48 protein-coding genes (1 of these 48 running past the window's edge) are annotated in these 57,215 nt (G+C 69.9%); 21 read left to right on the top strand and 27 right to left on the bottom strand.

What is annotated here, in order from left to right; all coding sequences use genetic code 11:
• Positions 1 to 940, top strand: partial view of an ABC transporter permease gene (locus FNH24_RS21765; protein WP_152364350.1) — the 3' portion only. 14 nt of this gene lie to the left of the window's left edge; 940 of the gene's 954 nt are visible here — the last part of the coding sequence; the start codon falls outside the window, past its left edge; it ends in the stop codon at positions 938 to 940.
• On the top strand, positions 937 to 1,917 hold the full coding sequence (locus FNH24_RS21760) for a carbohydrate ABC transporter permease (RefSeq protein WP_152364349.1): 981 nt from the start codon (positions 937 to 939) through the stop codon (positions 1,915 to 1,917). Before FNH24_RS21765 ends, FNH24_RS21760 begins: the two co-directional genes overlap by 4 nt.
• Positions 1,918 to 1,954: 37 nt before the next feature.
• On the opposite strand, the gene FNH24_RS21755 is transcribed toward FNH24_RS21760, so the two are convergent.
• The gene (locus FNH24_RS21755; RefSeq protein WP_152364348.1) at positions 1,955 to 2,956 is read right to left on the bottom strand and encodes a LacI family DNA-binding transcriptional regulator; all 1,002 of its coding nucleotides are present in this window, start codon (positions 2,954 to 2,956) and stop codon (positions 1,955 to 1,957) included.
• A 50-nt stretch (positions 2,957 to 3,006) separates the two neighbouring features.
• Between FNH24_RS21755 and yicI the strand changes: the two genes are divergently transcribed.
• A complete protein-coding gene (yicI, locus tag FNH24_RS21750) occupies positions 3,007 to 5,253 on the top strand; it encodes an alpha-xylosidase (protein ID WP_152364347.1) in 2,247 nt (748 codons plus the stop codon).
• 3 nt (positions 5,254 to 5,256) lie between these two features.
• On the opposite strand, the gene FNH24_RS21745 is transcribed toward yicI, so the two are convergent.
• The 3 genes from FNH24_RS21745 to FNH24_RS21735 all read right to left on the bottom strand — a co-directional run bounded on the left by FNH24_RS21745 (position 5,257) and on the right by FNH24_RS21735 (position 9,255).
• On the bottom strand, positions 5,257 to 5,883 hold the full coding sequence (locus FNH24_RS21745; RefSeq protein ID WP_152364346.1) for a 50S ribosomal protein L11 methyltransferase: 627 nt from the start codon (positions 5,881 to 5,883) through the stop codon (positions 5,257 to 5,259).
• 7 nt (positions 5,884 to 5,890) lie between these two features.
• On the bottom strand, positions 5,891 to 8,050 hold the full coding sequence (gene glgX / locus FNH24_RS21740) for a glycogen debranching protein GlgX (protein WP_152364345.1): 2,160 nt from the start codon (positions 8,048 to 8,050) through the stop codon (positions 5,891 to 5,893).
• Between the two features lie 203 nt (positions 8,051 to 8,253).
• Entirely contained in the window at positions 8,254 to 9,255 is a 1,002-nt protein-coding gene (locus tag FNH24_RS21735; protein ID WP_152364344.1) for a D-2-hydroxyacid dehydrogenase, read from the bottom strand.
• Between the two features lie 205 nt (positions 9,256 to 9,460).
• On the opposite strand from FNH24_RS21735, the gene FNH24_RS21730 reads away from it, so the two are divergent.
• The 3 genes from FNH24_RS21730 to FNH24_RS21720 all read left to right on the top strand — a co-directional run bounded on the left by FNH24_RS21730 (position 9,461) and on the right by FNH24_RS21720 (position 12,265).
• Positions 9,461 to 10,825 (top strand): DNA polymerase IV, encoded by a 1,365-nt coding sequence (locus FNH24_RS21730; protein ID WP_152364343.1) that lies wholly within the window; start codon positions 9,461 to 9,463, stop codon positions 10,823 to 10,825.
• Positions 10,826 to 10,937: 112 nt separating this feature from the next.
• Positions 10,938 to 11,348 carry a DUF503 domain-containing protein gene (locus tag FNH24_RS21725; RefSeq protein WP_246187014.1) on the top strand — a complete coding sequence of 137 codons (411 nt, stop codon included), beginning with the start codon at positions 10,938 to 10,940 and terminating at the stop codon, positions 11,346 to 11,348.
• Positions 11,349 to 11,485: 137 nt separating this feature from the next.
• Positions 11,486 to 12,265: a glycosyltransferase family A protein gene (locus FNH24_RS21720; RefSeq protein WP_161606254.1), complete on the top strand. Its 780-nt coding sequence runs from the start codon at positions 11,486 to 11,488 to the stop codon at positions 12,263 to 12,265.
• 77 nt (positions 12,266 to 12,342) lie between these two features.
• Here FNH24_RS21720 and FNH24_RS21715 read toward each other — a convergent pair whose 3' ends face one another.
• The 3 genes from FNH24_RS21715 to FNH24_RS21705 form a co-directional block, all read right to left on the bottom strand.
• Positions 12,343 to 13,821 carry a CoA-acylating methylmalonate-semialdehyde dehydrogenase gene (locus tag FNH24_RS21715; RefSeq protein WP_152364341.1) on the bottom strand — a complete coding sequence of 493 codons (1,479 nt, stop codon included), beginning with the start codon at positions 13,819 to 13,821 and terminating at the stop codon, positions 12,343 to 12,345.
• Positions 13,822 to 14,506: 685 nt separating this feature from the next.
• Positions 14,507 to 16,063: a hypothetical protein gene (locus FNH24_RS21710; RefSeq protein ID WP_152364340.1), complete on the bottom strand. Its 1,557-nt coding sequence runs from the start codon at positions 16,061 to 16,063 to the stop codon at positions 14,507 to 14,509.
• Positions 16,045 to 16,851: an Fpg/Nei family DNA glycosylase gene (locus FNH24_RS21705; protein ID WP_152364339.1), complete on the bottom strand. Its 807-nt coding sequence runs from the start codon at positions 16,849 to 16,851 to the stop codon at positions 16,045 to 16,047. The genes FNH24_RS21710 and FNH24_RS21705 overlap by 19 nt, the downstream gene beginning before the upstream one ends.
• A 91-nt stretch (positions 16,852 to 16,942) precedes the next feature.
• On the opposite strand from FNH24_RS21705, the gene FNH24_RS21700 reads away from it, so the two are divergent.
• Positions 16,943 to 17,179: a hypothetical protein gene (locus FNH24_RS21700; RefSeq protein WP_152364338.1), complete on the top strand. Its 237-nt coding sequence runs from the start codon at positions 16,943 to 16,945 to the stop codon at positions 17,177 to 17,179.
• A 109-nt stretch (positions 17,180 to 17,288) separates the two neighbouring features.
• Here FNH24_RS21700 and FNH24_RS21695 read toward each other — a convergent pair whose 3' ends face one another.
• Entirely contained in the window at positions 17,289 to 17,750 is a 462-nt protein-coding gene (locus tag FNH24_RS21695) for a ribose-5-phosphate isomerase (RefSeq protein WP_152364337.1), read from the bottom strand.
• Between the two features lie 123 nt (positions 17,751 to 17,873).
• Here FNH24_RS21695 and FNH24_RS21690 point away from each other — a divergent pair, with 123 nt between their 5' ends.
• Both FNH24_RS21690 and pepN read left to right on the top strand, forming a co-directional pair.
• Positions 17,874 to 18,650: a hypothetical protein gene (locus FNH24_RS21690; RefSeq protein ID WP_152364336.1), complete on the top strand. Its 777-nt coding sequence runs from the start codon at positions 17,874 to 17,876 to the stop codon at positions 18,648 to 18,650.
• Between the two features lie 33 nt (positions 18,651 to 18,683).
• Positions 18,684 to 21,263, top strand: coding sequence for an aminopeptidase N (gene pepN / locus FNH24_RS21685; RefSeq protein WP_152364335.1), 2,580 nt, complete (start codon positions 18,684 to 18,686; stop codon positions 21,261 to 21,263).
• Here pepN and FNH24_RS21680 read toward each other — a convergent pair.
• On the bottom strand, positions 21,236 to 23,452 hold the full coding sequence (locus FNH24_RS21680; protein WP_152364334.1) for a hypothetical protein: 2,217 nt from the start codon (positions 23,450 to 23,452) through the stop codon (positions 21,236 to 21,238). The genes pepN and FNH24_RS21680 overlap by 28 nt on opposite strands.
• Before the next feature lie 135 nt (positions 23,453 to 23,587).
• Here FNH24_RS21680 and FNH24_RS21675 point away from each other — a divergent pair, with 135 nt between their 5' ends.
• Entirely contained in the window at positions 23,588 to 24,772 is a 1,185-nt protein-coding gene (locus tag FNH24_RS21675; protein ID WP_152364333.1) for a hypothetical protein, read from the top strand.
• Positions 24,773 to 24,836: 64 nt separating this feature from the next.
• Here the strand turns inward: FNH24_RS21675 and era are convergent, their stop codons facing one another.
• From era to FNH24_RS21630, 9 genes are all read right to left on the bottom strand, one after another.
• The gene (era, locus tag FNH24_RS21670; RefSeq protein ID WP_152364332.1) at positions 24,837 to 25,775 is read right to left on the bottom strand and encodes a GTPase Era; all 939 of its coding nucleotides are present in this window, start codon (positions 25,773 to 25,775) and stop codon (positions 24,837 to 24,839) included.
• Complete coding sequence (locus tag FNH24_RS21665; protein WP_152364331.1) at positions 25,768 to 26,130, bottom strand: cytidine deaminase; 363 nt, start codon at positions 26,128 to 26,130, stop codon at positions 25,768 to 25,770. Before FNH24_RS21665 ends, era begins: the two co-directional genes overlap by 8 nt.
• A 2-nt stretch (positions 26,131 to 26,132) precedes the next feature.
• Positions 26,133 to 27,458 carry a hemolysin family protein gene (locus FNH24_RS21660; protein ID WP_425486904.1) on the bottom strand — a complete coding sequence of 442 codons (1,326 nt, stop codon included), beginning with the start codon at positions 27,456 to 27,458 and terminating at the stop codon, positions 26,133 to 26,135.
• Positions 27,459 to 27,462: 4 nt separating this feature from the next.
• The gene (ybeY, locus tag FNH24_RS21655; RefSeq protein ID WP_152364329.1) at positions 27,463 to 27,924 is read right to left on the bottom strand and encodes an rRNA maturation RNase YbeY; all 462 of its coding nucleotides are present in this window, start codon (positions 27,922 to 27,924) and stop codon (positions 27,463 to 27,465) included.
• 25 nt (positions 27,925 to 27,949) lie between these two features.
• Positions 27,950 to 28,870: a PhoH family protein gene (locus FNH24_RS21650; protein WP_152364449.1), complete on the bottom strand. Its 921-nt coding sequence runs from the start codon at positions 28,868 to 28,870 to the stop codon at positions 27,950 to 27,952.
• Positions 28,871 to 29,071: 201 nt separating this feature from the next.
• Positions 29,072 to 29,803: a metal-dependent transcriptional regulator gene (locus FNH24_RS21645; protein ID WP_152364328.1), complete on the bottom strand. Its 732-nt coding sequence runs from the start codon at positions 29,801 to 29,803 to the stop codon at positions 29,072 to 29,074.
• Positions 29,804 to 29,817: 14 nt separating this feature from the next.
• Positions 29,818 to 30,684 carry a metal ABC transporter permease gene (locus FNH24_RS21640; RefSeq protein ID WP_152364327.1) on the bottom strand — a complete coding sequence of 289 codons (867 nt, stop codon included), beginning with the start codon at positions 30,682 to 30,684 and terminating at the stop codon, positions 29,818 to 29,820.
• 1 nt (position 30,685) lies between these two features.
• A complete protein-coding gene (locus tag FNH24_RS21635) occupies positions 30,686 to 31,462 on the bottom strand; it encodes a metal ABC transporter ATP-binding protein (protein WP_152364326.1) in 777 nt (258 codons plus the stop codon).
• Positions 31,459 to 32,397: a metal ABC transporter substrate-binding protein gene (locus FNH24_RS21630; RefSeq protein WP_217428412.1), complete on the bottom strand. Its 939-nt coding sequence runs from the start codon at positions 32,395 to 32,397 to the stop codon at positions 31,459 to 31,461. Before FNH24_RS21630 ends, FNH24_RS21635 begins: the two co-directional genes overlap by 4 nt.
• Before the next feature lie 28 nt (positions 32,398 to 32,425).
• Here FNH24_RS21630 and FNH24_RS21625 point away from each other — a divergent pair, with 28 nt between their 5' ends.
• Both FNH24_RS21625 and FNH24_RS21620 read left to right on the top strand, forming a co-directional pair.
• Positions 32,426 to 32,659: a hypothetical protein gene (locus tag FNH24_RS21625; RefSeq protein ID WP_152364325.1), complete on the top strand. Its 234-nt coding sequence runs from the start codon at positions 32,426 to 32,428 to the stop codon at positions 32,657 to 32,659.
• Between the two features lie 59 nt (positions 32,660 to 32,718).
• Positions 32,719 to 34,011, top strand: coding sequence for a serine hydrolase domain-containing protein (locus FNH24_RS21620; RefSeq protein ID WP_161606253.1), 1,293 nt, complete (start codon positions 32,719 to 32,721; stop codon positions 34,009 to 34,011).
• A gap of 61 nt (positions 34,012 to 34,072) precedes the next feature.
• Here the strand turns inward: FNH24_RS21620 and FNH24_RS21615 are convergent, their stop codons facing one another.
• Positions 34,073 to 34,978: an aminoglycoside phosphotransferase/kinase family protein gene (locus tag FNH24_RS21615; RefSeq protein ID WP_152364323.1), complete on the bottom strand. Its 906-nt coding sequence runs from the start codon at positions 34,976 to 34,978 to the stop codon at positions 34,073 to 34,075.
• Positions 34,979 to 35,009: 31 nt separating this feature from the next.
• On the bottom strand, positions 35,010 to 35,396 hold the full coding sequence (locus FNH24_RS21610) for a DUF5709 domain-containing protein (RefSeq protein WP_152364322.1): 387 nt from the start codon (positions 35,394 to 35,396) through the stop codon (positions 35,010 to 35,012).
• 106 nt (positions 35,397 to 35,502) lie between these two features.
• Between FNH24_RS21610 and FNH24_RS21605 the strand changes: the two genes are divergently transcribed.
• Both FNH24_RS21605 and FNH24_RS21600 read left to right on the top strand, forming a co-directional pair.
• On the top strand, positions 35,503 to 36,630 hold the full coding sequence (locus tag FNH24_RS21605; RefSeq protein ID WP_217428411.1) for a Gfo/Idh/MocA family protein: 1,128 nt from the start codon (positions 35,503 to 35,505) through the stop codon (positions 36,628 to 36,630).
• Between the two features lie 28 nt (positions 36,631 to 36,658).
• Entirely contained in the window at positions 36,659 to 38,035 is a 1,377-nt protein-coding gene (locus tag FNH24_RS21600; protein ID WP_152364320.1) for an extracellular solute-binding protein, read from the top strand.
• Positions 38,036 to 38,147: 112 nt separating this feature from the next.
• On the opposite strand, the gene FNH24_RS21595 is transcribed toward FNH24_RS21600, so the two are convergent.
• The 4 genes from FNH24_RS21595 to FNH24_RS21580 all read right to left on the bottom strand — a co-directional run bounded on the left by FNH24_RS21595 (position 38,148) and on the right by FNH24_RS21580 (position 44,864).
• Positions 38,148 to 40,556 carry a S9 family peptidase gene (locus FNH24_RS21595; RefSeq protein WP_152364319.1) on the bottom strand — a complete coding sequence of 803 codons (2,409 nt, stop codon included), beginning with the start codon at positions 40,554 to 40,556 and terminating at the stop codon, positions 38,148 to 38,150.
• A gap of 4 nt (positions 40,557 to 40,560) precedes the next feature.
• Positions 40,561 to 42,498, bottom strand: a complete 1,938-nt coding sequence (locus tag FNH24_RS21590; RefSeq protein WP_246187013.1) for a glycoside hydrolase family 127 protein — start codon at positions 42,496 to 42,498, stop codon at positions 40,561 to 40,563.
• Complete coding sequence (locus FNH24_RS21585) at positions 42,495 to 43,907, bottom strand: extracellular solute-binding protein (protein WP_161606252.1); 1,413 nt, start codon at positions 43,905 to 43,907, stop codon at positions 42,495 to 42,497. Before FNH24_RS21585 ends, FNH24_RS21590 begins: the two co-directional genes overlap by 4 nt.
• A 96-nt stretch (positions 43,908 to 44,003) precedes the next feature.
• Positions 44,004 to 44,864 (bottom strand): aldolase, encoded by an 861-nt coding sequence (locus FNH24_RS21580; RefSeq protein ID WP_161606251.1) that lies wholly within the window; start codon positions 44,862 to 44,864, stop codon positions 44,004 to 44,006.
• Positions 44,865 to 44,996: 132 nt separating this feature from the next.
• On the opposite strand from FNH24_RS21580, the gene FNH24_RS21575 reads away from it, so the two are divergent.
• The 7 genes from FNH24_RS21575 to FNH24_RS21545 all read left to right on the top strand — a co-directional run bounded on the left by FNH24_RS21575 (position 44,997) and on the right by FNH24_RS21545 (position 52,909).
• Entirely contained in the window at positions 44,997 to 46,463 is a 1,467-nt protein-coding gene (locus FNH24_RS21575; protein WP_152364316.1) for an FGGY-family carbohydrate kinase, read from the top strand.
• A 10-nt stretch (positions 46,464 to 46,473) separates the two neighbouring features.
• Entirely contained in the window at positions 46,474 to 47,481 is a 1,008-nt protein-coding gene (locus tag FNH24_RS21570; RefSeq protein WP_161606250.1) for an NAD(P)-dependent oxidoreductase, read from the top strand.
• Between the two features lie 95 nt (positions 47,482 to 47,576).
• The gene (gene aztD / locus FNH24_RS21565; RefSeq protein ID WP_152364314.1) at positions 47,577 to 48,788 is read left to right on the top strand and encodes a zinc metallochaperone AztD; all 1,212 of its coding nucleotides are present in this window, start codon (positions 47,577 to 47,579) and stop codon (positions 48,786 to 48,788) included.
• 582 nt (positions 48,789 to 49,370) lie between these two features.
• Positions 49,371 to 50,279 carry an ABC transporter ATP-binding protein gene (locus FNH24_RS21560; RefSeq protein WP_152364313.1) on the top strand — a complete coding sequence of 303 codons (909 nt, stop codon included), beginning with the start codon at positions 49,371 to 49,373 and terminating at the stop codon, positions 50,277 to 50,279.
• A gap of 13 nt (positions 50,280 to 50,292) precedes the next feature.
• Positions 50,293 to 51,030, top strand: a complete 738-nt coding sequence (locus tag FNH24_RS21555) for an ABC transporter permease (protein ID WP_152364312.1) — start codon at positions 50,293 to 50,295, stop codon at positions 51,028 to 51,030.
• Positions 51,021 to 52,271 (top strand): sensor histidine kinase, encoded by a 1,251-nt coding sequence (locus FNH24_RS21550; protein WP_217428410.1) that lies wholly within the window; start codon positions 51,021 to 51,023, stop codon positions 52,269 to 52,271. Before FNH24_RS21555 ends, FNH24_RS21550 begins: the two co-directional genes overlap by 10 nt.
• A 2-nt stretch (positions 52,272 to 52,273) precedes the next feature.
• On the top strand, positions 52,274 to 52,909 hold the full coding sequence (locus tag FNH24_RS21545) for a response regulator (protein ID WP_152364311.1): 636 nt from the start codon (positions 52,274 to 52,276) through the stop codon (positions 52,907 to 52,909).
• Positions 52,910 to 53,117: 208 nt separating this feature from the next.
• Here FNH24_RS21545 and FNH24_RS21540 read toward each other — a convergent pair whose 3' ends face one another.
• From FNH24_RS21540 to FNH24_RS21530, 3 genes are read right to left on the bottom strand one after another with little or no spacing between them, the layout of a single operon-like run.
• Positions 53,118 to 54,650 carry an alpha-N-arabinofuranosidase gene (locus tag FNH24_RS21540; protein WP_152364310.1) on the bottom strand — a complete coding sequence of 511 codons (1,533 nt, stop codon included), beginning with the start codon at positions 54,648 to 54,650 and terminating at the stop codon, positions 53,118 to 53,120.
• A 10-nt stretch (positions 54,651 to 54,660) separates the two neighbouring features.
• Entirely contained in the window at positions 54,661 to 55,758 is a 1,098-nt protein-coding gene (locus tag FNH24_RS21535) for an amidohydrolase family protein (protein WP_152364309.1), read from the bottom strand.
• Positions 55,759 to 55,760: 2 nt separating this feature from the next.
• A complete protein-coding gene (locus FNH24_RS21530) occupies positions 55,761 to 56,864 on the bottom strand; it encodes an amidohydrolase family protein (protein WP_152364308.1) in 1,104 nt (367 codons plus the stop codon).
• Positions 56,865 to 57,215 lie beyond the last annotated feature (351 nt).

Below are 57,215 nucleotides of genomic sequence, written 5' to 3'. Positions count from 1 at the left end.
AGCCGAGCCGGCGGTACGACCTCGTCGGCGCCGGACGTGGCGCACCAGGCTCAACCGGGACCGGTCGTTGATCATCATGACCCTGCCCGCGGTCGCGCTGCTGGCGATCTTCGCCTACGTGCCGATGCTCGGCAACGTGATGGCGTTCCAGCAGTACTCGCCCTACACCGGCTTCTTCCGGAGCGCGTACGTCGGTCTGGACAACTTCGCCCGGGTGTTCAACAACCCGCTGTTCCTGAACTCGGTCAAGAACACCTTGACGATCACCGCCTTCCAGCTGGTGTTCTTCTTCCCGATCCCGATCATCCTGGCGTTGCTGCTGAACAGCGTGATCTCACCGCGGATCCGGACCGCGGTGCAGGCCGTGGTCTACCTGCCGCACTTCTTCTCCTGGGTGCTGGTGGTGACCATCTTCCAGCAGATCGTCGGCGGCGCCGGACTGATCGCGCAAACCCTTCGGAGCCAGGGATATCAGGGCTTCGACCTGATGACCAATCCGGACGCCTTCCTGGTGTTGATCACCCTGCAGTCGGTCTGGAAGGACGCCGGCTGGGGCATCATCATCTTCCTGGCCGCCCTGAGCACCGTCGACCCCGCCCTGCACGAGGCGGCGGCCTCGGACGGCGCCAACCGCTGGCGGCGGCTGTGGCACATCACGCTGCCGGCCTTGCGACCGGTGATCATCCTGCTGCTGATCCTCCGGCTCGGCGACTCGCTGTCCGTCGGCTTCGAACAGCTCATCCTGCAGCGGGAAGCCGTCGGAGCCGAGGTGTCGGAGGTGATCGACACCTACGTCTACTACCAGGGCGTGATCTACGGCGACTGGAGCTTCGCCGCGGCGGCCGGTCTGGCCAAGGGAGTGATCAGCCTGTTGTTGGTGTTGGGCGCCAACAAGCTCGCGCACGTCTTCGGCGAATCCGGGGTGTACCAGAAATCATGACCACCGAACTGACCCAGCCGACCGCCATGGTCCCGGCTCCAGCGCCCCGGCCGGCGGCACCGGCCCGAAACCGCCGCCGGCCACGGAAGCGGCCGATCTGGGACGAGGAGCCCAGTCGCATCGGCTCAGCCGGCAAGGCGGTGGCGCTGGCCGCGGTCGTGCTGGTGGTGATCTTCCCGCTCTACACCGTGGTGCTGACCAGCTTCTCGACCCAGGCCCACACGATCGAGACCGGTGGCCTGGTGGTGATCCCCGGCGACCTGACGGCGCAGGCGTACGTGCAGATCATCTCCGGCGGCGTCGTCACCCGGGCCGTCCTGGTCAGCGTCGGCATCACCGCCGTCGGCACCGTGCTGTCCACCGTCGTGTCGATCATGGCCGCCTTCGGGCTGTCCAAGCCGAACTCGTTCGGCCACCGGACGATCCTGTTCGTCTTCCTGATCACGATGTTCTTCGGCGCCGGGATGATCCCCACCTATCTGCTGGTCAGCAACCTCGGCCTGATCAACTCCTACTGGGCGCTGATCCTGCCCACCGCGGTGTCGGCCTTCAACGTGCTGATCCTGCGGAACTTCTTCATGGGCATCGAGCCGGGCATCCTGGAGGCCGCCCGGATCGACGGCGCCGGCGAGTGGCGGATCCTCGGCCAGATCGTGCTGCCGATGTCCGGCGCGGTGATCGCCGTGGTGGCCTTGTTCTACGGGGTCGGCTACTTCAACGCGTTCTTCAACGCCATGCTCTACATCAACGACAACGAGAAGTGGCCGCTGCAACTGGTGCTCCGGTCCTACGTGCTGCAGGGCGCGAACCTGCCCGGCGGACCGTCGGCCACCGACACCCGGGCCACCGGCACGGTCGCCGGGATGCCGGTGAAAATGGCGGTGATGGTGCTGGCGCTGGTGCCGATCCTGATCGTCTACCCGTTCGTGCAGCGGCACTTCACCAAGGGCGTGATCTTTGGCGCCATCAAGGGCTGATCCCGTGCAGTCGAGAGGATCGGGCCGGCCGGAAAGCTCAGGACAGCCGGAAGGTGGAGTCGCGCTCGGTCAGTTGCGGCACCAGCAGCCGGATCTCGGGGTCGTCGATCCCCTCGATCCGGGCCATCGCCAGATCGACGGCGATCTCGCCCATCCGGACCGCCGGCAGGTCGATCGAGGTCAGCGGGAGTTGTTGGCCGGTGGCGACATCGGCCGGGCAGAGCGCGACCACGCTGACTGCCTTCCCGGCCGGATGACCGGCGGCGCTCAGCGCGGTCAGGACGCCGGGCAGGGCCGCCTCGTTGTGCACCACCAGGGCGGTCAGCTCCGGCCGCCGGCGCAGCACCCGCTCGACCGCGTCCACCCCGCCGGCATGGCTGGCCTCGGCCAGCTCCACCACCGGCTCCAGTCCGGCGTCCTCGGCCGCGCTCCGATAGCCACGGAGCAACCGATCGGCGTAGGAGGTGTGCCGGCCCAGCACGGTCGGGGTCGGCCCGATCAACGCCAGCTCGGTGTGCCCCAGCTCCAGCAACTGCTGCGCCGCCATCCGGCCGGCGGCCTCGAAGTCCAGATCCACCACCGACAGGCCGCGCGGGTCGACGGGCAGGCCGATCAGCACCGCTGGCCGGCGCAATTCAACCAGGGTGGGGATCCGGGGATCGTCGGCCTCGATGTCCATCATGATCAACGCGTCGACCATCGACGAGGTGGCTGCGCGTTCGACCCCGCGGGGATCGTCCTGGGTGAGCAGCAGCACGTCCATCTCATGATCACGGGCCCGGGTCACCACTCCGGTGACGAACTTCATGATCACGCCGACGTTGACGTCGGCCCGCAGCGGCGCGACCAGGGCCAGCGTCCAGGTCCGGCGGGACGCCAGCGACCGCGCGCCGGCGTGCGGCTGGTAGTCCAGCTGCCGGATCGCTTCCTCGACCCGCTTCCGGGTCTCGGCCGAGATCGACCGCTTGCCACTCAGCACGTAGGAGACCGTGGAGTTGGAGACGCCGGCCGCCCGGGCGACGTCGTTGATGGTGGCCATCACCCTCCTCAGGTCGACGTTGTTCATCATAAGCAGGAGGTAGCGAGCCGATGAAGTTCACCGATGGTTACTGGCAGACCTTGCCCGGCGTGTCGATCTTGCGTCCGCGCGCGATCGACCAGGTCGAGGCCGGGGCCGATTCGCTGACGGTGTTCGCACCGACCACACCGTTGCGCCATCGAGGCGATTCACTCAACCGGCCGGTGATCACGGTGACCTTCGACACCCCGGCCGAGGACGTGATCGGCGTCCGGATCGAGCACTTCAGCGGCATCCGCGACCGCGGGCCGCACTTCATGATCAACCGGACCGATCCGACGCCGGTGATCAGCACGCCGGACAGCGGCCCGGCGAGCTTCCGCTCCGGCGCGCTCACCGCCCGGATCGCGACCGACGGCGACTGGACGGTCGACTTCCTGGGCGCCGGGAGCGTCCTCACCTCCTCCACCCCGAACAGCGTCGGCGCCATCACCGACGGCGCCGGCCGACACTTCATCCGGGAGCAACTGACCCTGGGCATCGATGATCACGTGTACGGGCTGGGTGAGCGGTTCGGCCCGTTGATCAAGAACGGGCAGAGCATCGACATCTGGAATGCCGACGGCGGCACGGCCAGCGAGCAGGCGTACAAGAATGTGCCGTTCTATCTGACCGACGCCGGCTACGGCGTGTTCGTCGCCCATCCGGACCGGGTGAGCTTCGAGGTCGGCTCCGAGGTGGTTTCCCGCAACCAGTTCTCGGTCGAAGGCCAATCGCTGCAGTACTACGTGATCTACGGCCCGACCCCGAAGGAGATCCTGACCAAGTACACCGCGCTGACCGGTCGGCCGGCCCGGGTGCCGGACTGGTCGTACGGGCTGTGGCTGTCCACCTCCTTCACCACCGACTACGACGAGCGGACGGTGACCTCGTTCCTGGACGGGATGGCCGACCGGGAGATCCCGCTGAGTGTCTTCCACTTCGACTGCTTCTGGATGCGCCAGTTCCACTGGTGCGACTTCACCTGGGACCCGGCGATGTTTCCCGACCCGGCCGCGATGCTGGCCCGGTTGAAGCGGAAGGGCGTCAAGATCTCGGTCTGGATCAACCCCTACATCGCACAGCGGTCCGCGCTGTTCCAGGAGGGCAAGGATCTCGGCTATCTGGTCCGCACCACCGATGGCGATGTCTGGCAGTGGGACCTGTGGCAGGCCGGAATGGGGCTGGTCGACTTCACCAACCCGGACGCCCGGGACTGGTACGGCTCGAAGCTCAAGGTCCTTCTTGATCAAGGTGTCGACGCGTTCAAGACCGACTTCGGGGAACGGATCCCGAGCGAGGGCGTGGTCTGGCACGACGGGTCGGATCCGGACCGGATGCACAACTACTACGCCCAGCTCTACAACCAGTGCGTCTTCGACCTGCTCCGCGCCGAACGCGGCGAGGGCGAGGCGGTCGTCTTCGCCCGCTCCGCGACGGCCGGCGGTCAGCAGTTCCCGGTGCACTGGGGCGGCGACTGCCAGTCCACCTTTCCGTCGATGGCCGAATCGCTGCGTGGCGGCCTGTCCCTGGCACTGTCCGGGTTCGGCTACTGGAGCCACGACATCGGCGGCTTCGAGGGCAAGCCCGACCCCGCCGTGTTCAAGCGCTGGACCGCCTTCGGCCTGCTGTCCTCGCATTCCCGGCTGCACGGCTCCAGCTCGTACCGGGTGCCGTGGGCGTTCGACGACGAAGCGGTCGCGGTGACCCGGAAGTTCGCCCGGCTGAAGCTGTCGCTGATGCCCTACCTGGCGCAGCTGGCCGAGGAGGCACACACCGCGGGCCTGCCGATCATGCGCCCGATGATCTTGGAATTCCCCGACGATCGTGGTGCCGCCGGGCTGCAGACCCAATACCTGCTCGGTGATCGACTGCTGGTGGCGCCGGTGTTCCGGGCCGACGGGCGGGCCGACTTCTATCTCCCCGAGGGGACGTGGACCCACGCCCTGACCGGCGAGCGGTTGGCCGGGCCGCGCTGGCATCACGGTGCGTACGGCTTCGACTCGCTGCCGCTGTTCGTCCGGCCCGGAACCGTGCTGCCCTGGGGCGCGCGGCAGGACCGACCCGACTACGACCACGTCGACGGAGTGACGCTGCAGGCGTACGAACTCGCCGACGGTGATCAATTCGCGCTGACGGTCGGCGCGGCCCGCTTCCTCGTCCGCCGCACCGGCGAAACGATCATGGCGACGGCCGAGGGCACCGATCGGCCCTGGCGGCTCAAGGTGGGCGAACTGGTCGTCCCCGCGCAGGGCAACCGGGCCCAGCTGACGCTGTGACCCCTAACCGGAAGCCTGTTCGACCGCGGCCCGGAGTCCGCCGGAACCGGCCCGGGTCAGCCGGAAGACTAGGAACGGGACCCGGGAGCCGCCCCAGCTGATCGAGCGCTGGGTGGCCGTGGTCCGATCCAGCCGGTGCACCCGGATCAGTTCGAGCAGCTCCGCCAGGTCGTCGGTCAGCGCGATCTGCAGCAGCACCCGGCCGCCCTCGGCCAGATGATCATCGACGTCGGCGAAGAAGTCGCTCAGCATCCGCAGGTCGACCTCGGTCGCGTCGACGATGATCACGTCGAAGCGGCCGGGCACCGCGGCGAAACCGGCGCTGCGCAGCACCGTGATCCGGTCCGCGACCCGGTTGCGGACCGCGTTGCTCCGGGCCGCGGCCACCGCCGACGGCACGATGTCGACCGCGACCACGGTCGCCGTCCGCCGGGCCGCCAAGATCGCGTTCACGCCGCTCCCGGTGCCGTAGTCGAGCACCCGGTCGGTCTCGGTCACCTCGTCCAGCACGGCCGAGGCGAGCAGGTCGGAGACCCGGGTGATCGGCCGCACCCCGGGCGGCACGACGATGGAGATGTCGAGCTGGACGAACAGCGACTCGGTCGCTTCCTCCGGCGGTTCCCCGGTCATCGCCGGCTCACCCGCCCGCTTGGCCGGGGCCGGTCGCGGCCGTCGCGTCGTCCGCGGCCGCGGACAGGACCAGCACCGAGTGCGCCTGCACCGGCTGCGTCGACCCGGGCTGCCGGTCGGCCTCGCCCTCCGGCTCGAGCAGTCCGGTGCTGCTGTCCAGCCGGGTCGTCCAGTTCTGGCCGTAGCCGGCATCCGGCAGGGTGAAGTCGATCGGCTCGGAGTGCGCGTTGAACAACAGCAGAAAACGATCATCGGTCACCGGCCGGCCCATCGCGTCCGGCTCCGGGATCGCGTCACCGTTGACGAACACCATCAGGCTGCGGGCGAAGCCGACCTGCCAGTCCTCGTCGTCCATCGGGTTCCCGTCCGGCTTCAGCCAGGCGACCTCGCCCAGCTCGGCGCCGCGACCCGGCCCGGCTCCGTCGGCCAGGAACCGACGCCGCCGGAACACCGGATGGGCCTTGCGCAGCGCGATCAACTGGGCGGTGAAGTCGAGCAGGCCGACCTGGTCCTCGGTCAGCTCCCAGTCGATCCAGGACAGCTCGTTGTCCTGGGCGTACACGTTGTTGTTGCCCAGCTGGGTCCGGCCCAACTCGTCGCCGTGGGCGATCATCGGCACGCCCTGGCTGAGCAGCAGGGTGGTGAGGAAGTTGCGCTGCTGTCGCAACCGCAGCTGGTTGATCGCCGGATCGTCGGTCTCGCCCTCGGCGCCGCCGTTCCAGGACCGGTTGTGGCTCTCCCCGTCCCGGCCGTCCTCGCCGTTGGCCTGGTTGTGCTTCTCGTTGTACGACACCAGATCGCGCAAGGTGAAGCCGTCGTGGGCGGTGACGAAGTTGATCGACGCGGTCGGCCGGCGATCGGAGTGGTTGTAGAGATCACTGGACCCGGTCAGCCGGGACGCGAACTCGGCCATTGTCGCCGGCTGGCCGCGCCAGAAGTCGCGCACGGTGTCGCGGTACTTTCCGTTCCACTCCGACCACAACGGCGGGAAGTTGCCGACCTGGTAGCCGCCGTCGCCGAGATCCCACGGCTCGGCGATCAACTTCACCTGGGAGATCACCGGATCCTGCTGGATGATGTCGAAGAACGCCGACAGCTTGTCCACCTCGTGGAACTGGCGGGCCAGCGTCGCGGCCAGATCGAACCGGAATCCGTCGACGTGCATCTCCAGCACCCAGTAGCGCAACGAGTCCATGATCAACTGCAGCACGTGCGGGCTGCGCATCAGCAGGCTGTTGCCGGTCCCGGTGGTGTCGTAGTAGTGCTCCTTCTCGGAGTCGACCAGCCGGTAGTAGGCGGCGTTGTCGATCCCCCGGAAGCCGATCGTCGGGCCGCGCTCGTTGCCCTCGGCGGTGTGGTTGTAGACCACGTCCAAGATCACTTCGATGCCTGCGTCGTGCAGGGACCGGACCATGTTCTTGAATTCGCCGACCTGCTGGCCGAGCTGCCCGGTGCTGGCGTAGGCGTTGTGCGGCGCCAGGAAGCCGATCGTGTTGTAGCCCCAGTAGTTGGACAGGCCCTTCTCGACCAGATGGCTGTCGTTGACGAACTGGTGCACCGGCATCAGTTCCAGCGCGTTGATGCCGAGCTTGAGCAGGTGCTCCACGGTGGCCGGATGACCGACCCCGGCATAGCTGCCGCGGATCGCCTCGGGCACGTCCGGGTGGGTCATGGTCAGCCCGCGCACGTGCGCCTCGTACAAGATCGTTTCGTGGTACGGCAGCGCCGGCGGCCGATCATGACCCCAGTCGAAGTAGGGGTTGATCACCACGGAGAGCATGGTGTGGCCGAGCGAGTCGTCGCCGTTGAACTCCTCCGGCTTCCCGAACCGGTACGAATACAGCGACTCGTCGCCGTCCGGCTGACCCTCGATCGCCTTCGCATACGGGTCGAGCAGCAGCTTGGCCGGGTTGCAGCGGTGCCCGTTGTCCGGGTCGTACGGGCCGTGCACCCGGTAGCCGTACCGTTGGCCGGGCTCGATCCCGGGCAGATAGACGTGCCAGATCGCCCCGTCGACCTCGGTGATCTCGATCCTGGACTCGACCCCGTCGTCGTCGATCAGGCACAGCTCGACCCGGTCGGCGATCTCGGAGAAGACAGCGAAGCTGACTCCGCTGCCGTCGTAGGTCGCCCCCAAGGGGTAGGGCTGCCCCGGCCAGGTCTCCATCCGATCCTCTCCCAGACGCCTGACACCCCAGGCGTCAGACTCTCCCGGACCAGACTCTCCCAGACGCCGGACTCCCCGGTCGCCAGATCGACCATTCTCTCGGTGCCGCGGCGGGCCGGCCGACCGGGGGTCGAGCCGTTCGCGGGCACCGCCGACCGGACCCGCGAACAGCCTGGTCAGGCCGGTGGTCGAACGCGCCCGGCTCAGCGGTCCCGGGTGTAGACGTCGCGCTCGGTGAGCGCGTTCTGCAGCGGTTCGCCGCGGCGGAACCGGCCGATGTTCGCCAGCACGATGTCCAGCGCCCGTTGGGTCCGGTCCGGCAGGGCCGGCGTCGCGTGCGGGGTGATCAGCAGGTTGGGCGCGGACCAGAGCGGCGAGTCGGCCGGCAGCGGTTCGGTCTCGAAGACGTCCAGCCCGGCCCCGCCGATCCGGCCTTCCCGCAGCGCAGTCAGCAGGGCGTCGGAGTCGATCAGGCCGCCCCGGCCCAGGTTGATCAGGTAGGCCGAGTCCTTCATCCGGTCCAGTTCGGCGGCGCCGATCAGGTGGTGGCTGGCGTCGGTCAGCGGCGCGGCCAGCATCAGCACGTCGGCCTCGTCCAGGAGCGGCTCGAGCCGGTCGCCGCGGTCGGCGCAGGACAGCCGGTCGACGCCCGGCGGCGGCTCGATCACGCTCCGGGTGTGGCCGAGGACCCGCATCCCGAACGCCCGCCCGAGCTCGGCCATCGCCCGGCCGGTGTGGCCGAGGCCGACCACGCCGAGGGTCTTGCCGGTCAGCCCGAGCCTGCTCTCGTACCCGGGGATCCCCCAGTCCTGCCGGTCCTGCGCGGCGATCAGGCCGCGGGCGTCGTAGGTGAGGGCCAGCGCGAAGTAGAAGCCGTGCTGAGCCAGCGCCGCGGCGGAGCGGCCGGCCGCCCCGGTGACGACCAGCCCGCGGGCGAACACCTCCGGCCGGGCCGATCTGGTCAACCCGGCGTGATCACAGTGCACCCAGGCCAGCCGCGGCGCCGCCAGGTGCCGGTCGTCGAGGTCGCCGGCGATCACCGCCACGTCGGCGGTACGGAGAGCGTCGGCGATGCCGGCCTCGTCGTCCGGCGCACAGTGCCGGAACTCGGCCGGGGCGAACGCCTGGCGCAGCCGTTCCAGCTCCACCGGCCCGTAGCGGACCGTCGCCAGCACTCGCTCGATCGTTCTCGGCTGCCCGGACATGACGGCGATCGTGTCATCCAGGATCAGGCCCGGCCGTCACTGGACCCGCTGACCGGGACGCCGATCTGTTCGTTCCCTGAGCCTGTCGAAGGGCAAGCCGGATCGGCCCCTTGTGCGGATCCCCGAGCGGCACCCATCAGACCTGCCCTTCGACAGGCTCAGGGAACGAACACGCACCGTCGGAGCCATCGGCGAGGATGGGCGCGTGCGCGCTGAGTCCTCGGTCCTCCACCTGGATCTGGACGCGTTCTACGCCTCGGTCGAGCAGCGGGACAAGCCGTCGCTGCGCGGCAAGCCGGTGATCGTCGGCGGCACCGGCCAGCGTGGCGTGGTGGCGACCGCGTCCTACGAGGCCCGGCGATACGGCGTCCGGTCCGCGATGCCGACCCACGAGGCGCGCCGCCGCTGCCCGCACGCGGCGTTCCTGTCCGGCCGGTTCGACGCCTATCGGGAGGCCAGCCAGCAGGTGATGGGCCTGCTGCACCGGATCTCGCCGCGGGTCGAGCCGTTGTCGCTGGACGAGGCGTTCGTCGACCTGGCAACGACCGAGCCCGAGAACCCGTTCGGCCCCGTGATCTTCGACACGTCCGCCCTGACCGAGCTGGTCGTCGCGATCAAGGCCGAGCTGGCCGCCGTCACCGGCGGGCTGACCTGCTCGATCGGGATCGCCAGCTCCAAGTTCATGGCCAAGGTGGCGACCGAGCTGGACAAGCCGGACGGGCTGTTCATCGTCGAGCCGGGCACCGAGGTCGAGCTGCTCCGGCCGATGCAGGTGACGGTGATCCCGGGGGTCGGTCCGGTGACCACCGAGAAGCTCCGCCGGATCGGCATCAGCACCGTCGCCGACCTGCAGGCGATCCCGCCCGACGAGCTGATCCGCGAGGTCGGCCGGGCCCACGGCACCGGCCTGCTCGAGCTCGCGTACGCCCGGGACGACCGCCCGGTCGAGCCGGAACGGGAGGCCAAGTCGATCTCGGTCGAGGACACCTTCGCCACCGACCTGGTCGACCATGATCAACTCGGCGAGATCCTGGTCGGCCACGCGGCCCAGGTCGGTCGCCGGCTGCGGGCCGCCCAGCTGTTCGCGCGGACCGTGACGATCAAGGTCCGACAGCACGACTTCACCACCCAGACCCGGGCCCGCACCCTGGCCACGGCCACCGACCGGACCGAAACCATCACCACGATCGCCCGCAGCCTGCTCACCCAGATCGACACCAGCAACGGGATCCGGCTGCTCGGCGTCGGCGTGGCCGGCCTGACCGATGTGGTCCAGGAGGATCTGTTCGGCGACGATCCGGCGATCACCGGAGCTCCCGCCACGGAGCAGAATCCCGTTGATGATCATGCTCCGGCCGAGACGGCTTCGCCGGACACCGCGGGGGTCCGGCCCCGCTTTTCGACCGGCTGGCATCCGGGCCAGGACGTCCGGCACGATGATCATGGTCAGGGCTGGGTCTGGGGCACCGGGCTGGGCCGGGTCACGGTCCGGTTCGAGACCCGGGACACGGGGCCCGGACCGGTCCGTACCTTCGCCACCGACGACCCCGCCCTGCAGCCGCTGCGGTGATCCGGAACGGGCCCGGCGGGAGGAGGTCACGCAACCGTTGCGATTCCGTCCGGGTTTGGGGCGCCGTCGATATCGCCGAGCGGATTGCCCTAGGGTTCACCCATGGCCGATCATGCGACACGGCTGCTCGGGGCAGCCGATCATCCTCGCCCTCCGGCTGCGGGACACCCACCGGCTTGCGCACCTCGGGCGGTCGCCCGGCGCCGTCGCCAGTCCGGGTCCCGCTGATATGTGGGTCGGCTCGATCGAGTTCGACCTGCTGCTCGGCGACGTCGCGTCGCTGAAGGAGAAGCGCTCCCTGGTCCGGCCGCTGATCGCCGAGTTGCGGCGGACGTACCAGCTGAGCGTCGCCGAAGTCGGCCACCTCGATCTGCACCGGCGCGCCGGCATCGGAATCGCCGCCGCTTCGGGGGACCATGCTCATCTGATCCAAATCCTGGACGCGGTCGAACGGAGTGTCGCCGCCCGCCCGGAATCGGAGCTTCTGTCGGCGCGTCGGATCATCCGGAACACCGACGACTGACCGATCTCGGCGCGGGAAGCTTGCGGTCGAGGCCGTAGGTGCGACAGTCTCACCCCTGGACCGGAGAAGTAACATGTGCCCCAACCGAAGAGAAGGCTTTTCAGTCAGCTATGAAGCTCTCTTTTTGTACGACCTGCATGGGCAGGGCTCACCATCTCAAGGAGACCCTGCCCAAGAACCTGCGGGACAGCGTCGACTGGTCGCGGCCGGACGACGTCGAGTTCGTCGTGCTCGACTACAGCTCGCCGGACGACCTGGCCGAGTGGATCACGACGGATGAGCGGCTGAAGCCGTATCGCGATGCCGGCATTCTGAAGTTCGCGCGCTCGGAGGGGCAGACGTACTTCCAGCACTCGCACGCCAAGAACATGGCGCACTCGCTGGCCAGCGGCGACATCCTCTGCAACGTGGATGCCGACAACTTCGTCGGCTTCGGCTTCGCGGCGTATCTGCGGGCGATCTTCCGCCGCCGGCCGAACTCGATCGTGGCCTCGAACCGGCTCGACTACCGGCTCAACGCCGGCGTCCACAAGGGCTGCATGGGCCGGATCGCGCTGTCCAAGGAAAACTTCGTGCTGCTCGGCGGCTACGACGAGAGCGAGCGGTTCAAGGGCTGGTCCGGTGAGGACTCCGACCTGTTCATCCGCGCCGTCCGCAAGTTCATGCGGCCGGTGATGCTGCGGGACCGGCGGTTCCTGCGGGTGCTGCAGCACAGCGACCTGGAGCGGATCAAGAACACGGAGTACGCCGACGCCGAGGACGAGATCGCCAAGATCGAGTCCCTGGACGGGTCGAACATGCGCCCGATCCTGCGCTACGTAGTCGACCGCGCCGTGGCCCCCCGGGTCGCCAACCGTGGCCGCCCGATCGGCGCCGGCTCCGTCGCCTGGTACGACGACCTCCGCCGCTCCGCCTGATCGCGGCTACACCGAGTTGTCAGAACTGAGTTGTGCCCCGGCACAACTCAGTTCTGACAAGTCGGTGGGTCGGTGGTTCAGTGGGTGGGGAAGCCGAGATTGACCTGGGTTTCCGAGGGGTCGGGCCAGCGCGTGGTGACGACCTTGCGGCGGGTGTAGAAGTTGAAGCTCTCCGGGCCGTAGATGTGGGTGTCGCCGAAGAGGGACCGCTTCCAGCCGCCGAAGGAGAAGATCCCGACCGGGACCGGGATCGGCACGTTGACCCCGACCATGCCGACCTCGATGTCGAACTCGAAGGACCGGGCCGTCTTGCCGTCGCGGGTGAAGACCGCCACCCCGTTGGCGTACTGGCACTCGTTGACCAGCGCCACCGCGTCGTCGTAGCTGTCGACCCGGACCACGGACAGCACCGGGCCGAAGATCTCCTCGTCGTAGACCCGCATCCCCGGCTTGACGTGATCGACCAGGCTGACCCCGAGGAAGAAGCCGTCTCCGTCGAACTGCTGCTCCCGGCCGTCGACCACCACGGTCGCGCCCTCGTCGGCGGCGCCGGCCACGTAGGAGGCGACCCGGTCCCGGGCCTGGGCGGTGATCAGCGGGCCCATCTCCGACTCCGGGTCGGTGCCGTCGCCGATCTTCAGCTTGCCGATCCGCTCCTTCAGCAGGTCGATCAGCGGGTCGGCGACGTCGCCGACGGTGACCAGCACCGAGACGGCCATGCAGCGTTCGCCGGCCGAGCCGTAGGCCGCGGAGACGGCGGCGTCGGCGGCCGCGGGCAGGTCGGCGTCGGGCATCACCACCATGTGGTTCTTGGCACCGCCGAGGGCCTGCACCCGCTTCCCGGTCTCGGCCGAGCGGCGGTAGACCGTCTCGGCGATCGGGGTCGAGCCGACGAAGCTGACGGCGGCGATGCCCGGGTGGTCGAGGATCGCGTTGACGGTCTCGGCGTCGCCGTTGACGACGTTGAGCACGCCCGGCGGCAGCCCGGCCTCGGTCAGCCGCTCGGCGATCCACAGCGCCGCCGACGGGTCCCGCTCGCTCGGCTTCAAGATCACCGTGTTGCCGCAGGCGATCGCGCCGGTGATCATCCACAGCGGCACCATGGCCGGGAAGTTGAACGGGGTGATGCAGGCGACCACGCCGACCGGCTGGCGCACCTGGTGCACGTCGACGCCGCGGGACACCTGCTCGGCGTACTCGCCCTTGAGCAGATGCGGCAGGCCGGCGCAGAAGTCGACGTTCTCCAGGCCGCGGCTGATCTCCCCGGCCGCATCGGACAACACCTTGCCGTGCTCGGCCGTGATCAGCGCCGCCAGCTCGCCGGCCCGGGTCTTGATCAACTGCCGGAACGCGAACATCACCTCGGCCCGTTTGGTCAGCGACGTGGCGCGCCACCCGGGAAACGCCTCCGCGGCCACGTCGACCGCGGCGCCGAGCTCGGCCGCCGAGGCCAACGCGACCTCCCCCGACTGTTGCCCCGTCGCCGGATTGAACACGGGCCCGACCCGCTCGCCGCCCTCGATGATTTTGCCCTGGATGTAGTGACCGATCCTCATGCTCCGACAGTACGGCGAGCCCACGCGCCGCGGCGAGGGGTGCCCACATTTGTCGTGACAAATCCGGCTTGCCCTTCGACAGGCGCAGCCGGTGGCTCTGCTGAGGGCTCGGCCTGACGGCCGGAAAAGACGCACCAAGGGCGGACGGGTTGGCGCTTCCGGCGAGAATCAGGGCCGGCCGCCGGATCGGCGGCCGGATCGCCGGTCCGGCGGCGTCGAGTGTGACCTTTTCCACGCAGAATCGACGATCTGGCGTGGAAAAGGTCACTCTCGACGCAACCTCGGGCACGAACCTCGCCGACTGGTGACCTATCCACCTGGGATCGCCGAATCCACGTTGCCAACTCACTACTCGACGCTCCGCAGCGACGCGAGGGGGCGGACCCGACCCAACCAGCACCCGGACCACCCCTTTCGGCGCCAAGACCCCCCCGGAAGACTCAAGCCTCCGGGGCGCCGATCGTGGTCAGGCAGTGACGCGACCCCTATCGGCCCACGCGACTGCTGTAACGCTCGCGTCGGCCGATAACAGTCGCGCGGCGCCCTCCGATACTGGCCGCCGGCGGAACCGGCGCCCGGCTGCCAGGCGGACCGACCGGAACGACCCGCCCGCCCTTGATGCGTCTTTCCGGCCGTCAGGCCGCCGTCTGGCCCGCCCTTCGACCGGCTCAGGGAACGGAACAGCTCAGGTGGCGAGGCCGAGGGCGAGCCAGGCGAGGGTTTCGCTGGAGCCGGTGTCGGCGATCTCGTCGAGCAGGTACGCGGCGGCGACCTCGGCCAGGGCGGAGGGGGCGGCGGCCCAGTCGCGGCCGATGGCGACCGCGGCCTGCTCGTCGGCGAATCTCAGCACGGCGACGAGGGCGGCCCGGCGTTCGGTGTCGAGGGCCGGGCGGGCCGGGGCGACCTCGCCGCTGCCGAGGTACGGGCCGGCGGCGCGGAGTCGGGAGCGGAATGCCGGGGAGGGGCGCTCCAGGTTGCGGTGGATGGCCGCGAGCAGCTCGAGCTCGGCGACGCCGGCGGCGTCCAGGGGCAGGGTCGGCCGGTCCGGGATGGCGGCGGCCAAGGCGCCGGCGCGGTCGATGATCCCGCTGATCGACTGGCCGCGGATCACCCGGGCCAGGCAGGCCTGGGTGACCGCGAAGCCGAGGCCGGGATCGACCCGGTCGCAGCTCAGGATCCAGGTGACAGCGAGGTCGAGCGGGTCCCGCTCGCCGGTGCGGTGGTGTTCCAGGCAGAGCAGGGTCGCGTCCAGGCCGGTCCGCGGGCCGGCGTCGACCAGGCCGGCGGTGATCACCTCGAGGGCGTCGGTGGCCCGGTCCGGGTCGGTGGCCGTGCCGGCGCCGAGCGCCAGGTGCAGCACGATCCCGTCCGCGGCCGACAGTGCCGCCGCCTCCGGCCCGGTGGCGCGCGCGAACCGGTCGACCCGCTCCCCCAGCGCCTGCTCCACCGGCGCGGCCCAGCCGAGGTCGAACGTGACGGTGCCGCGGGCCGACCGTTCCTCGATCCGGTAGCGCCCGGCCTGGTCGGACACCAGCTCGGTCAGTTCGCCGCCCGGGCCGCGCATCATGCCGCCGGCGCCGAGCAGGTCGTCCGGGACGATCAGGGCGGCGTCCGGGTCGCCGCGCAGGTCGATCGGCTCACCGACGGTCCGCACCGTCGGCCAGGGCACGATGCCGCGCCGCCGCTCGATCAGCCGGGCCACGTCGTCGTACCAGTTCCACTGCCAGGTCAGCACGTAACCGGCGCCGGGCGGCAGCCGCAGCGGCCCGGTGATCAGCCCCGTCTCGGTGATCTCCGCGACCGAGCCGGTGACCAGCCGGCCGGCCAGGATCGGTCCCTCGCCGTCCCGCGGCCGGATCACCAGCTCCGCCTCGCTGCCGGCCGCGATCGGATGGCCGACCATCTCCGCGCCAAGAGTCAGGTCCAGCCGTACGGAATCGACGGCCAGCTCGTCCGGCGAGTCGTTCGAGAGCCGGATCCGCCAGCCCCAGCCGACCGCGAAGGAGTGCCGGACCGCGAGCGTCAGGCCGTCACCGGCAGCGAGGTCGACGTCGATCTCGTCCTCGTCGACCGCCAGCCGAGCGACCGTCGGCTGGTGCGGTCGGCCGGCGATGATCACCTCGCCGACACTGCCGCCGGACAGATAGCTGCGATCACCGGCCAGGGCGGCCACGATCCGGCCCCCGTCATCGACGTCGAGCCGCCCGGGCGGCACCTCGAAGATCATCCGCGACGTTGGCATCGACCACACCAGAAGAGATTGCGACCGGCCAGCAGCTCGGTCCTGATCATCGAGCCACAGACCCAGCAGGGCATCGCGTTGCGCCGGTAGACGTACACCTCACCGCCATGATCATCCTCCCGCGGCGGTCGTCCCATCGCCTCCGGGGTGTGCTCCGGCCGGACCGTGTCGATCCGGTTGTCGATCACGCCCTTGGGCATCAGCAGCAGCAGGTCGGCCCAGATCGCCTGCCAGCTGCGGCGGCTGAGTTTGTTGCCCGGCCGGTGCGGGTTGATCCGGTTCCGGAACAGCACCTCGGCCCGGTAGACGTTGCCGACCCCGGACAGGATCTCCTGGTCCATCAGCAGTGCCGCCACCGACCGGGTCGACCGCTGAATCCGCCGCCAGGCCAGGTCGGGATCGGCATCGTCGCGCAGCGGGTCCGGGCCGAGTCGGGTGATCAGTTCGGCGACCTCGGCGCTGGTCCGCACCGTGCAGAGCTGGGGGCCGCGCAGGTCGGCGACCAGCTCCGGCGTGGCCAGCCGGACCCGGACCTCGCCCTGCGGCGGCGCCGGCGGCCCGAACCGCAGGGTGCCGATCAGGCCGAGATGGATGTGCAGCAGCCGATCGCCCGCGAACTCGATGAACAGGTGTTTGCCGTGCGCGGTGGCGTTGCTCAGCACCGATCCGTCGAGCAGCGCGGCCGACTCGGCGAAGCGGCCCTGCGGGCTGGTCACCGCGGCCGGCCGGCCGCCGAAGCCGGCGGTCACGTCGAGCGCCAGCCGATGCAGGGTATGACCTTCCGGCATCTCACCCTTCCCCGCCGGGCGATCACCCGGCGCCGCATGTTCATCCCCAAAATCAGGCACAACAGAGGGACAGGAGACTAGTCTCTTTCCCATGACAGGTGCGGCCGCATCGGCCCCGACCACCATCACCCGAGAATCCACCGAGCAAACCCGCGACGGCTGGCCCCGGGACTTCGGCCGCGACGGCGTGTCCGGTCTGGTCACCCTCGACCGGGCGATGCGCGCCCGGGACGTGTCGCTGCCGACACCGGAGGACGACCGGCTGGCCGAGTCCGTGCTCGCCGAACTGTTGGCCCGGGCCGAGGGTCGCCGCCCGCGCCGGCCCTGATTGTTCCGTTCCCTGAGCTTGTCGAAGGGCTAGGGAGATCGGGCCTGCCCTTCGACAGGCTCAGGGAGCGTAAAGCCTCTCCCCCACTGCCTCTCGCCGGGAGTTCCTGCTAGTCCTCGCTGCCGCGGCGCTGCTCGTACGCGCCGATCTGCTCGATCCGCCGGGCGTGCCGGGCCTGCGCGCTGAACGGCGTGGTCAGGAAGGTGCGGACCAGGGCGGCCGCCTCGTCGGAATCATGCATCCGGGCGCCGATCGCGATCACGTTGGCGTCGTTGTGCTGCCGGGCCAGCTCCGCGGTCTCGCTGTCGTACGCCAGCGCCGCCCGCACCCCGACCACCTTGTTGGCCGAGATCTGTTCGCCGTTGCCGGAGCCGCCGATCACCACGCCGAGCGAACCCGGATCGGCCACCACCCCTTCCGCCGCGGGGATGCAGTAGATCGGGTAGTCGTCGTCCGGGTCGTACACCCGCGGCCCGTGATCGACAACGTCATGGCCGTCGGCCCGCAGCACCGACACCAGGTGGTTCTTCAACTCGAACCCGGCGTGATCGCTGCCCATGTGTACGCGCATGGGAAAACTATGTCAGGTCCCGCCCGGTCCGGGCCCGGCACCGGTCCGCATCGCTCGAAGATCAAGATCGGGGTGGCGCGCGGCACCCGGATGTGCTTCAGCGGACCTCCTATGCTCGCTGCCATGACGTTGCGGCGGCGGGTCCTGCTCGGCGGTGTCGGATTCGCGGCTCTGGGTTTCGCCGGCTGCGGGCTGCTGCCGGACGGCGACGGCGAACCTCCGTTCTGCGCGGCCCGGTCGGCGTTGACCGGCCATGACAGCCTCGGCGACCTGCCGCTGATCTACGAGGTGGACGAGCAGGGCCGGACCTTCTCCTTCGACACCGTCTTCTACGACCGGCTGATCGACTGGCTCGCGTTCTTCCGCGAGCAGACCGGCGTAACGGTCTCCGAGCTCCGGACCTACGGCAGTTGGACCGACGGCGGAGTGGAGTGCTCCTCCTGGCACAACGCCGGCCGCGCGTTCGATCTGGCCGGGCTGCGGCACCGGGGCCAGGACGTGATCTCCTGTCGGTACGACCACTGGCGGGCTGCTCCGGCCGCCGAGCAGCGGACGCTGTTGCGCCGCTACTGGGCCACCGCGGCCAGCCTGCACCACCATTTCCGGGACGTGCTGACCTACCTGTTCGATGATCAACATCTGAACCACATCCACATCGACAACGGCCAGACCGGGCCCGAGCTGTCCACCTTCACCGGGCAGTCCCGGGTCCAGATCCACGCGGTGCAAGCGATCTGCAGCCACGTCTGGGATCGTCCGGCGCCGATCGACGGTCAGTGGACGGACCCGACCCGGCAGGTGGTCGCGGAGGTCACCGGCGAGCTCGGCGCCGGCGACGACCTCGGCAACCCGGAGACCTGGCGCGCCTTCCTCCGGGCCAGCACGGCCCGCTTCGCCTGACGAACGGGAGACGTTCGTGGCAGGATCGAGGCCATGTTTCCGGACAACCTCACCCGCGCCGAGGCCATGGCACGGTCGGCCCTGATCGAGACCTCGCACTATCGGATCGAGATCGACCTGTCCGGCCGTGAGGTCGCCGACCCTGCCGCCACCTTCCGCTCCACCACGACGGTCAGCTTCCGCGCCCGCGAGGACGGCAGTCTGCACGTGGACGCGATCGCCGACCGGGTGATCAGCGCCGACCTGGACGGCGTCGCGCTGGATCCGGGCAGGTTCGCGGCCAGTCGGCTGCCGGTCGAGGTGTTCGCCGGTGATCATCAACTCACCGTCACCGCAGAGTTCCGGTACAGCCGCAGCGGGCTCGGGTTGCACCGCTTCGTCGACCCCGCCGACAACAAGATCTATTGCTACAGCCAGTTCGAGTCGGCCGAGGCGCGGCGGGTGTTCGCCTGCTTCGAACAGCCCGACCTGAAGGCGAAGATGGCGGTCGCGGTGATCGCGCCGCGGCACTGGACAGTGATCGGCAACGGCGTCGAGACCGGACGGTCCGACGTGGCGGCAGAGCTGGCCCGCTGGCAGTTCGCCGAGACCGAGCCGTTCTCGACCTATCTGGTCGGCCTGGTCGCCGGCGAGTACGAGCGGGTGATCGCCGACCGGCCGGCCGGCACGACCGGCGCACCGATGTCGCTGCTGGTCCGGGACTCGGTCCGGCCGCACCTGGACCCGGAAATGATCTTCGAGGTCACCCGGGGCGGCTTCGACGTGTTCGAGGCGGCGTTCGGCTATCCGTACCCGTTCGGCAAATACGACCAGGCGTTCGTGCCGGAATACAACATGGGCGCGATGGAGAACGTCGGCTGCATCGTACTCCGGGACGATCTGGTGTTCCGCAGCCGGGTGACCAAGTCGGCGCACGACAACCGGGACAACATCGTGCTGCACGAGCTGGCCCACATGTGGTTCGGCGACCTGGTGACGATGCGCTGGTGGGACGACCTGTGGCTGAAGGAGTCCTTCGCCGAATGGGCGGCGACGTTTGCCCAGAGCCGGCTGGATCCGGACCCGCGGCTGGCCTGGGCGACGTTCTGCAACAAGCGCAAGACCTGGGCCTACCGACAAGATCAACTCAGCAGCACCCATCCGGTCGCCGCGGACATGATCGATCTCGAGGCCGTGGAGCAGAACTTCGACGGGATCACGTACGCCAAGGGTGCCTCGGTGCTGCGGCAGCTGGTCGCCTTCGTCGGCGAGGACGCGTTCCTGGCCGGCGTGCGGCACTACTTCGCCGAGCACGCATTCGGCAACACCGAGCTGAGCGACTTGCTCGCCGCGCTGCAACAGGCGTCCGGCCGGGACCTGTCCGGCTGGTCGGCGCAGTGGCTGGAGCAGGCCGGGGTGAACACGCTGCGGGCCGACTTCGCCGTGGCCGAGGACGAGACGTTCACCCGGTTCGCCATCCGCCAGGCGGCACCGGCGGAGTGGCCGACGCTGCGTGATCACCGGATCGCGATCGGGCTCTACCGGCTGACCGGCGACCGACTGGTGCGGACCGACCGGATCGAGACCGACCTCGCCGGCCCGGTGACCGAGGTGGCCGAGCTGGTCGGGCTGACCCAACCGGACCTGATCTTGATCAACGACGACGATCTCAGCTATGCCAAGGTGCGGCTCGATCCCCGGTCGCTGAGCACCTTGATCGACAACATCGACCGGTTCGACGACCCGCTGGCCCGTGCCGTCTGCTGGGGATCGGCGTGGGACCTGTGCCGCGACGGCGAGCTGCCGGCGAGCGATTACGTCGAGCTGGTGCTACGCGGGGTCGCGATCGAGTCGGACCTGACCGCGGTGGACGCTGTGCTGGCGCAGGCGTTGCAGGCCGCGCAGAGCTACACCCCGCTGGACCGCCGGGCCGCGACCCGGCGCACCTGGCAGGACGGGCTCGCCGGGCTGCTGGCCAAGGCCGAGGCCGGCTCCGATCATCAGCTGGCGCTGGCCAAGGCGTACGCGCACGCCGCGCTCGATGATCAGGCCGGCGCGCTGCTGCGCGGCTGGCTGGACGGTGCCGACGTGCCGGACGGGCTGGCCGTTGATCAGGATCTGCGCTGGATCCTGATCATCAACCTGGCCAGGCTGGGGCTGATCGACGACGCGGTGATCACCGCCGAGTCGGCCCGGGACAACACGATCACCGGGGCCGAGCAGGCGGCCGGGGCCCGCGCCGCCCGGCCCGACCCGGCGGCGAAGACCGCTGCGTGGCAGCTGGCCGTGGTGGCCGACGGGGTGCCGAACGAGACCCAGCGGCAGACCTGTCTGCGCTTCAACCAGCCCGATCAGGACGAGCTGGTGCGGCCCTATCTGGCCGACTACCTCGACGCCGCGGCCGCGATGTCGGCCGGGACCGGGGTCTGGGCGACCCGCGGCACCTCGCTCCGGGACAACGCGCTGGTCTATCTCTATCCGCGGCTGGACGACACCGGCGCCCAGCTCGACCAGGTCAACGACTGGCTGGACCGGACCGAGCTGACCCCGTCGGTGCGCCGGATCGTCTCCGAGCGCCGGGACGAGACGGCCCGGGCGCTGCGGGCTCAGCGGGCAGCGTCGGGCCAGCGATAGAGCCGGGCCGCCCCCGGCTCCAGGGCGGCGTCGTTCGGAGCACCGGCGCCCACTTCGCTCGCACCGGTCGGCAGGGCCGGCGATCGAGGCTGGTCGGCGACGTTGAGCAGCAGCCGGTAGCGGCAGCCGTCGAGGGCGGTGACGCTCACCCCGGCCAGGCCGTCGGCGAGGTCGGCGTCCTGCCGGCCCGCGCCGTTGCGCTCCGCGAAGTCCGCGGTACGGTCTCGGTCGCAACCGGCCAGCACCGCGAAGGCGTGCTCGACCAGCACGCTGCCGGGCGGCGCATACCGCGGCCCGGTCTCGGCCGGGAAGCACAGCTCCTCGACGAACAGGGAGTGCTGCGGCCCGCCGCGGCGTCGGCCGGACCGGTCGACCGACAGCTGCCCGCTCCCCCACAGGCCGACCACCCCGAGGACGCCGTCGACGTTGACCCAGCGGCCCAGGTCGAGCCGCTCGTCGTCGCCCGGCGTGCGCTCCAGCGTCCCGCCCGCGTGCTCGTAGCGCCGCCGAGACGCGTTGTAGAGGTCGTTCGGCACGTTCAGGTGCAGGCCCTTCACCGAGCCGACGCCGACCCACCAGTCGGCGGTCACCGTGCGGTGGATGCCGATCATGGTGTGCTCGTCCGGCAACGCGGCGATCGCGATCATGGTCCGCGCCCCGTCGCCGCCGGACCAGCCCTCGGGGATGGTCAACCGGGCACCCTCGACCACCGTGCCCGAGGTGACGAAGCCGCCGTCGAACGACCGGACCCGGCTGTGCTCGACCCGGCGGGACAGCCGGCCCGGGCCGCCGGCCCCCAACCCGTCACGGTGATCACCGAGCAGCCGGATCTCGGGCGCCAGGTTGAGATCCCACTCGGCCAGCGAACTGTCGACCAGCGGGACGCACAGACCCTGGGTCAGGCTGAACGCCCGCCAGGAGTAGGAGGCCAGCCGGTGCCGGCCGCGGTGCGCCACTGCCTGATGATCATGGTCGACCCAGTTCAGCGTGATCGATGCCGCCGACGTGGGCTCGATCGGCAGCGTCGGCTCGGTCTCGGCCGAGAAGACCTGGGCCATGGCCAGGGCGCTGGCCCGGTCGCTCTCCAGTCGGGTGTAGTAATAGGGGCTGCTGACGGCCAGGTCGGCCAGCCGCTCGCCGTAGAAGCTACCGTCGCCGGCCGCGTCCTGTTCCCGCCTGATCAGCCCGACCTGGGCCCGCAGCAGGCCCAACGCACCATGATCACCGAGGCGGTCGGCGGCGTAGCAGAGCGCTGGCAACAGATACTCCTGGCAGTAGGCGTAACGGACCCGGCTGTCGCCGCCGATCCGCAGCGCCCGGCCGTCCGGGGCGATCAGTGGCCGGATCAGCCGCCACAGGTCGCCTTGGTGATGGTGCAGTGCCGCCGGGGCGGGCTCCCCCCGCCGTTTCAGGTCGAAGTGCAGGATCGCTGCGTTGCTGGCGCAGATGATCTGGTAGCCGACGTTGAGAAAGCCGTGATGATCAAGGGCGTAGGAGTCGAAGAAGTTCGCGCCGCGGAACCGGTCCCGGACCGGCAGGTCGTCCACGATCGTCTCGTCGGTCTCGTCGGCGGCGATGCTGACGCTGTTGATCAGGAAGGTCCGGGCCAGCTCTTCCCAGTCGGCGCGGTGGGGATGATCAAGGATCCGCTGTGCGGTCCGCCAGAGCAGCGCACCGGTCCACAGGTTCGACTCCGGGCCGTTGCGGCCGGAGTCGTTCCAGACGTCGCCGACCACGCCGCGGGCCTGGCCGCGGTGGTAGGAGGTGCGGATCCATTCCGCCTCGTCGACCAGCATCCGGTCCAGCCCGGCCGCGAGCTCGGCGTCGATCCGGTCGGCCAGCAGGTCGACCGCGAACATCATCCGCTCCACGCCGAGCGGACTGATCCAGGTGTGCCCCCAGGCCGTACCGTCGGCGCAGCGCCCACCGCCCGAATGGTGACTGCGGACGCTGAACCGGAGCGCCGCCAGGGCCCGCGTCGCCAACGCCGAATCGTCGGTGATCGCGGCCAGCGCGCCGACCGCGGAGAAGTACTTCTGGTTCGTCTGCACGCCCCAGTTGTTGTAGCCGGAGCCGTACCAGCCGAGCTCGCCGGAACCGTTCGGCTCGATCCAGTAGCGATCGCCGGCCGCCACCCAGGCGGCGAGCGACTCGATCATGATGGAGGCGTCGGGGGTCGAGTTGATCATGGATTCCCTCCCGCGTCGCGCGTGGTCCCAACCGTACGGAAAGCGTCTTCCGGACGTCAATCGGCCGTCCCTCGGACCGAGACGTGCTGTACTTCGCGATGAGACGGCCAGGACTCGCCAGGTGAAGGGGACGAGATGAACGACCAGCCAGCCGAGGAGAGCGCCGTCCCGGAGGCGCGGACCGAGGCGCTGTCGGCCCTGTTGCAGACGGAGGACGCGGGCATCCAGAACGCGTCCCAGGTCAGCATGGCGTTGATCGGGATCATCACCGCCTATCTGCCGGTTTCGGTCTTCGCCGTCTACCAGACCGGATTCCCGCCGGGCCTGATCGGCTACCTGCCCTGGCCGGTGGTCTTCCTGATGCTCTACCAGACGGTCATGATCGCCGGCACCTCGCGCCGGGCCCGGTCGGCCCGGCTGCTGGAGGACGAACTGATCCGGATCGCCGGCATGGAGCCGGAGTCGCGCCGCGGCCTGGTCGGCTCGCGGGCGCGGAACCCGATCACCAACCTGTACACGATCGTCCAGGAGCGCGGTGATCGCTGGGTCTCCCGCTACATCGCGGCGTTGCTGCCGTTCCTCGGGTTGTACGCGCTCGGCGTGGTCTACACCTTCTTCATGTGCATCGAGGCCGCCCGGCTCAACCCCGACTATCCGACCCGGTTCTGGGTGGTGATCGTGCCGTCGCTCGGCGCCGTGCTGCTCTGGTCGATCTTCGCCGACTCGGCGATGAGCTACTTCACCCCGCGCTACAAGATCAACATCTGGGTGCCGATCGCCGCCCTGACCGGGATCTGGCTGCAGGGCCAGCAGCCGGACCTGAAGACGCCGGTGCTGCTGCTGTTCTCGGTGCTCAGTGCGCTGCTGGTCACCGCCGCCGCCATCGCCCGGCCGATCAAGCCGCCCGGCTATCAGGTGATCCTGCGCTCCGGCATCGCCGGCATCCTGCTGTCCAGCCTGGCCTATTGGCTGGTGGTGGTGCCGACCCAGGGCCTACGCACCGACGAGGCGACGATGTGGGCCAACATCTCGATGCACGTGGTGGCGCCGATCGTGGTGATCGCCGGGGTCCGGGTCGGTCACTCGCTGATGCAGCCGCTGACCCTCCGCCAGGTGCTGGCGATGATGATCTTCCCGATCGCGTACGTGATCACGCTGTGGACCGCCAACGCCGCCTTCGCCGTGCCGATCCCGTACTTCTTCCTCGACCCGGGCCAGACTCCGCCGGGCCTGATCGCCGTGGTCTGCATCGCCGTCGCCGGCTTCTACGTCCTGGTCGGCCTGATCGACCGGGTCCCGCTCCTCCGCCGCACCGCCTAACAACCCCGACTTGTCAGAATTAGGGGACGCTATGACGTCCCTTAACTCTGACAAGTCGGGGTGTTCAGAAGCCGAGGCGGTTGAGTTGCTTGGCGTCGCGCTGCCACTCCTTGACCACCTTGACCTTGAGGTCGAGGAAGACCGGGGTGCCGAGCATGGCTTCGATCTGCTTCCGGGCGGCGGTGCCGATCTCGCGCAGCCGGGCGCCGCGGTGGCCGATCACGATCCCCTTCTGCGAATCGCGTTCCACCACCATCGAGGCATAGATGTCGAGCAGCGGCTTCTCGGCCGGCCGGTCCGCACGCAGGCCCATCTCGTCGATCATCACGGTGATCGAGTGCGGCAGCTCGTCCCGGACGCCTTCCAGGGCGGCTTCCCGGATCAGCTCCGCGACCAGGGTCTCCTCCGGTTCGTCGGTGATCTCGCCGTCCGGGTAGAGCGGCGGACCGGCCGGCAGCAACCCGGCCAGGACCCCGGAGAGCACGTCGAGTTGATCATTCCCGGTCGCCGACACGGGGACGATCTCGGCCCAGCTGATGCCCAGTTCGTCTTCCAGGGCGGAGATCCGGAGCAGGTGCTCGGCCATCCGCTCCCGGGTCACCAGGTCGGACTTGGTCGCGATCCCGACCAGCGCCGGACGCTTGGGCAGCTTGGCGATCTCGGCGACCAGGTAGGTGTCGCCGGGTCCGATCTTCTGGTTCGCCGGCAGACACACGCCGATCACGTCGACCTCGGACCAGGTCGCCCGGACCACATCGTTCAGCCGCTCGCCGAGCAGGGTCCGCGGCTTGTGCAGGCCCGGCGTGTCGATCAAGATCAACTGCGCGTCGGCACGATGCACGATCCCGCGGATCGCGTGCCGGGTGGTCTGCGGTTTGGACGACGCGATCGCGATCTTGGTCCCGACCAGCGCGTTGGTCAGCGTCGACTTGCCGGCGTTGGGCCGGCCGACGAAGCAGGCGAAGCCGGACCGGAACTCCGCCGGCTCGGCCGGCTCAGTCACGAAGCACTCCGTCCGGGCCGGCCTGCAGGATCGCCACGGCGTCGCCGCCGAGGTCGGTGATCACGGCCCGATCGGCCTCGGTCAGCGAGCTGTCGCCGACGAGCGCGACCGCCTCCAGGCCGGGCGCCCCGGACGAGACTCCCATCGCGACGGCCACGGCCACGGCGGACAGCTTCAGGTGCGGCAGGTCGACCGTCGTCGCCGCGTAGGTACGACCGTCGGTGTCGCGGATGCAGGCGCCTTCGGCGGCGCCGGTCCGGGCCCGGGCGGCCCGGGCCAGCTTGATGATCTTGTCGTCCTCGGGTGAGGTGGCTTGCCCTTCGACAGGCTCAGGGAGCGATGGTGCAGCATTCATGATCAGTTGGCCTTCGCGGTCGAGTCCGATGAAGTCAGCTCCGGCACCTCGGCGGTCTGTGCCGCGAACCGGCGGACCACCACCGTGCCGATCCGGTTGCGCCGGCCGGTGGAGCGGTCGGCCACCAGCTCCAGGCCGTGGTAGGTCACGGTCGAGCCGACGATCGGCACCTTGTTCAGCAGCTTCGCCATCAGACCGCCGACGGTGTCCACGTCCTCCTCGTCCAGGTCGAGGGCGAACAGCTCGCCGAGTTCGTCCACGCCGAGCCGCGCCGACACCCGGAACCGGTCGTCGCCGAGCCGGGTGATGTCGGTGTTCTCCTCGTCGTACTCGTCGGTGATCTCGCCGACGATCTCCTCCAGGATGTCTTCGATCGTCGCCATCCCGGCGGTGCCGCCGAACTCGTCCACGACGATCACCAGGTGGGTCCGCTTCAGCTGCATCTCGCGCAGCAGTTCGTCCACCGGCTTCGAGTCCGGGCACCACTCCGGCGTCCGCATCACCGAGGCGACCCGCTCCGTGGTCTCCGACTTCGAGTTGTCGTAGACGCGCTTGATCACGTCCTTGAGATAGAGCACGCCGACCACGTCGTCCAGGCCGCCGTCGCCGATCACCGGGATCCGGCTGAAGCCTGACCGCAGCGCGAGCGACATCGCCTGCCGCAGCGTCTTGTTGCTCTCGATGAACACCATGTCGGTGCGCGGCACCATCACTTCGCGGACGATGGTGTCGCCGAGCTCGAAGACGGAGTGGATCATCCGCCGCTCGCCGGATTCGATCACCTCGCTCGCCTCGGCCAGGTCGACCAGCTCGCGCAGCTCGGCCTCGGTCGCGAACGGCCCCTCGGAGAATCCCTTGCCCGGGGTGAGCGCGTTGCCGATCAGGATCAGCAGCTGGGACAGCGGACCGAGCACCCGGGTCAGCCCGACCAGCGGCCCGGCGAACAGGCAGGCGACCCGATCATGGTGCTGCCGGCCGAGCGTCCGGGGCGCGACACCCCAGAGCACGTACGAGATGATGATCATGGAACCGGCGGAGATCAACACGCCCTGCCAGGTCAGCCCGAAGACGCCGAAGAAGACCAGCGCCACCAGGACGATCGCGCTGATCTCGAAGACGATCCGCAGGAACAGGGCGGTGTTCAGATAGCGCGGCGGGTCCTCGACGATCCGTTTCACCCGGAGCGCGCCGGGGCGGCCCTCCGCCACCAGTTTCTCGGCCCGGCTGCGGGAGAACGACGCCAGCGCCGCCTCGGCCGCGGCCATCAGGCCGGCCAGGATCGCCAGCAGCAGGGCGATCCCGAGCTGGACCAGGTACTGACTCATGATCCGATCAGCTCCGTTGCCGAGCTGTGGCCCAGCCGGCGATGATCTTGTCCTTGAGGCCGAACATCTCGGCCTTCTCCGCCGGCGTCGCGTGGTCGTAGCCGAGCAGGTGCAACAGACCGTGCACCAGCAGATATTCGGCCTCGGCCTCGGGTGAACGGCCGTGCTCGGCCGCCTGCCGGTTGGTCACCTCGGGGCAGAGCACGATGTCGCCGAGCAGACCGTCCGGCGGCTCCTCGTCGTCGGCCGGCGGCCGCAACTCGTCCATCGGGAACGACAGCACGTCGGTCGGGCCTTCCTCACCCAGATACTTCTGGTGGTACGCGCTCATCGCGTCGGTGTCCACCAACAGGATGGACAGCTCGGCCTGCGGATGGATCCGCAGCTGCTCGAGGGCGTAACGGGCGAGCCGGACCAGGCCGGTACTGTCGGCCTCCAATCCGGACTCATTGCTGATGTCGATGCTCATCGTCGTCGAGTCTCGTCTCGTCGAATCACCGGGGCCGAGCCGCCTCGAATCGGTCGTAGGCCGCCACGATCCGCCCGACCAGCTTGTGCCGGACGACGTCGTGGTTGGTCAGCATGCAGAACGTGATGTCGTCGACGTTGTCCAGGACGCCCTGCACCACGCGCAGCCCGCTCTTGGTGCCGCCCGGCAGATCCACCTGCGTGACGTCGCCGGTGACGACCATCTTGGAGCCGAAGCCGAGCCGGGTCAGGAACATCTTCATCTGTTCCATCGACGTGTTCTGCGCCTCGTCCAGGATGATGAACGCATCGTTCAACGTCCGTCCCCGCATGTAGGCCAGCGGCGCCACCTCGATCGTCCCGGCGGTCAACAGTCGCGGGATCGAGTCGGGGTCGATCATGTCGTGCAGCGCGTCGTACAACGGCCTCAGATACGGATCGATCTTCTCGTTCAGCGTGCCGGGCAGGAAGCCCAGGTGCTCGCCCGCCTCGACCGCCGGCCGGGTCAGGATGATCCGGTTGACCTGCTTGCTCTGCAGCGCCTGCACCGCCTTGGCCATGGCCAGATACGTCTTGCCGGTGCCGGCCGGGCCGATGCCGAAGACGACCGTGTGCTGGTCGATCGCGTCGACGTAGCGCTTCTGGTTCAGCGTCTTGGGCCGGATCGTCTTGCCGCGGTTGGACAGGATGTTCTGGGTCAGCACCTCGGCCGGGCTGGCGTCCTCGCGGGCGTTGAGCATGCTGCAGATCCGCTCCACCGCGTCCGGGGTCAGGCCCTGGCCGGTGCGCAGCACCGCCACCAGTTCGGTGAACACCTCGACCGCGAGGGTGACCGCCGCCGGCTTGCCGGTGAGGGTGATCTCGTTGCCGCGGACATGGATCTCCGCCTCGAGGTCGCGTTCGAGGATCCGCAGGAACTCGTCGGCGGAGCCCAGGACGTTGACCATCTCGATCGAGTTGGGAATCGTGATCCGGCGCGCGCTGGCTCCATTGGCCGAGGCGATCTGGCCCGCAGTCGCCAGGGTGGCCGGTTGATCGTGACTGGTCAGGGTGTTCCTCACTCGGTACGGACAGGTCCCGCCATCTTAATCAAGATCTGCGCCAGAGCCCAAGGAGAAACCGGGCCGCACGGAGAATGCCCGGTCGGGTCAGGGCCGGAGCGCGACCGAGCGCCGGTGCCGGTGCGGCGACGTGGTCAGCCAGATCGACTCCGCGGCGGCCAGGCCGAGGTCCAGCTGCTCCGGTTGTTCGGCGCCGACGGCCCGGGTGATGGACAGCGATCCGGCGAACCGGCGGTGTTCGTCGACGGTGACATGGGTGTCCAGGACCAGCCGCTGCTCGTCCAGGTAACGCAGCAACTCCGCGTCGTCGTCCAGGATCCGGGCGATGAAGCCGCAGTCCCCCGGCTCGACCCGGGAGAGCTGGCGCGCCGCCGGCCGCTCCAACCGGCCCGCGGCGTCCGGGATCGGGTCGCCGTGCGGGTCGCGGGCCGGATGGCCGAGGTCGGCGGCGATCCGGTCGATGAACAGCTCCGAGACGGAATGCTCGAGGTTCTCCGCCTCGTCGTGCACCTCGTCCCAGCCGTAGCCGAGCCGGACCACCAGATAGGTCTCCAGCAGTCGGTGCCGGCGGACCATCTGCACCGCCGCGTCGTGTCCCTGCCGGCTCAGTTGGATGGCGCCGTACGGGGTGTGGTCGATCAGGCCGAGGGAGGCGAGCTTCTTGATGTTGCCGGACACCGTGGAGGGCGAGACGCCGAGCCGGCCGGCCAGGGCGTTGGTGCTGACCGGTTCGTCCGACCACTCCTGGCACTTCCAGATGAGCTTCAGATAGTCCTGGGCCATCGCGGACAGCTCGGCCAGCGGCACCGATGTGCTCATCGGATTCATTGTAGTCACCGGGCCACCGCGACCGGATCGGCCGCGAGGCGGGATCGGGCGGCGTGCCGGCGGAGGCCGCCGACCAGGGCCGCAACTGCGAAGGCCGCGCCCTGACAGACCACCACCGAGCCGCCGGGCGACAGGTCGAGGTAGTAGCTGCCGTACAGGCCGATCAGCGCGCAGCCGGCCGCGATCACCGGCGCCAGCACCAGCATCAACCCGAACCGCCGGGTCAGGCAGAATGCGGCCGCCCCGGGAGTGATCAGCATCGCCACGACCATGATCACGCCGACAGCCTGGATGGCGACCACGACGGTCAGGGCCAGCGCGATCAGCAGGGTCCAGCGCATCCGGCCCGGGCGCAGGCCGATCGCCTGGGCGTGACCCGGATCGAACACGTACAGGGTGAGATCACGGCGTTTGAAGATCATCCAGGCGGCCGCCAGCAGCGCCACCACTCCGACCTGGATCACGTCGCCGCGGCTCAGCCCGAGCACGCTGCCGAACAGGATGTGATTGAGGTCGGTCTGGCTCGGGGTGACCGAGATCAACACCATCCCGATCGCGAACAGGGTGGTGAACACGATCCCGATCGCCGCGTCCTCGCGGACCCGGGTGCGCTGCCGGACCACGCCGATCAGCACCACCGCGCCGAGCCCGAAGATCAACGCGCCGATCACGTACGGGAAGCCGCCGATGTAGGCCAGCACCACGCCGGGCAACACCGCGTGGGACACGGCGTCGCCCATCAGCGACCAGCCGGCCATGATCAACCAGCAGCTGAGCAACGCGCAGACGATGCTGGCCACCACCGTGGTGATCAACGCGTGCACCATGAAGTCGTACCCGAGCGGAGTGATCAACAACTCCCAGAAGCCCATCTCAGCGCTCCTCGACGGTCAGCCCGAACACGTCGAGCAACGCCTCCGGTTTGATCATCGCCACCGGGTCGCCGCGCCGGATCACCCGGCGGTTCCAGAGCAGCACCTCGTCGCACAACCCGACCAGCCCGTCCAGGTCGTGGCTGGCCAGCAGCACGGTCACCCCGTCGTTGACGGCAAGATCACGGAGCACGCCGCCGATCGCCGCCGTGGCCGACTCGTCGACGCCGGCGAACGGTTCGTCCAGGATGATCAACCGGGCCTGCTGGGCGATCGCCCGGGCGATCAGCACCCGTTTGCGCTGGCCGCCGGACAGTTCGCCGATCGGCCGCCGGGCCAGCTCGGCCAGCCCGACCCGGTGCAGTGCCTCGCGGGCCACTGCCCGGTCGGCCGCCCGGGGCCGGCGGGTGGGGCCCAGCCGCCCGTACCGTCCGGTGGCGATCACCTCGGCCACGCTCCAGGGCAGGTCGAGCGCCAGCCCGTCGGCCTGCGGCAGGAAGGCGACCAGGGACCGCTGCCGCGCGCTGCGTCCGGAGAGGCCGAAGATCTCCACCGTCCCGGGAGGCTGGGCCAGCCGGCCCATCACGGCACCGAAGAAGGAGGACTTGCCGGAGCCATTGGCGCCGACCAGACCGTAGATCCGGGCCGGCGCCAGCTCGACGTCGGCCTGATCTACCGCAAGCACCCGGTCGTACGTCACGGTCAGCCCGCTCACCCGCAACGCCGGCACGTCGGCGGCCCGGTCGAGCCCGGCGGTCGTCGTCTCGGGCGCGGTCATCGGGCCGCCCCGCCGGCCGGCGCGGCCCCGCCGAGACCATCGGCGATCGTGCTCAGGTCGTGCCGGAGCAGATCCAGATAGGTCGGCACCGGCCCGTCCGGCTCGGACAGCGAGTCCACGTACAGGACGCCGCCGAAGCGGGCCCCCGACTGGGCCGCGACCTGGCGCTGAGCCGCGTCGGAGACCGTCGACTCGCAGAAGACGGCCGGCACCCGCTGCTGCTCGACGAAGTCGACCACGGCGGCGACGTCCTGCGGCGTCGGATCGGCCTCGGCGTTGACCGGCCAGAGGTAGCGCTCGGTCAGGCCGGCGTCGCGGGCCAGGTAGGAGAACGCGCCCTCGCAGCTGACCAGAGCGCGGCGTTCCCGCGGCACCGCGGCCAGGGTCTCGGTGAGGTCGTCCGCGATCACCTTGATCTTGCTCCGGTACGCGTCCGCCGCGGCGGCGAAATCCGCCTGGTGTTCCGGCAGCAGCTCCGACAGCGCGTGCTCGATCCCGGTGACGTACGTCTGGGCGGCGGTCGGCGACATCCACGCGTGCGGGTTGGGGTGGCCGGCCGAGTCGCCGGTGTGAATCGGGATCGGCTGCACCCCGTCGGACAGGGTCACGTGCGGCGCATCGACGCCCGACATGAACTGCTCGAACCACTTCTCCAGCCCGAACCCGTTGTCCAGCACCAGATCGGCCTCGGCCACCCGGCGCAGATCACTCGGGGTCGGGTCATATCCGTGGATCTCCGCGCCCGGCTTCACGATCGACTCCACCTGGACGTGGTCACCGCCGACCTGGCGCGCCATGTCCGCGATCACCGTGAAGGTGGTCAGCACGAGGGGCTTGCCGGTCTCCGCCCGACTGGTCACCGCCTGGCAGCCGCCGACCACCATCGCCAGCACGATGATCAGCGGTACGGCACACCGGACGACAAAGTTTGGCATGCCGAAAAATATAGTGCATCATTGTCGAATGGTGAGCCTGTCGGAGTGGATTCGCGGATTTGTCGCGGTGCTCGCCACGGTCGCCGTGATCATCGGCCTGGTCGGCCTGGGCACCTCGCTCACCGATCCGGACGCGGTGCTGCGCAGCCTGCTGGCCGCCACCGCCGGCGCGATCACCCTGGCCCTGCTGCTCCGGGCCGAGCGTCGGCCTAACCGGCAGCCGAACTCCACCACCTCCACCGTCGCCTCGACGACCCGGTAGCTGCCGGTCCGGCGATCCCCGGAAACAACGCCGTATCCTCCGTACGAGGAGGGCTGACTGTGCCGTTGCGCCGGGTGATCATCGTCGCCGTGATCGTCGCGACGCTCGTCGGCGCGACGGTCGTGGCACCCCGCCCTATCCATCCCGCGCCGGGCAGCGCCGGTGACCCCGCGCTCGCCGCCCGGCTCGGCGACCTGGTCCACGACGGCCGATTCGACAAGGTTTCGGCCACCGTCGTGTCCGGCGGGCGGACGGTGTCGGCCTCGGTGGGCGGGGCCCGGCTCGACCAACCGATGCGGATCGAGTCGGTCACCAAGGTCGTGACCGGGATGCTGCTCGCCGAGGCGACCGGCCGGGGTGAGGTGCGGCTCGAGACCACCCTCGGTGAGATCTTCGGCCCGGCCGCCTTCACGGACCCACAGGTCGCCACGGTGACCTTGCTCGAACTGGCCACTCACACAAGCGGACTCGGCGCCCGCCTCCCCTCCACCTGGTGGGCTGTGACGGCGGCCAACGTCGGCGGTCTGACCATCCTGGACCGGGACCCGCTGACCACCGCCGGCGAACTCCGGGGGTTGCCGAGCCGCGGTCGATTCGACTACTCCAACCTCGGCATGGCCCTGCTCGGCCAGGCGCTCGCTACCGCTACCGGGATCGAACTTCCCGAGCTGGCTCGGCAACGGATCTTCCTGCCCCTGGGCATGGCTCACACCTCGATGGCCGACACGCCGGATCCGGTCCCGAGCCGGGACGAGCTCGGCCGGCCGGTCCCGGTGCCGTGGGCGACCGGCTGGGAGGGGGCCGGGTTCCAGGCCTCCTCGACGCCTGCCGATCTGGCCCGGCTCCTGGTCGGCGTCCAGGCCCGGACCGCGCCCGGCGCTGCCGCCGCCGACCCGGCGACGGACCTGATGGGGCTGGGGTGGGTGCGGGGCCGGCTGGGTGGTTCGGCGGCGATCCTGCACGCGGGCGGAGCGCTCGGCGGCAGTGCGTTCGTCGCCGCCACCGAGGACGGCCGCGCCGTCGCCGTCACCGGCAACACCACCGCCTCGGTCAACGCGATCGCCACCAGCCTGCTCGACGTACCGCCGCTCCCCGACGACCCGCTCCCGGACCCACCGCCGTGGGTCGGGCCGGCCGTGGCAGCCGCCCTGGCCGTTGCCGTCCTGCTGGCCGGGCTCGCGGTTACCCGCCGGAAGGCCGGTGGCACCATCGTCGCGGCGGCCGCCGGCGGGTTGCTGCTGTTCCTGGCCTGGAACCTGCTCCCGGCCGGGCTCGGTTGGAGCGCCGCGTGGGTGGTCGCCACGACGATCACCGTCGGCGCGCTGGCCGCCTCCACCCAGCGCACCGGTTGAACGGCGGCGGCGATACCCGCACCGCGCCCGAACCCGGACCCTCAGGATGTGAGCTCGGGGCTCAGAGGCGGTAGTCGCCGAAGCGGAGGAAGATCTCGACGGCCTTGGGGCTGTCCTCCATGACCCAGTAGCTCAGCTGGCCCAGGGTGAGGCCGGCCCAGTAGGCGGTCAGCCGGTCGGGCTCGATCCGCTCCTCCACGAGTGCATCGAGCCGGTCCCAGGCCGCCTGATCGGCGCCGCCGGTGTTCCAGAACAGGTCGATGTAGATCTTGAGCAGGGCGAAGTGGCGGTCGCCGCGCTCGACGCCCCAGTTCCAGTCGACGACCCCGGTGACCTGGCCGGACTCGTACAAGATGTTGCCGATGGTGAGGTCGGGGTGCAGCAGGTCGTCGCCGGCGATCTCCGCCGGCGCCGATTCGCCGATCTCCCGGATGCGCTGGAGCATCCGCCGGGTGCGCGGGCTGTGCTCGGCCAACCGGGCCGCGCTCATCGGGTCCGGTTGGTCCGGGCCGATCCGCAGGGCCGGCACCGGCACCTCGGGCCGATCCGTCAGCAGCCCGGCGAACCGTTCGTTGACGGCGGCCATCGCGTCGATCGTCGCCGCGTCCAGCTTCCGGGCCGGGCTGCCGGGCAGGCGTTCCTGGACCACGGCGACGACGCCGCCGCCGAGCTCGACGATCAGGTCGTGCCGCGGCACCGGGAGCCCGGCGGCCCGCACTTCGGCCAACACCTCGGCGGTCAGCCGCATCCGATCGGCCGAGGCGGGAGTCCTGGTCAGGACGCCGTCCCGCCCGTCCGGCCAGCGGACATACAGCGCGCCGCCGGAATCGCCGTGCTCGGCCGCCCCGACCAGGGTGAGGCCGGCACCGGTGCGGTCGTTGACCGCGGCGACCTGACCGGCCGGATCGGGGCTGCGGCCGCCGCGGGCCAGCGCCCGCGCCACGTCGCGATCGACCTCGTCAGCCATCGCAGCGCTTCACGCCGGGGCGGGGTGTCGGTCACTCGTCCCGCGGTTCGTCCGGGATCACGTGTACGGCAGCCTCCTCGGCACTGGCGCCGGCGCCGTCGATGCCGACGTCCTCGCCGATCAACTCGGAGTCCACGTCGTCGCCGATGCCGCCGTTGGGGTCGACCAGCCGGCCGGCCCGCAGTTCGCCGACCTCGCCGTCGTCGAGGAACTCACCCTCGTCCGTTTCGCCCTCCGGCACCTCGCTGTCCAGCCGGTCGTCGATCGTGGTGTCGTCGTCCGTCCGCTGCCAGCGCTCCGGCGGCGAGTAGCCCTCGTCCAGGACGTCGTCGACGCCCCGGTCGACCAACGTGTCCTCCGGCTGAAGTTGATCAAGCTGCTCCGAGGCGTCGGGCACTTCTTCGTCGTAGGAACTCATGCCGCCAGCCTGCCACGCCGCCCTGACGATCTCCCACCCGGGAACGGGACCAATCGCCGCGAATTGGATCTGGAGCCTCCCGTCGCCCGGCCGTACGCTCGCCGACGTGGCTACCGATGATCAACTGACGATCGCTGTGGTCGGGCTGGGCTTCGGGGCGGCCTTCGTGCCGATCTATCAGAGTCATCCGTCCGTCGCCGAGGTCGTGATCTGCGATCCGGACCGCGGCCGGCTGGATGCCGTCGGTGCCGAGCACGGGATCGCCCGCCGGCTGACCGACTACGACGAGGTGCTGGCCGACGAGTCGATCACGGCCGTGCATCTGGTCACCCCGATGCCGATCCACGCCGAGCAGAGCATCGCGGCGCTAGCGGCGGGCAAGCACTGTGCCTGCGCGGTGCCGATGGGGATGTCGGTGCGCGAGGTCGAGGCCGTGCACGCCGCGCAACGTGCCAGCGGCCGGAACTACATGATGATGGAGACGGCGGTCTACACCCGGGAATTCCTGCACCTGAAGGAGATCACGGACACCGGTGATCTTGGCGCGGTGCAGTTGCTGCGCGGCGCGCACTACTCCAACTACGAGAACTGGCCGGCCTGGAAGTGGTATCCGCCGATGCTGTACGCGACCCACGCGCTGGCCCCGCTGCTGGCGATCAGCGGCACCCGGGTGGCCAGTGTGCGCTGCCTCGGCTCCGGCCGGATGCCGGCCCGGTTCACCGAGCCGTACGGCAATCCGTTCCCGAGCGAGACCGCGATCTTCGAGCTGACCGGGCTGCCGTACCCGTTGGCGGCCGAGGTCACCCGGACGATCTTCGCCACGGTGCGGCAGGAGTTGGAGAGCTTCGACGTGTACGGCGAGCGCCTCGGCTTCGAATGGTCCCGAGTCCGCGGCCGGCCCGGGCTGCTGCACCGACTGGAGGCCGGCGCCCCCGAGCACGGCCGTCATCCGACGGTGATCACCGAGGAGCTCGAGTCACCCGACCGGACGGAGTCGCTGCCGGCCGACCTGCAGCCGTTCGTCCGCTCGATCACCGGCCCGGACGGCCGGCGTCGCGGCGGAGGTCACGGCGGATCGCATCCGCACCTGGTGCACGAGTTCGTCGAGAGCATCGTCGCCGGCCGGCCGCCGGCGATCGACGCCCGGATCTCCGCCGCCTGGACCCTGCCGGGGATCTGCGCGCACGAATCCGCGCTCGCCGGCGGCGCCGAGATCCCGGTTCCCCAGCTCTGACCTCAGCGCAGCACCCCACAACAGGAGAATGATCATGGTCCAGCCGGTCTGGCAGCGCCGCCGTTTCCTCGCCACCGCAGGTCTGGCCGGCGCCGCCGCGGCGCTCTCCGGCTGTGGTGGCAGCAGCACCGGCTCGGGCGTCGGGCTGCGCTACATGTACTGGGGCTCGGCGTTCGAGAAGCGCGGCATCGAGCAGATGCTGGACCAGTTCGGCGACGAGCACCCCGGTGTGACGGTCGAGCCGATCCATGTGCCGGGCGACTACGAGACCAAGATCAACACCCTGGTGGCCAGCAATGATCTTCCCGACGTCGCCTACCTCGGTGCCGCGACCGCGTACCGGCTGGCCGAGCAGGGCAAACTGCTCGACCTCGAGCCACACCTGAAGGACTATCCGCTGCTGGCCGACCGCTCCCCCGGCAGCTACTTCTACTGGGCCGAGGGCAAGAACCTCGGCACCCACGCGTCGAACCAGATCATCCTCACCTGGTACAACCGGGCCACCCTGACCGCCGCCGGCGTCGAGCCGCCGCCGGCCGTCGCCGCCGACGCCTGGGACTGGGACACCTTGATCAACACCGCCGACCGGCTGACCGTCGACCGCGATGGCCGGCATCCGAGCGAGGCCGGCTTCAATGCCGATCAGGTCGCCCAGTTCGGATTGTCACTGCCGATGACGCACTGGTATTCGCTGGTCCGCAGCAACGGCGGCAACATCGCCGATGAGGCCGGCACCAGGTGTCTGCTCAACACGCCCGAGGTGATCGAGGTGTTCCAGCGGATGCAGGACGCCGTGCACCGCCACCGTGTTTCGCCGAGCCCGGCCCAGCTGGGCGCGGCCGAGTCGGGCTCCGCGCCGACGACGACGGTGCTGCTGCAGACCAAGCGGGTGGCGATGGCGATCGACGGGCACTGGACCTTGCTCGACCTGGGCCAGAGTGATCTCGACTACGGCGTCGGCGTGCTGCCGGCCTTCCAGGAGCCGATCACTCAGCGCAACCGGACACCGCGGGTGATCAGATCCGGTGCCGAGCACCTGGAGCAGACGCTCCAGTTGTACACGTACGCCATGGATCCCGAGCACATCGACCTGTTCCGGGCCGGGCTGTGGATGCCGGTGGACGAGAAGTACTTCACCGACGAGACGGCCCTCGCGACCTGGATCAACCCGGACGTGCATCCGCCCGAATTCAAGACCGCGGCGATCGACTACATGATCAACAACTCGGTCACCGGCTACGCCGAGCGGCTGAAGAACGCAACCGCGATCAACGAAGTGGTCACCCCCGCGCTGCAGCAGATCGAGCTCGGCACCCGCCCCGCCGCCGACGTCCTGAACGAGCTCGCGGCCAAGGTCGAACCGCTGTTGCAGGGCTGGTATCCCGGCCCCGAGACCTACCGCTGACACCTCGACTGTCGATGGACGCTCGAGTGTTCGTTCCCTGAGCCTGTCGAAGGGCAAGCCGGATCCCTTAGATTCCGTTCGGCCCTGAGATCTGGTCTGCCCTTCGACAGGCTCAGGGAACGGATGGGGCCCCTTGGGTGATCGAGTACGACGGCGGCTCGGTGCCGGCGAGGTGGCGGACGAAGTAGTCCCAGCGGCGGCGGACGAGGTACGGGTCGGCGGCGCAGGCGTGGGGGCGGCCGGGAAGGATCAGCAGGTCGAAGTCCTTGTCCGCGGCGACCAGGGCTTCGGCCAGGGAGAGGGTGGCGGCGACGGGCACGTTCTCGTCCAGTTCGCCGTGGATCAGCAGTAGCTTGCCCTGCAGTCGATGGGCCTGGGTGCGGTTGGCCTGGTCGGTGTAGTGATCACCGACCGGCCAGCCCTGGTAGCGCTCGATCCACCAGGCCTTGTCCAGTCGATGATCATGATTTCCGGCCGACGAGACGCCGACCCGGTAGAAGTCCGGGTGGGCCAGCATCGCCCGGGCGGAGGCGTAGCCGCCGGCAGAGTGGCCGTAGATCCCGACCCGGTCGAGGTCGAGCTGCGGGTAGCGTTCGGCCAGTTGACTCAGCGCCGCGCGGTGGTCGGGCAGTCCGGCGTCGCCGAGATTGCGGTAGGACAGGTCGCGGAACTCTCGGGACCGGTACGGCATGCCGAGGCCGTCGATCATGACCACCACGAAGCCCAGCTCGGCGATCGCCTGGGCCTGCCAGTAGGCGTGCTTCTCGTCCAGGTCGGCGAACGAGGCCGGCGCGACGTTGGTCTGCGGGCCGGCGTAGATCGCGTCGATCACCGGATAGCGGTGGGCCGGATCGAAGTCGGTCGGTCGGATGATCACGCCGCGGATCTCGGTCACGCCGTCCCGGGCGGTGGCCACGAGCCGTTCCGGGTAGGTCCAGCCTCGGTCCAGCAGCCGTTGATGATCACCGCGTTCGAGGGTGCTGATCGTCGTGCCGTCCGGGCGACAGAGGTCGAGGACGGGAGCCGAGTCGAGCCCGGCCCGGCTGACGGTGAACGTGCTGCCGTCGGGGGCGAAGGAGACGGATTGATCGGCGTCCTCGGGCGTGATCAACTCCGGCTCGCCGCCGTCCAGGCCGACGCGGCAGAGCTGTCGCCAGTACGGATCGCCGGCCCGGCCCATCGCGGTGAACCAGACGGTCCGGGTGTCCTCGTCCACGTGCACCAGGTCGGCTACGGCCCAGTCGCCCGTGGTCAGCCGGCGGGCCGGCCCGTCGGTCTCGACGTCGTGTAGATAGAGGTGGCCCCAGCCGTCCCGATGGGAGTACCAGATCACCTCCCGGCCGCCGGACAGCACGGCGACGTTGGGTGACCCCGACGTGGTCAGGTTCGGGTCGACCGGCGTCTCGGCCTCCTCCTCGGCCAGCACCGTCGCCGCTCCGGTCCGGGCGTCGATCCGATACAGGACCAGCCGGAGGCAGCCGCGGGAGGACCACAGCAGATAGACGGCCGCCCCGTCCGGCGACCACCACAGCCGCCGGGATCGCTGGCCGGCGCGCGGGATCGGACTGCCGTAGTAGAGCTGCTCGATCGGCGACAGCCCGACCGGGGCGATCCGCCCGGACTCGGTGTCGACGATGATCAACTCGGCGCGCGGCGGGTGCTCGTCGCCCGGCAGCGGGTAGAGGTAGTCGACGGCGTCGGGCCGAACACCGAGCGGTCGGGTCGAGCGGGTCATGGTCAGTCGGCCGGCGCCGGCGGTGTGCATCCGGTGGGTGATCAACAGCCGCCCGTCGGGCGACCAGAGCGCTGCCGTCTCCCGCCAGGGTTGACCGGCGCCGGGCAGGCCGGCCGCGCGCAGCGGGGACGGGACCGGCCGGCCGTAGTAGGCCTCCGCGGTGCCGTCGTCGGTCAGCCGGCGCTCGACCCCGGTCCGGTGATCACGGAGCCAGAGATCATGATCACGAGTGAACGCCGTGTGTAGGCCGTCCGGGGAGGGGGCGGCGTCGCGTTCGTCGTCGGTCAGCCGGCGGGCGTCGGCTCCGTCGGGATCACAGTGCCACCGGGTGTCCTCGTGGGTGAACTCCCATCGGGCCTGCCCTTCGACAAGCTCAGGGAACGAACCGGACCCGGCCTGCCCTTCGAGAGAGTCCGCGGTCTGCAGTGTCCGATCGCGGCTCGGCCGGTCGGTGGGGACGTTGGGGTGGTCGTTCCCTGAGCCTGTCGAAGGGCGCCGGTGATGGTCCCCCGTGGGCCCGCCGACCCAGGTCAGGTCGTCGATCGCCAGCCGGGTGGGGTCTGCGCCGAGGGCGGCGGCGAGTTGATCATGGTTGAAGGCGGGGCGTTGCTCGCCGGTGGCCGGGTCGACGGCGACGTAGCGCCAGCCGGGGGCGGTGGTGACCCGATACCAGGCGAGGGAGGAGTCGTCGGCCCAGCGGACCGGGCCGGCCAGGCCGGAGATCGCGTCGATCACCCGGTCGGGCAGGAAGCCTGCGGCCCGGCGATAGCTGTCCTCGTCGTACACCCGGTCAGCCCACCCAGCCCGGTAGCCAGACCCGCATCCCGCCGGGTCCCCGGTTGTCCCAGAGGAAGTACGGCAGCGCGGTCGCCGTCACCCGGCGCTCCGCGACCGGGGCGCCCGGCGGCCCGTACGGCAGGGTGCCCGGCTTCCCCGGCGGCGTAGCGACGACGGCGTCCAGCTCGACCAGGACGGTCGAGCCGAGCCCGGGCAGATCCCGGGTCACCTCACGCAGCCCGGTGGCGGAGTCGACGAAGGTGTCCGGCAACGGTGCGTCGGTTGCCTGGTCCCGTTGCTCGAAGCAATAGACCAGCGGTCCGCGCTCGACGGCGACGCAGCCGCGCAGCGCATCGACCCGGTGGTGGGCCGCGACCAGCCGCGGCGTCAGGTCGAGCTCAAGCGTGATCACGTCGCCGGCCAGCCAGGTCCGCCGGTGCCGCAGATAGCCGGCCTCATGATCATCGTCCTGTTCCTCGTCGGCGACCCGCCAGCGCACCGCGTCGGGACCGGCCCAACCGGGCCGGCGCAGGCCGAGGGTGATCGGGGCGTCCGGAGCCTCCCGGACGGTGATCACCACGGTGCCCTGCCACGGAAAGTCGGTCGCCACGTCCAAGATCACCCGGCCGGCGGGCAGGTCGAGCGTCAGTTCGCTCGGCATGAACTGCTGCAAGGTGATCTCGTCGTCGCCGGTCGTCACCAGATAGCCGCCGAGCGAGGAGACCAGCCGCATGATGTTGGGCGGACAGCACGGGCAGTCGAACCACTCGTGCCGCCGACCGTCGTCGTCCGCCTCGAAATGATCTTCGCGGCGCTGCAGCGGGTTGACGTAGAAGAACCGGGATCCGTCCACCGAGGTGGACGCCGCGAACGCGTTGTAGAGCAGGCGTTCGATCAGGTCGGCATAGCGCGACTCACCGGTGGCGAGCAGCAGCCGCCAGTTCCAGAAGACCGCGGCGAAGGCGGCACAGCTCTCGTTGTAGGCCCGGTCCGGCGGCAGTTCGTAGCCGTCGCCGAACGCCTCGCCGCGATGCCGCGACCCGGTGCCGCCGGTGATCGACAGTTTGGTCGCGACCAGGTCGTCCCAGCGCCGCACGGAACCGTCCAGCAGCTCCCGATCAAGGGTCTCCAGGAACAGATCCACGGTGCCGGCGTCGAGATAATGCTGCCGGACGGCGTGACCCACCGCACTGGCCGCCTCCCGGACCGGTTGATGATCTTGCAGATAACGCAGCCCACCGTGGGCACCACCGATCCGACCGTGGCCACGGTTGTCGATCATGGCCCGGGCCAGCTCCAGATAGCGAGCCTCACCGGTGTGCCGGAACAGTTCGATCATGGCCAACTCGGCGCCGGGATGCCCGTCGGCACCGCCGCTGGGGCTGCCCAGGAACCGCTGCACCAGGTGATCGGCGAACCGTCGGCCGACCGCGAGCAGCCGGTCCCCCAACCCGGCCCGGTCGGCGGCCACCCCGGCCAGGGCGAGCAACCCGGCCAGATAGATCTCGTGGCTCCGCTCCAGCTGGGCATAGCGCGGCCCCGGCCGGACCGCCTGCTGGTAGGAGTTGAGATAGCCGTCGTCGTCCTGCACCCGCTCCAACAGCTCAGTGGTCTCCGCGATGAACCGCTCTAACTCCGGGTCGGGCTCCCGGGCGATCTCCCAGGCGGCGGCCTCGAGCATCTTGTGGATGGCCCCGTCCATGAACATCGGCAGCCGGTAGTCACCGGTCTCCGCACCGGCGGCAAGGCGCAGATTCCTGAAGTTTCCTTCGGACTCGAGACGTTTCAGGCCGAGCGGAAAGCTCACCGTACGGTTGGCGCGCTGCCGGTCGGCCCAGAGCCCACCGGTGACCTTGACTGCGCGAAGATCGACCGGGTGGGCCGCCGTCGGCCGGCTCGGCAGCACCGGCGCACAGCGTTGCATGATCAACTTGTCGGAGCCTTCCGTCACAGCGAGTCCGGGATCGTGTACTTGCCCTTCAGCAGCGGCTCGACCTTGTCCTTCAAACCGTCCAGCACCTCCTTGGCCGGCCGGGAGCCGGTGGCGATCTCCTGCATCGCGGGGGTGACGACCTCCTGGATCGCCGGCACGTTCTTCAGCGTCTGGGTCCAGTCCCGGATCGAGTTGTTCAGCCGGTAGTCCACCGCCGCCGTACGGTATTCGGGCGGGTGCACGTCATTGCCGATCCAGGAGTTGATCGCGGCGTCGTCGGAGTAGTACTTGGTCTCCACCGGCATCCACAGCCCCTGCGAGAACAGGTCGCTGTTGGAGCCGTCGACGCTGTAGACGTACAGCTCGATCGCCTGCTCCGGCGACGCCGTGTTGGCCGACATGATCCGGCAACTGCCGGCCTCCATCGTGAACGGCTGCTGGTAGGACGGCAGCACACCGAGGCTGTAGTCGAGGTCGCTCTTGCCGAGATCGAGCAGCGTCCACTGGCCGTCCAGCACCATCGCCACCCGCTTGGTCTGCAACAGGACCGTGGTGGTCGGCGCGTTGGCCCCGTCGGCCCCGCCCAGCTGGGCCGGGCTCGGCGCGACCTTGTGCTTGTAAACAAGGTCCTGCAGGTTCTGGAACACCTCGACGCACTCGGGACTGTTCAGCGTGTATTTCATCCCGGTTTCGTCGGTGATGTCGCCGCCGTTGCTGCGAATCAGCGGATACCAGGTCCACTGCGTGGTGACCGGCGCAGACAGCCCGAACTGACGGATGTTGTCGCCCTTGAAGCCGGATTCGGTCGGATTGCGGCCGTCCTGATCAAGGGTCAGCAGGGTCGCGGTCTGCAGCAGCTCGTCCCAGGACCAGGCCTGGTCAGCACTGGCCGGTGGCATCGCCGTGCCGCCGGAGAACAGCGCCTTGTTGTACCAGATCAGGGAGATCTCGCTCGCTCCCGGCGTCCCGGCGACCTGCTTGTCGCCGTACCAGAAGAAGTTCGCCGGCTGCCGGCCGGAGAGTTGATCGAACTTCTCGATGTACGGATAGATGTTGGTGATCTTGCCCTGCTCGGCCAGCCGGTACGCGGTCGGCGCATCCATGTAGGCGACGTCGGGCAGATCGTCGCTGGCGACCAGGGTGTTGACCTTGGTCTGGTAGTCGCCGGGCACATGGATCGGGTCCACGGTGACCCCGGAGTGCGCCCCCTCGAAGCCCTTGATCATCTGCTCGATCGCGGTCTTCTCGAAGGCGGATCCCCAGAACATGAACTGGAGCTTCGCGCTGCCGCCGCCACCCCCGCCCGGGCCTCCGTCGTTGTCACGACTCGAACTGCCGCCACAGCCGGCCAGGCCGGCCACCGCGGCGGCCCCGGCTGTGCCGAGGAACGCCCGGCGGGACAGGTTGTTGATGAGATTGCTGGTCATGGCTCCTCCTTCCTCGATGATCGACATCCGACGGCCGAAGGGCGAGGTCCAATCCGGCCCTCGCCGACCCGAATTGGATCCGGCCATTGACCCTGGTCAGGCGACGACTTCGAGCAACCGGCGGAGCCGCTCGACGGCGGTGGTCGCCAGTGCCCCGGCCCAGTCGTCGGAGCGGGCCGCCTCGGACCAGATCCCGCGACCTGCCAGGAAGCCCGACGCCCCGCCGCGACAGGCCGCCTCGACCGCGCCCGGAAAGTCCTCCGGGCTCACTCCGGTCGACAACACGACCCAGGGCCCGTCCAGGGCGGCGCTGATCTCCCGCCCACAGCGCTGGACCAGCTCCGGATCCCGCCCGTCGCCCGGCACCTCCGTCTTGTACAGCGTCGGACCGCTCCGGCCGAACTCCCGCGCCGCCGCCACGATCGCCGCGGCACGCTGATCCGGACCGGCCCACTCCGCCGAGCCCAGCGGCGGCCGGACCACTCCCTCGAGGATGCTCGGCAGGCCGGTCTCGCGGCACAGTTGCAAGAAGTCGCGGACGGTCCGCTGCCTCGGCCCCGGATCCTCGCCGTCGCGCCAGATGATCAACAACTTCAGGGCCGCCGCGCCGGCCCGCGCGATCAGCTCCGGGGTGGCCAGCGGATCCAGCCGGCTGGCCCGGACCGGCCGTCCGGCCGGCTGGTCGAAGTCGTCGACGGCCAAGATCAACCCGCAGTACGGAGCCGGCGGTGCGACCGCGGTGCCGGCCGCGCTCAGCCCGAACGGCCGGTCGAGCAGCACCGCCGACGCGAGCGGCGACAGGGCCCGCACCGCCGCGGCCTTGAACCCGCGCAGCTCGTCGTCACCGGCCGGCCGGTCGGTCCGGGACAGCAAGCCGCGCAGGGATTCGCGCTGATCCAGGGCGACCATGCCGAAGCGACCGCCCGGGTTGGCCAGCGCGCCGAGCCCGTTCGTCAAGGGCTCGACCATCATCGCCTCCCGGCGTCGGTACGGATCACAGGATCTCGACTGATCCCGTAGAATCCTTTTTACAAACGTTTGCACGTATCGTCACCCCGGGCCGAACCCCTGTCAAGAGCGGAGTCGGAGATGATCTTGGGATTGGATTCCGGCCTGACCTCGACCAAGGCGGTGATCTTCGATCACCGAGGTCGCGTGACCGGATCGGCGACGGCACCGACGCCGCGGTCCGAGCTGGCCGACCGGCACAGCGAACGGGACCCGGATGATCACTGGGCCACCACCGCGCGGGTGATCGCCGACGCCGTCCGGGCGGCCGGCCATCCGGACCGATCCCGGCCCCGAGAGATCGAGGCGATCGCCCTGGCCGGGCACGGCGACGGGCTCTATCTCGTCGACGACCGGCTGCGACCGGTCGGCCCGGCCGTGCTGTCCAGCGACACCCGGGCGACGCCGATCCTGCGCCGCTGGGCCACCGGCGACGTGTTCGAGCAGGCGCTGCGCGCCGGCGGCACGGTGCCGTTCGCCGGATCGCCGGCCCCGCTGCTCGCCTGGTTCGCCGATCATGAACCGATGGCGCTGCGCCGCGCCCGCTGGCTGCTCACCGCCAAGGACTGGCTCCGAGCCCGGCTGACCGGTTCGATCGCCACCGACCCGACCGATGCCGCCTCCTCCTTCACCGATCACGGCCGCTGGGACTACTCCGACGAGCTGCTGGGCCTGTTCGGGCTGTCCGCGCTGCGGCCGAAGCTGCCGCCGATCCGACCGTCGGCCTCGGTCGCCGGGACGCTGACCGCCGCGGCCGCCGGCCTGACCGGCCTCCCCGCCGGACTGCCGGTGATCACCGGCCTGCACGACGTCACCGCCAGCCACCTCGGCACCGCGGGTCCGCGGCTGGGCCAGGCCACCGTGATCGCCGGGACATTCGGCGTCAACGTCGCGCTCGCCGATCGGCCGGTCGCCTCGGCCCGGGTGACCTGCCGGCCCGGTCCGGTGCCGGGCCGCTGGACGCTGCGCCGCACCTCCCCCGCCTCCGGCGCCAACCTCGACTGGGCGGTCAGCCGATTCGCGCCGACCGGCGCCATCGAGGGATCGGTCGGGCCATCGGTCGATCGGGCGTTGGCCGCCCCGGCCGACGACGATGCGCCGTGCTATCTGCCGTACCTCTTCGGCGGTCCCTGGGACGGGCCGCAGACCGCGTCCCTGCTCGGCCTCCGGGCCGCGCACACCGAGGTCGATCTGCTCCGCGCCGTGCTCTACGGGGTCACCTTCACCCACCGAACGGACCTCGAACTGGTCTGCGGCCTGGTGCCGGTCGAAACGGTGCACCTGGCCGGTGGCGCGGCGGCCAACCCGCGCTGGGCCCAACTGTTCGCCGACGTGCTCGAGCGGCCGATCGAGGTCACCGGGACCGGCTGGAGCGCGGCGCTCGGGGCGGCCCTCTGCGGAGCGGTCGCGATCGGGGCCGCCGCCGATCTGGCCACCGCGTTTGCGCTGCTGAGCGGAGCCCGGCGGGTGATCGAACCGGACCCGGACCGATGGCCAGCGTTGCGCCGCGGCTATGCGACCTTCCTCGACCAGCTCCGCCGATCGTGAGGAGCTGATCATGTCCGACCGGCTCATCGTCATCCTCGGCGATCCGATGATCAGTGCCGAGACCGTACGGATGGCGTTTCATGATCGACTTCCGGCCGGGTGGCGACCGTGGACCCAGGACTGGGCGGCGCCGACCGAGGAGGTGATCGAGGCGAATCGACTCGTCGAACGAGGGGGCCCGGACGCCTTCCGACCGCCCTGGCCGGAGCTGGACGATGATCAGGTCGGCGGCGTGATCACCCACTTCTACCCGCTCCCCCGGGCCCTGTTGAGCCGCTGGCCGCGGCTCGACTTCGTCGCGACCCTGCGCGCCGGCACCGAGCACATCGACACCGCCGAACTCGACCGCCGCGGCGTGACGCTGATCCGCAACACCGGCCGAAACGCCAATGCCGTGGCCGAATTCACCGTCGCGGCGATGCTCGGCCAGCTGCGCCGGTTGGGCGAGGGACAGCAGGCGATCCGCACCGGCGGCTGGCGACCCGAGATCCCGGCGGGCGGCTTTCGCGAGCTGACCGGGCGCACCATCGGCCTGATCGGCTACGGCGCCGTCGGCTCCCTGGTGGCGCGTCGACTGAGCGGCTTCGAGCCCCGGCTGCTGGTCTTCGACCCCTGGCTGGATCCGACCGGCCTGCCGGCGGGTGCCGAGGCCGTCGCGTTGCCGGACCTGTTGGCCCGCGCGGAGATCATCTCGCTGCACGCCCGCTCGACCCCGGAGACCCGGCATCTGATCGGCCCGGCCGAGCTGGACCGGCTGCGGCCGGACGCGATCTTGATCAACACCGCCCGGGCCGAGTTGGTCGACGAGGCGGCCATGATCGAGCGGCTGGTCGACGGCCGGCTGGCCGGAGCGGCCCTGGACGTGTTCGGCACCGAGCCGCTGCCCGCCGACCACGTGCTGCGCCGGCTGACCACGGTCGCCCTGTCGCCCCACGTTGCCGGCTTCACCGTCGAGGCCCGGACCCGGGCCCCGGCCCTGCTCGCCGACCGCGTCCTGGCCCACCTCACCCGGCCCTGACCGCCGTCCCGAATCCCGGCCCGATCGACGACGGCCGGCGGTTCGGGTTACCCTCCTACCGATAACGACAACGGTTTTCAATAAGAGGGGATCTGATGAGAAAGCTGCGCTGGGCCTTGGCCGCGGCCACGATCGCGACCGTGCTGGCCACCGGGGGCTGCGGCACCCCGGCCGACCCGGCCGCCCCGCCGGGCGGCGCCGACACCAAACGCCCCGAAGTCACCGGCCCCCGGATCACGGTCAGCTACCAGGGCGGCCTGCTGGTGCTGGATCGGGACACCCTGGAGCCGGTCGCCGACCTGAAGCTGCCGGGCTTCCTCCGGCTCAACCCGGCCGGTGATCAACGGCACCTGTTCGTGTCCACCGAGGACGGCTTCCGGCTGCTCGACACCGGCGTCGAGGTGGTCGGCCACGGCGACCACAACCACTACTACGGCGACCAGGCGGCGTTCACCGACACCACCTACCCCGCGCCCGAGCCCGGGCACGTCGTCCGGCACGCCGGCAAGGTGGCGCTGTTCAGCGACGGCGCCGGGACCGTGCAGGTGATCGATCCGGCCAAGCTCGGCGACGGTCCGACTGCCCCGACCTGGACCGCCCCGGATCCGCACCACGGCGTCGCCGTTCCGCTGGACGACGGCGGACTGTTCGTCAGCGTCGGCACCGAGGAGGGCCGGACCGGCGCGATCGTGCTCGACCCGGCCCTGCAGCCGGTCGCGACCAGCGACGACTGCCCCGATCTGCACGGCGAGGCTACCTCCGGCAACGGCACCGTGCTGGCCGGCTGCAGCGACGGGGTGCTCCTCTGGAAGGACAACACCTTCGTCAAGATCGCCAGCCCCGACGACTACGGCCGGATCGGCAACCAGGCCGGCTCGGAGCACTCCGACGTCGTCCTCGGCGACTACAAGTCCGATCCCGACGCCGAACTGGAGCGGCCGACCCGGGTCAGCCTGATCGACACCGAGAAGGAGAAGCTCACCCTGGTCGACCTCGACACCAGCTACACCTTCCGCTCCCTGGGCCGCGGCCCGAACGGCGAGGCGCTGGTCTTCGGCACCGACGGCCGGCTGCACGTGATCGACCCCGCTACCGGCAAGATCACCGCCCGGATCAAGGTGACCGACCCCTGGCAGGAACCCATCGCCTGGCAGGATCCCCGCCCCACCCTGCTGGTCGAAGACAGCACCGCCTGGATCACCGATCCCGCCACCTCGACCATTCATGTGGTCTATCTGCCCGGCAAGAAGGTGGTCGACTCCGTCGAACTGCCCGAGGTGCCGAACGAGATCAGCGGCGTTCGCTAGATCACCATCTTTCAACTTGAATGGGGTGGCATCTCGCGGGGATCTGATCTTGCCGACTGCCAAACCGAGCGCCTGAACTGATCACAGCGTGTCGTTCCTGAGTCTGTCGAAGGGCAGGCAGGTCGGGTGTCATGAGGCTTGCCCTTCGACAGGCTCAGGGAACGGAACAAGCCCTCGTGATCAGCCATACGCTCGGTTTGGCGGTCGGCAAGACGAGGGTTCCGCTCGGCTGTGGCGGTAAACCCCTGTGCGCTCCCAAGGGAGCGGTGGGGTCTGGGGGATAGGTGCGCGGGCGTGGATGGGACTGGCCGTCGCCCGCACACCCAAATAGCGGTAGCGGCAGAGACTGACCGCGGGCGACTGGTTGCCCGCGCACCTATCCCCCAGACCCCACCGCGGCAGGACGCCAGCCCAATAGCTTGATCACAGTTCGTCGGCACGGCCCGTCAATCCATCGTTCGGTGGATACGACGGCCGTTCGGATGACGTACGAAATCGATCGATCGGATGGCCGTTCCGTTGATCCGTGGAAGCGAAGCCCCGGGCAGGCTCGTCGGTAACGGCGAACCAGGAGGAACGGCCATGGCGGTCATCGAGGTCACCGAACTGCACAAGCGTTATCGCGACAAGATCGCCCTGCGCGGGGTGTCGTTCGCGGTCGAGCGGGGCGAGATCTTCGGCATCCTCGGCCCGAACGGCGCCGGCAAGACCACCACGGTGGAATGCGTGAACGGGTTGCGCCGACCGGATTCCGGCTCGGTGCGGGTGCTCGGGCTGGACCCGCAGCGAGACGGGCGACGGCTGCGGCATCGGGTCGGCGTGCAACTGCAGGAGAGCGAACTGCCCGAACGACTGACGGTCCGGGAGGCGCTGGGACTGTACGCGTCGTTCTATCCCGACCCGGCGGACCCGGACCGGTTGATCGACGACTGGGGTCTGACCGAGAAGCGGAACGCGGCGTTCGCCCGGTTGTCCGGCGGACAGAAGCAGCGGCTGTTCATCGCCTTGGCGCTGATCGGGAACCCGGAGATCGCCGTGCTCGACGAACTGACCACCGGGCTCGATCCGCAGGCCCGCCGCGGCGCCTGGTCGCTGATCGAGGCGATCCGCGACCGCGGCGTCACCGTGGTGCTGGTCACCCACTTCATGGAAGAGGCCGAGCGGCTCTGTGACCGGATCGCGGTGATCAACGACGGCCGGATCGTCGCGCTGGACACGCCTGCCGGCCTGGTCGATCGGGTGGCCGGCGGTCAGCGGATCCGGTTCCGGCCGTCCGCGGCCGTACCGGACGGACTGCTGAGCTCGCTGCCGGAGGTCATCGAGGTCCAGCAGAGCGGCGGACAGTTGACGATCACCGGCTCCGGTCCGGTGCTGCAGTCCGTGGCCGTCGCCCTGCACCGGCAGGACATCCGGGCCGAGGACCTGCACCTGGAGCGAGCGACCCTCGAGGACGCCTTCGTGACGCTCACCGGCCGACCGTTCGAGAACTGACGAAGGAGTGATCATGAAGGCCTTGCGAAAGTTGATCTTCACTGAGTTCCTCCTCTTCGTCCGGGCCCCGGAGTCGGTGTTCTTCGTCCCGGGACTGCCGCTGCTGCTGGTGATCGTGTTCGGAACGATCTTGAACCCGGCCGGAACGCCCGAGGAGCTGCGCGGCCCGCTGCTGAGCTACTTCCCGGCGATGGTCCTGGTGCTGACGCTGGCGATCATGTCCATCCTGATCATGCCGTCGACCCTGGCCGGCTATCGGGAGAAGGGCATCCTCCGTCGACTGGCCACCACCCCGACCCGACCGGCCATGGTGCTGGTCGCCCAGCTCGTGGTCAGCGGCGGCATGGCCCTGGCCACCCTGCTGCTGGTCACCTTGGTCGGCCACTTCGCGTTCGACTGGTCGCTGCCCGCGCACCTCGGCGCGGTCGCGGTCGCGTTCGTCCTCGGCGTGCTGGCCCTGCTGGCGCTCGGTCTGCTGGTCGCCGCCGTCTCCCGAACCGGCAACGCGGCCACCGGGATCGGCCTGTTCGTGTTCTTCCCCAGCCTGTTCCTCAGCGGCGTGGCCCTGCCGACCGAGGCGATGTCGCCCGAGCTGGCTCGGATCAGCCAGTTCACGCCGCTCGGTGCGACCATGCAGGGACTGCGGGACGCCTGGGGCGGTACGTTTCCCGAACAGGGTCACCTCCTCGCCCTGGTGTTGATCACCGTGGTCTGCGGGGCCGGTGCGATCAAACTGTTCCGATGGGAGTGAGTCCGATGGGCCCGACCGGCATCGTCCGCCCGCTCGACCGTGACCCGGCGGTCGAGCGGCGGGACCGCTGGCTGTGCCCGGCGCTCGGGGTGGCCGGGCTGGCCGCCGCGATCGGCTTCGCCGCGGCCACCGGCGCGGCTGCGGCGATGGCGGCGGACACGATGCTGCTGGTCGTGTTGGCCCTGGCCTGGTTGGCCGGATCGGCGTGGTGGCAACCGCGGCGCACCGAGCTGCCCTGGCTGGTGCCGATCCTCTTCGCCGGGCTGCTGATCCTGTGCGCGCTGCTCGCCGTCCGCAGTCCGGCCTTCTTCGCGTTCGGCTGGGTCGGCTATCCGTACGCATTCACCCTGTTCTCGGGCTACTGGGTGCTGATCGCGGTGACGGCGACTGCCGTCGGGCAGTACGCCGGGCTGATCGCCATCGGGGTGCCGAGCGATGCGCTGGTGTTCATCCTGCCGATCGGGATCTTCGTCCCGGTGGTCGTGGCCGGCTGGATCGGCGTGGTCGAGGACCGCCGGCGCCGGCGGGCGACCGCGGAGCTCGCGGCGGCGAATCGGCAATTGGAGGCGGCCCTTGCGGAGAACGCCGGGCTGCACACGCTGCTCCTGGAGCGGGCCCGGGAGAGCGGCCAGGTGGCCGAGCGGCAACGGCTGGCCCGCGACATCCACGACACCCTGGCCCAGGGCCTGACCGGCATCGTCACCCAGGTCCGCGCCGCCGAACGGGCCGCCGACGACCCCGATCAGTGGCGGTTCCACCTGGGCCGGGTCGAGTCGCTGGCCCGGGAGAGCCTGGCCGAGGTGCGCCGCTCGGTCCAGGCGCTGCGACCCGGCGGGCTGGCGGATTCGCAACTGCCGGCCGCACTGGCGGCGCTGGCGGAGCGCTGGTCCGAGGCGCACGAGGTCCCGGCGACGGTCCAGGTCACCGGCGTCGCCGGTCCGCTGCCGACGGCGATCGAGGTCGCGCTGTTCCGGGCCGCGCAGGAAGGTTTGACCAACGTCGCCCGGCACGCCCGGGCGAGCCGGGCCGGCCTCACCCTCTCCTATCTGGACGACGTGGTGTTGCTCGACCTCCGCGACGACGGTGTCGGCTTCGACCCCGGCGCCAGTGCCACCGGATTCGGGCTGGCGGCGATGCGGCAACGGTTGCGAGCCGTGGCTGGCACGCTGGAGATCGAGAGCTCGGACGGACAGGGCACCGCGATCAGCATCCAGGTGCCGCGAACGACTGCGGAGGAATGATCATGAACGCCAGGGAACCGATCCGGCTGTTGATCGTCGATGATCACCCGATCGTCCGGGAGGGGCTGCGGGCCGCGTTCAGCGGCGAGCCCGACTTCGTCGTCGTCGGTGAGGCCGGTGACGGTGACGAGGCCGTCACCCTGGCCGGCACGCTGACCCCGGACGTCGTGCTGATGGACCTGCGGATGCCGAAGATCGACGGGGTCACGGCGATCCGGCGACTGGCCGAGACCGCTCCGAGGCTGCCGATCCTGGTGCTCACCACCTTTGACGCCGACACCGACGTGCTGCCCGCGGTCGAGGCGGGCGCGGTCGGCTACCTGCTCAAGGACGCGCCGACCGCCGAACTCCTGGAGGCGGTCCGGGCCGCAGCCGCGGGCAAGACCGTCCTGTCTCCCGCCGTCGTCGGCCGCCTGGTCGACCGGCTCCGCACCCCGCCTCCGAGCCCGCTCAGCCCGCGCGAACTCGAGGTGCTGGCCCTGGTCGCCGCCGGCGCCTCCAACCGCGAGGCCGCCGACCGGCTCTTCATCAGCGAGGCCAGCATCAAGACCCACCTCGTGCACATCTTCGACAAACTCGGCGTCCGCGATCGGGCTGGCGCCGTCGGCGAGGCCTACCGCCAACACCTCCTCGACTGAGCCTGGCCCTGGTCGGGCGCTGGCGCGGGCTCGTCCCGTTCCCTGAGCCTGTCGAAGGGGCCAAACCAGACAGCGCCCGTTCTCCCGCCGGTTTCGGCCTGACGGAACCCCGGGAGAACGGCAAGGTCTGGCCCTTCGACGGGCTCAGGGAACGAACGGATCAGGGTACGAACACGGACACGCTCAGGGAACGAATACCCAACGCTGGTCAGAGGCGGCCGGTGATCCGGCTGACGCTGGCGGCTGGCAAGGTGAGTCGAAGGGAGCCGTTGCCTGCAACGGACTTCGCCGCACCGGGTGCAACTCGATCCGGATCCTCGAACGTATTGTGATCATGGATGTCGTCGGTGGCCAAGGTGATCATGGTCGCGTCGGAGACGGCACCACCCCGGACGGTCAGTTCGACGTCGGCCTCGGCGTTCGGATCCGCGTTGACCAGCGTCAGACAGAGCCGGCCGTCGCGGACCGAGGCGGAGCCGCTCACGGCGCGCAGCTCGACGGTGCGCTTGTCCTCGTAGCAGAGCGAGGCCTGGGCCTGGCCGTCCTCGCCGTTGCTGATCACCGGCGCGTCGCTGACCACGCGCAGCGCGGTGCCGCCCTGATGCTCGGCGTACAGCGCGAAGACGTGATAGGTCGGCGTGGCGACGACCCGGGTCTCGTCCACCAGCAGCATCGCCTGCAGCACGTTGATCAACTGCGCGATGTTGGCCATCACCAGCTTGTCGGCGTGGTTGTGGAAGATGTCCAGGCTGAGCGCGGCGACACAGGCGTCGCGGATCGTGTTCTGCTGGTAGAGCCCGCGCGGCGGCTTGCCTTCCTGGGGCGGATGCCAGGTGCCCCACTCGTCCAGGATCAGGCCGATCCGGCGGTCCGGGTCGTAGCCGTCCATGATCGCCCGGTGGCCGGTGATCACGCCCTCGATACCGATCGCCTTGGTCAGCAGTTCCAGCCACTGCGCGTCGGTGTATTCGGTCGCGGTGCCGGCGGTGCGGCAGTAGTAGTGGGCGGCGAAGTATTCGACCTTGTCCAGCCGGTTGCCCCGGGTGCCGCGGGCGATCTGGTCGAAGAAGCGCCGGGTCCAGGGCCAGTCCCAGCCGTTCGGGCCGCAGGCGACGGGCGCGTTGACGGTGCCGCCGAAGGGGAAGGCGAAGGTGCGGTAGCGGGCGTACTCCTCGGCGTAGAACTCCGGCGTCAGGTTCCCGCCGCAACCCCAGTTCTCGTTGCCGATCCCCCACCAGCGGATGTCGAACGGGTCCTCCGCGCCGTTGGCCCGGCGCTCGTCGGACAGGGTGGTGCCGGATGGATGGTTGCAGTACTCGATCCAGTCCCGCATCTCCTGCGGCGTGCCGGAGCCCAGATTCGTTGCCAGGTAGGGTTCCGCGCCGATGGCCTTGGCGAACGCGAGGAACTCGTGGGTGCCGAATGCGTTCGGTTCCTCGGCCATGCCCCAGTGGATGTTCAGCCGGGTCGGCCGGTCTTCCCGCGGCCCGATCCCGTCCCGCCAGTGGTAGTCGTCGGCGAAGCAGCCGCCGGGCCAGCGCAGGACCGGGATCCGCAATCCCTTGAGCGCCTCGATCACATCGGTCCGCAGCCCGTCCACATTCGGTACGGAGCTGTCCGGGCCGACCCAGATGCCGGGATAGATCAACTCGCCGAGATGTTCGGCGAACTGGCCGTGCAGTTCGGGGGCGATGCGGCCGATGGGCTCCTCGGGGAGCACGGACAGTCGGACAGCGGTCATGCGGTGATCACTACCTTCCGGGAAGTCGGTACAGCTCGCGGGCGTTCTCGGTGAAGATGCGCTCCCGCACCGGCGCCGGCAGCGGCACCTGGAACGCCTTCGCGGGATTGTCGAAATCCCAGTGCGGATAGTCGGTGGAGAACATGATCTTGTCCACGCCGCCGAGCTGATCGAACAGGGTGAGCAGATCCTTGGGCCGGTGCGGTTCCTCGATCGGCTGGGTGGTCATCCAGATCGACTCGCGGATGTACGACGACGGCGGCCGGGTCAGCTGCGGCACCTCGGCCCGGAGCCGCTGCCAGTGATGATCAAGTCGCCCGGCCAGCGCCGGCAGCCAGGCGAAGCCACCCTCGATCAGCACCACCTTCAGCGCCGGGAACCGCTCGAAGACGCCCTCGATCACGTAGCTGGCGACGTGGGCCTGGAAGGCCTGCGCCATCCCGGTGTGATCTTCGATGTAGTACGACGGCCAGCCGGTCGCCGAGATCGGCACGCCGCGGGAGCCGCCGCCGAAGTGGATCCCGATCGGCAGCCCGTGCCGTTCGGCTGCCTCATACATCGGCCAGTACTTGCGCCGGCCCAACGGCTCCGCGGTACGCACGGCCAGCAGCACCTGGACGAAGGCCGGATGATCACCGACCCGATCGATCTCCCGGACGGCAAGATCAGGATCCTCGGTCGGCACCACCACCCCACAGCGCAGCCGGGGCTCCTTCTCGTACCACTCGGCGAGCTGCCAGTCGTTGGTCGCGGCGGCCAGCGCCGCGGAATACTCACCGTTCAGCTGGGTGCCGGCCGGGCCGAGGCAGTTGAGGATGCCGTACTCGACGTTGAGCGGATCGAGATGCTGCTCGCGCATGAAATCAAGATCGGCACCGGGCAACAGGCCGGACGGCGGCCAGGCGTCGCCGCGAGCGGCGTGCGGCGCACCCTTCGGATAGACCGAGCCGGGATGGCCCCGCGGCCCGAACTCGTGATGGTGCCGGCGCCAGCGCTCGGACAGGAACGGATCCAGCGATCCGGGCGACAGCACGTTGTGGATGTCGCAGTCGATGATCGCCGGCGTGGTCCGGCCGGATTTCTCACGGGACAACAGACCCTGCGTCATGATCAACTCCCCAGCCGGTAGGTGTCCCGGGCGTTGCCGCCGAGGATCGCGCGGCTCAACTCGTCCGGCAGTGCGGCCGGCAGGGCCGCCGCGGCCGCCGGAAACTGCAGGTGCGGATAGTCGGTGGAGAACAACAGCAGTCCGGGATCGCCGAGCTGGTCGATCACCTGGAGCAGCAGCGGATCGGCGGCCGGCGCGTCCAGCGGCTGCACCGTGAACCGAAGCCGCTGCCGGATGATCTCCGAGGGTGGCTGCCGAACCCAGGGCACCTCGCGGCGCAACCCCTTCCAGTTCTTGTCGAACCGCCACATCAGCGCCGGCAGCCAGGTGAAGCCGGATTCAATCAGGACCACCCGGAGGTCACCGAACTCGGCGAACACACCCTCGCTGACCAGGCTCAGCACCTGGTTCTGGAAGGCCTGCGCCACCGCCACGTAGTCCTCGAGATAGTAGGTCGGCCAGCCCACCGGTGTGATCGGATTGCCGCTGGCCCCGCCGGCCTGGATGCCGACCACCAGCCCGGCCCGCTCGGCCGCGGCGAAGATCGGCCAGTAGGCGCGGCGGCCGAGCGGCTCCCGGGACCGGGCGGGCAGGGTCACCTGGACGAACTCGGGGTGACCGGCCCAGCGCTCGATCTCGGCCACCGCCAGCGCCGCGTTCTGCGACGGGACGACCAGCGATCCGCGCAGCCGCGGCTCCCGCTGAAGCCAGTGCTCGGACTGCCAGCGGTTGACCGCCGTGGCCAGGGCGGCGGCAAGATCATCATTGTGGACGGCGTCCACGGCGAACGTGCAGTTCATGATCGCGATGGCCGTCCGCCACGGATCCAGCAACTGGGCCCGGGTCAGCTCCAGACTCGATCCGGGTGGACCGTCCGCCGGCCGACTGCCGGGCAGGAACACGCCCTCGACACTCGGATAGAGATTCGACTCCGGCTTGCCCATCCCGGACTCGGCCAGATAGTCCCGCCAGCGCGACTCGAGATAGGGCGTCAGCACCGCCAGCGACGGCACCGTCAGCTGGACGTCGGCATCGACCACGTCGACGTCACCCCAGGCCGCCGGGCGGGCATACTCCGCAAGCGCCGCGCCGCCGGGAGACTCCATCGCCCTACCTCGATATCAGATCAGTGTCATATTGTGGAATCAATGACCCATATTCTGGAATCAGAGTGTAACGCCAAACCTACGTCCCGGACAACCGCCTGTTCCGCTCCCTGAGCCCCGTTGAAGGGCGCCTGTTCCGTTCCCTGAGCCCCTCGAAGCATGTCCTGAGCCTGTCGAAGGGGCAGCCACTCGGTGCCTCTCCCGGCGGCCGGTCCGGCAGCGTCGTCGAGTGTGACGATAACGACGCGGCAGCAGCCCCAAAGTCAAGCGGTCTAAGCAACTTTGGTCAGGAATTTGTTCAGGGCCTGTGCTGGGGTCTTGAGGTCGAGGGTGGGTCGGGGTCGAGCGTTC

Source organism: Microlunatus speluncae (assembly GCF_009299835.1).
Classification (GTDB): domain Bacteria; phylum Actinomycetota; class Actinomycetes; order Propionibacteriales; family Propionibacteriaceae; genus Microlunatus; species Microlunatus speluncae.
This window is presented reverse-complemented; position numbering and strand designations above follow the sequence as displayed.

Bases quoted from the DNA above. Each gene is read 5' to 3' on its own strand.
- FNH24_RS21645 (WP_152364328.1), bottom strand. From the start codon at position 29,803: ATGAGCACATCGGTGCCGCTGGCCGAGCTGTCCGCGATGGCCCAGGAC.
- pepN (WP_152364335.1), top strand. From the start codon at position 18,684: ATGTTTCCGGACAACCTCACCCGCGCCGAGGCCATGGCACGGTCGGCC.
- FNH24_RS21600 (WP_152364320.1), top strand. From the start codon at position 36,659: ATGATCATGGTCCAGCCGGTCTGGCAGCGCCGCCGTTTCCTCGCCACC.
- FNH24_RS21745 (WP_152364346.1), bottom strand. From the start codon at position 5,883: ATGACCGGGGAACCGCCGGAGGAAGCGACCGAGTCGCTGTTCGTCCAG.
- FNH24_RS21625 (WP_152364325.1), top strand. From the start codon at position 32,426: ATGGTGAGCCTGTCGGAGTGGATTCGCGGATTTGTCGCGGTGCTCGCC.
- FNH24_RS21585 (WP_161606252.1), bottom strand. From the start codon at position 43,907: ATGACCAGCAATCTCATCAACAACCTGTCCCGCCGGGCGTTCCTCGGC.
- FNH24_RS21615 (WP_152364323.1), bottom strand. From the start codon at position 34,978: ATGGCTGACGAGGTCGATCGCGACGTGGCGCGGGCGCTGGCCCGCGGC.
- FNH24_RS21725 (WP_246187014.1), top strand. From the start codon at position 10,938: ATGCGACACGGCTGCTCGGGGCAGCCGATCATCCTCGCCCTCCGGCTG.
- FNH24_RS21540 (WP_152364310.1), bottom strand. From the start codon at position 54,650: ATGACCGCTGTCCGACTGTCCGTGCTCCCCGAGGAGCCCATCGGCCGC.
- FNH24_RS21665 (WP_152364331.1), bottom strand. From the start codon at position 26,130: ATGAATGCTGCACCATCGCTCCCTGAGCCTGTCGAAGGGCAAGCCACC.
- FNH24_RS21550 (WP_217428410.1), top strand. From the start codon at position 51,021: ATGGGAGTGAGTCCGATGGGCCCGACCGGCATCGTCCGCCCGCTCGAC.
- glgX (WP_152364345.1), bottom strand. From the start codon at position 8,050: ATGGAGACCTGGCCGGGGCAGCCCTACCCCTTGGGGGCGACCTACGAC.
- FNH24_RS21760 (WP_152364349.1), top strand. From the start codon at position 937: ATGACCACCGAACTGACCCAGCCGACCGCCATGGTCCCGGCTCCAGCG.
- FNH24_RS21555 (WP_152364312.1), top strand. From the start codon at position 50,293: ATGAAGGCCTTGCGAAAGTTGATCTTCACTGAGTTCCTCCTCTTCGTC.
- FNH24_RS21710 (WP_152364340.1), bottom strand. From the start codon at position 16,063: ATGCCAACGTCGCGGATGATCTTCGAGGTGCCGCCCGGGCGGCTCGAC.
- FNH24_RS21690 (WP_152364336.1), top strand. From the start codon at position 17,874: ATGACGTTGCGGCGGCGGGTCCTGCTCGGCGGTGTCGGATTCGCGGCT.
- FNH24_RS21560 (WP_152364313.1), top strand. From the start codon at position 49,371: ATGGCGGTCATCGAGGTCACCGAACTGCACAAGCGTTATCGCGACAAG.
- FNH24_RS21715 (WP_152364341.1), bottom strand. From the start codon at position 13,821: ATGAGGATCGGTCACTACATCCAGGGCAAAATCATCGAGGGCGGCGAG.
- yicI (WP_152364347.1), top strand. From the start codon at position 3,007: ATGAAGTTCACCGATGGTTACTGGCAGACCTTGCCCGGCGTGTCGATC.
- FNH24_RS21640 (WP_152364327.1), bottom strand. From the start codon at position 30,684: ATGGGCTTCTGGGAGTTGTTGATCACTCCGCTCGGGTACGACTTCATG.
- FNH24_RS21705 (WP_152364339.1), bottom strand. From the start codon at position 16,851: ATGCCGGAAGGTCATACCCTGCATCGGCTGGCGCTCGACGTGACCGCC.
- FNH24_RS21630 (WP_217428412.1), bottom strand. From the start codon at position 32,397: ATGCCAAACTTTGTCGTCCGGTGTGCCGTACCGCTGATCATCGTGCTG.
- FNH24_RS21755 (WP_152364348.1), bottom strand. From the start codon at position 2,956: ATGGCCACCATCAACGACGTCGCCCGGGCGGCCGGCGTCTCCAACTCC.
- FNH24_RS21680 (WP_152364334.1), bottom strand. From the start codon at position 23,452: ATGATCAACTCGACCCCCGACGCCTCCATCATGATCGAGTCGCTCGCC.
- FNH24_RS21700 (WP_152364338.1), top strand. From the start codon at position 16,943: ATGACAGGTGCGGCCGCATCGGCCCCGACCACCATCACCCGAGAATCC.
- FNH24_RS21675 (WP_152364333.1), top strand. From the start codon at position 23,588: ATGAACGACCAGCCAGCCGAGGAGAGCGCCGTCCCGGAGGCGCGGACC.
- FNH24_RS21610 (WP_152364322.1), bottom strand. From the start codon at position 35,396: ATGAGTTCCTACGACGAAGAAGTGCCCGACGCCTCGGAGCAGCTTGAT.
- FNH24_RS21650 (WP_152364449.1), bottom strand. From the start codon at position 28,870: ATGGTCAACGTCCTGGGCTCCGCCGACGAGTTCCTGCGGATCCTCGAA.
- FNH24_RS21575 (WP_152364316.1), top strand. From the start codon at position 44,997: ATGATCTTGGGATTGGATTCCGGCCTGACCTCGACCAAGGCGGTGATC.
- aztD (WP_152364314.1), top strand. From the start codon at position 47,577: ATGAGAAAGCTGCGCTGGGCCTTGGCCGCGGCCACGATCGCGACCGTG.
- ybeY (WP_152364329.1), bottom strand. From the start codon at position 27,924: ATGAGCATCGACATCAGCAATGAGTCCGGATTGGAGGCCGACAGTACC.
- FNH24_RS21545 (WP_152364311.1), top strand. From the start codon at position 52,274: ATGAACGCCAGGGAACCGATCCGGCTGTTGATCGTCGATGATCACCCG.
- FNH24_RS21735 (WP_152364344.1), bottom strand. From the start codon at position 9,255: ATGTCCGGGCAGCCGAGAACGATCGAGCGAGTGCTGGCGACGGTCCGC.
- FNH24_RS21530 (WP_152364308.1), bottom strand. From the start codon at position 56,864: ATGGAGTCTCCCGGCGGCGCGGCGCTTGCGGAGTATGCCCGCCCGGCG.
- FNH24_RS21535 (WP_152364309.1), bottom strand. From the start codon at position 55,758: ATGACGCAGGGTCTGTTGTCCCGTGAGAAATCCGGCCGGACCACGCCG.
- FNH24_RS21720 (WP_161606254.1), top strand. From the start codon at position 11,486: ATGGGCAGGGCTCACCATCTCAAGGAGACCCTGCCCAAGAACCTGCGG.
- FNH24_RS21635 (WP_152364326.1), bottom strand. From the start codon at position 31,462: ATGACCGCGCCCGAGACGACGACCGCCGGGCTCGACCGGGCCGCCGAC.
- FNH24_RS21695 (WP_152364337.1), bottom strand. From the start codon at position 17,750: ATGCGCGTACACATGGGCAGCGATCACGCCGGGTTCGAGTTGAAGAAC.
- FNH24_RS21570 (WP_161606250.1), top strand. From the start codon at position 46,474: ATGTCCGACCGGCTCATCGTCATCCTCGGCGATCCGATGATCAGTGCC.